We start from the raw sequence: 57,671 nt of genomic DNA, 5'->3' as shown, positions 1-57,671 counted from the left end.
CTTTTGATATTGTCGAAAAAAACCGCTTACATGGCGGTGATATCAGTGACTGCTACATGATAAGTGATGGAGAGCAGCGCTACTTTGTGAAAGTCAATCTGCGAGACTTTTACGCTAAGTTTGAAATAGAAGCGGAAAACATCCGAATTTTACGTGAGAGTTCCACCGTTTTCGTACCGGAACATATTCTTACTGGAAAGAGTAAAGAACATGCCTTCCTGATTCTGAACTATCTCCCTACTAAACCACTCGATGACAGCAGTAACAGTTACAAATTTGGCCAGCAGCTTGCCAAACTCCACCAATGGGGAGAACAGAAAGAGTATGGGTTTGATCAAGATAACTTTATTGGTTCCACCTTACAGCCCAATAAGTGGGACCGAAAATGGGGGCGTTTCTTTGCTGAACAACGAATTGGCTGGCAACTTCAGCTAATGAAAGAGAAAGGAGTCACTCTGGTTGATATCGGTGATTTTACCCATCTAGTAAAGGACAGGTTAGGTAACCATAACCCTCGTCCATCTTTGCTGCACGGTGACCTCTGGCATGGTAACGCAGCCAACTCAGTATTTGGCCCCATTTGCTACGACCCTTCCTGTTACTGGGGAGATCGAGAGTGCGACATTGCGATGACCGAACTTTTTGAAGGGTTCCAGCCAGAATTCTATCAAGGCTATGAGAGCGTGCTACCGCTAGATCTTGCTTATAGTGAACGTAAAGATATTTACAACCTTTATCACCTACTCAACCACTATAATCAGTTTGGTGGACATTACTTAGATCAATGCGAACGCTTAATCAACAAAATACTCACATACTAATTTGTAGGAATTTTCTTATTTAACAATAAATTAAAATCATTCAATCGAAAAATTTTCAATCCAAATCAAAACACCGAGCCCAGCCTTGGTGTTTTTTATTAACTATCTCAAACTTTGTACTTAATTTACGTCTATTACTAACTTAACGACTTAAGATTAATTTGTCGGAGCCAATAATAACGGATTGAACATACTCAAAGCGTGACCAAGTAAGTCACGGGTATGTAAGGCTTGGGCATTGATCTCATCAAAGACGTAAGGAAGAGAGCTATGCGAAAATACACAGAGAAAAGAGTTACCTGCCCCCATTGTGGGCACTCCATTGGTATCACGTTAGATGCAACGAATGGTAGCCAGAATTTTTACGACGACTGTCCTGCCTGTTGCAACGCCATCCACCTCAGTATGATGGTTAACGAACAGTTGGACGAAATCGAACTCTCAATTGATGCCGACGATGAACAAATTTTTTAAAAAGCGCCGAAAGGCGCTTTTCTATTTCTCTATGCTCAAAGCATCTCTTTAGCTGCTAGAACACGCTCGACTGAATCCACGATAGCCTGAGTCTGAGGATCAATTTCGACATTCACTTTGTCACCTTGCTGGCGCTGACCAAACAATGTTCTCTGTAAGGTTTCCGGAATTAAATGGACGGAGAAGCGATTACCTTCAACTTCACCAATGGTAAGCGAACAACCATCTAACCCAATGAAGCCTTTCGCCAATACATACCTCATCATGTTCTCAGGTAACTCAAGCCAAACCGTCCTATTGTTCGGTGTATCGATCACTTCAACAATTTCACTCACCATGGAAATATGTCCAGACATGGTATGACCGCCAATCTCGTCACCAAACTTGGCAGCGCGTTCAATGTTAACCGAACGACCAACCTCCAGCTCACCAAGATTGGTTAGCTTTAAAGTAGACTGTATCAGATCGAAAGAAACGTGTTCTCCATCGATTTTTGTTACGGTCAGACAACAACCGTTATGCGCCACCGATGCACCTATAGATAACCCTTGACCCATTGATGAATTCAATCGAATTACATGAGTTTGAAACGACTCTTTCTTCTCGATAGCGATGACTTCCGCCATTCCCTGAACAATTCCAGTAAACATTGCAAATTCCAACAGTTTTTCGTGGAGGTTAGTGTGACATTTAATTATCATTTAGCACAACAGCACCATGTATAAATTATCGATAACAATGGTGTTCACCTCTTTGATTTTCGTGTTGATTCCATAATTTGATTCTGCAGAAGTCAAAGCATCTTTGCTTTCATTGGAGTTTTTACGTGCATCGTTATAAACAAGAAGCGAATAAGCTGATCAAATTGGCCACGCCAGTACTGATTGCTTCCGTCGCGCAGACAGGCATGAGCTTCGTCGATACTGTCATGGCAGGCGGTGTCAGTGCGACCGATATGGCTGCTGTATCCATTGCATCAAGTATCTGGCTACCTTCAATACTATTTGGCGTTGGCCTGCTCATGGCCTTGGTCCCAGTTGTCGCTCAACTCAATGGATCAGGCCGACAGGTTAAGATTCCGTTTGAGATTCAACAAGGTGCCGCAATGGCATTGCTCATCTCTATACCCATTATTGGCGTGCTTTTTCAGACTCAAAATATAATGGGTTTGATGAATGTCGAGCAGTTAATGGCTGAAAAAACCAACGGTTACATGCATGCTGTCATTTACGCTGTGCCCGCCTTTTTGCTTTTCCAAACCTTGCGCAGTTTTACTGATGGTATGTCACTCACCAAGCCCGCAATGGTCATTGGTTTCATTGGGCTGCTGTTTAATATCCCGCTAAACTGGATTTTTGTTTACGGTAAATTTGGTGCTCCTGCGCTGGGCGGTGTGGGTTGTGGTGTCGCAACAGCCATCGTTTATTGGCTAATGTTGTTTATGTTGCTGTTCTATGTCGTGACATCCAAACGTGTTGCCCATATCAATCTGTTCGGCCAATTCCACAAGCCTCAGCTAAAACCTCTTGTTCGTTTATTCAAGCTAGGCTTTCCAGTAGCAGCCGCGTTATTCTTTGAAGTTACCCTATTTGCTGTCGTTGCACTCTTCGTTGCCCCACTCGGCTCGCTGATTGTCGCAGCGCACCAGGTTGCGATTAACTTTTCGTCGTTAGTCTTTATGCTGCCAATGAGCATTGGTGCAGCGACCAGCATTCGTGTTGGCCACAGCCTTGGAGAGAACAATGTAGAAGGGGCTGCAATCGCATCTCGTGTAGGTGTCATCGTCGCTGTGTTACTGGCCTTATCCACTGCACTATTTACAGTTCTGTTCAGAGAACAAGTGGCATTGCTTTACACTGACAATCGCGCTGTTATAGAGATTGCTTTGCAATTGCTGCTATTTGCTGCCATCTACCAGGTAACGGATGCCGTGCAAGTCGTTGCGGCTGGTGCCTTGAGGGGATACAAAGACATGGCCGCAATATTCAACCGTACTTTTATCGCCTATTGGATTCTAGGCCTCCCGATTGGCTATGTTTTAGGAATGACAGATTGGATTGTTGAGCCTATGGGCGCTCATGGCTTCTGGATGGGTTTCATTATCGGTCTTTCATCAGCTGCAATCATGCTTGGTCTGAGACTGCGTTGGATGCATAGACAACCTGATGATATCCAATTGGAATTTTCCTCTAAATAACCCAAAAAGGTCAGCTATGCTGACCTTTTTTGCATTTACTTCGTAGACTAATAACAAACCTTGATTGTTTCCTTATTTATCACACCTATGCGTATCTTTATTGTTTTGCTATCACTCTTGTCCCTTTCTGCTTGTGATTTTATCAAGAGTCCAATGGACGCCAGTTTGGACACCTATTTAGCCCGTATCGCCAATGTCCAAGATAGACCAGCGATACCAATGCCGGATAACGTCAATGTCTTACTGCCCACGAAACGAGAACTGCATATTACTATCCCTAGTATCAGCATAGGACTACTCGACAGTTATGAGCTTCGAAAATGCGGTTTATTCAATCTTGTTGCAGAGAAAAACTCGGTATTAGGAAAGATTCAGGACCAATTTCGAAATTTCGATTACCAACTCCAAGTGAGTTACGGCATAGAGCGCTGCTTAATGAGCCCAGATATATCCTCTGCACTTAAAACACAACTAGCTTCAATCCAACAACAGAAGCTCAAACAATTACCAGCGCACTTTACCAATTTGGTGTTTTCAAGTGACGCAATGCGTAATCAACTAGAAGCGACGGGATGGTTATCCGTCGATCAAGGTAGAGGAAGCACTCAAGTCATACAAGCGCTCGATCAAATAGATTCCGGATTTTCAGCTAGCAAAACACTGGATTACACCAGCACTTTAAACGCACTAACACCCTACCAGGAAGTCTTAGAAAAAAACGCAGTTTTAGGCCCGCTCAGCTATTCAATGCTCAACGCTGGAAACAAGTTGAGCGTCATCACTCAACAACTAAAAGCTCACGATGAGGCTATCCTATGCGGTCAGGGAAGAAATACAACTAAATTTCGCTATCTCAGAAACGTGTTTAACGAGTTTTTCATTGGTCAAATACAGCCATACCTCGCCAAAATCGATAGCATTTACAATGAACTGAACCCTTTAATAGATTTTGTTGATACAAGCCACGCCAATTACCAATACCCGATTAAGCAATATCACCAAGCTTTCAGAGCTGCTACAAAAGAGCATATTGAGTATTGGCAAGCCTTGTTCAAACGTTGTGGAGCATCCCCTACTCGCTAGTATATTCTGGCCTTTCTCTCATATAGCGCGCAAATTTAGGAATACCGTTTTGCGTATAGCCATTGTATCTAAATGTAATGATTGAACCGAGCTTAGGGGGCTGGCGCCGCTGCTCATCAGTAAAGCCACTACCTATATAAAATTCTATACCTGAATCCAGCTGGATAAGTAACGCCCCCATCTGCCCGCTGTACTTTCCCTTACCAACTTTGTAGCCAACAACTAAGCCTTCTGCGTCCTGATGCTTCTTCATCTTCAGCAAGTCACTACTACGACCAGCCTGATAACGACTGGTCACCTTCCTTAACATCAACCCTTCGCCTTTTTGCTCGCTGACGTTGTCTAAGTAATGAAAGAGCTCCTGCTCAGAGCGAATCGGCGTATGCTCGACTAACTTGATGTGTGGCGCACCAATTGAGTCAACCAAATATCGAATATTGTAGTAACGCTTTTGATAGTCTCCCGCCGCTTGCGGCATATCAAAAAGCATAAAATCAATCCGCTTCCAAGACAGTTCAACGGGTACTTTATCTAAAACCGTCTGTTGGACAATATGGAACTTTCCTCTCCCCGCCCATAGCTCTCCCTCGACGGCATAGCTCGGTAGAGGTTTAATGAACCAATCAGGCGCATGTATGACTTTACCATTGCGTGTAGTTAATTGAGTTCCATCCCAAATAGCACGAATACCATCTAGCTTTTCACTTTTCCAGTAATCCTCAATATTCGTTCCATACTCGTAGTCATTAGCCTGAACCAAAGGCATATAACTCAAAGAATGACTCTCTGACCAAGCGTTGCAAGATATAGCAACAGCAATCGCGACACTGGTTAACTTAATTTGCATCCCTAACTCCAGACATTTCCATCCGAAGTGATTCTCAAGGCTCGATGCATAAGTTCAATCAATGCCAGCTAACAATACGAGTAACCTCAAAAGTTCTTTCCTCCTACAGATGTATCAGTTACAGCCTCCAGCGCCATTTTTCATTTGTAGACATGATTCTCAGTCTGAGAAAACACGTTTCTCAAATTGAGAAACGTAAGAACCATCAACTTAACCAATTGATTTTAAAGTGCATATTTTTTGGCACACAAAGTGCCTTATCTAAGAAAACTATCTGAGGAGATATCGTCATGGAACTACGTAAAATTGAACTAACGAATGAAATTCTTACCCTTCAAATTGATGGCAACTTAGATGCTGACGGCAGTCGATACGCTCAACAACATATTGACGAAATTATCGCTGATCAACATGGCGAAGTTGAAATTGATTTCCGCAATGTTCGTTTTCTTGATTCTTCAGGTGTTGGTGCACTGGTTTACCTATACAAACGTCTAGTCGAGCGTGAGCGTCAGATGCGCATCGAGAATGTCACTGGCCAACCACTTGAAATCATCAATCTGCTTCGTATCGACAAAGCAATCCCGGTGAACTCTCGCACTCACTAAAACAATAAACGAGATTTCACCCACTAACAGAGGAAGTTGGCATGGTTAATTACATCAAACACATAGCCCTAATTGTACCTATAGTAAGCTCGATTGGCTGTAGCAGTTACCCCGAAGAGGGTCGCGGAGGCCTTGCTGAACAGTACATCCAGTCTAATTTCACTCCAGTCATGCCAGACGAGCCTCTTGGCCCAGAACATGGCCTGCGCTTCGATTGGCAATTAGCAAAACTTCACCTCGATGCACTCATTCGTGAAGGTGCTCGATGGTGTTTCCCGGCAGCTGTCGTTCAGGCTCTTGAAAAACAGAATCGAATTGCAAGGGAACTAGAAGGTGGGTTGTTGTTAGACGCCGCGAACGACATCGTTATTCAGCGTAAACGCCTGGATGAACTTGAGAGGCAGCTTGATTATGTGACATCTCAAGCTAAATGTGTCCCACCACATGATGAGTTTTCTTTCCAACAACAATTGGCAATCATCGACAAGCTCTACAACCTGCTAAACGTTGATAATCAGTTTGCGTTCAATTCTACGGAAGTGAACCCCAAATATATGGGTCACCTTGCCCAAGCAGCCAACATTCTGCGAGAGCATAAGTCACTAAACCTAACCGTCACTGGTCATGCCGATTCGGTTGGCGATGAACTCCAGAACCAGCAGCTCGCAATGGGCAGAGCAAAACAAGTGAAACGCTACCTGACCATTTTTGGCCTTGAGCCGAAAAGAATAGAAGCAAAATCGCTTGGTGAATCCCTACCTCTTTTCGAAGGTGAATCAGACGGAGTTCGACTCACAAACCGTAGGGTTAGCATCGAAGTCGTTGAAACCAACGAGCTAGCAGAAAACAAGTTGAATGGAGGCTATTATCATGTGGAATAAACTCATATTAATCACCCTAGCATTCCTGTTTGCAGCTTCCGTAAGTGCCGAGGTGGAACGAGTTCAAGTCGGTGACATGATTCAGGTGAATCTACCAGGCGAAGAAACATTAAATAAAGGATTCCAAGTTGATAAACGAGGCCGAATCAACCTACCTGAAGTTGGTGCGCTATACGTCGCAGGATATACAGAGAGCCAGCTTCAGCAGTCAGTCCTAAATGCACTAAGCAAAGTTTATCGAGATCTCTCTACTGCATCGGTTTACATCTCAGAGCAGCAAGTTCTTATCTCTATTCAGGGGTACGTAAACTCACCCGGCGAATACACTTTATCGAAAAGTGCAGATGTTCAAATGGCAATTCACGCTGCTGGTGGATTACGTTCAGGTGCGCAGTTAAATAATCTGCTTCTTAAGCGCGGCAAAGACAAATTTCCTTTTAATTACAAAAGCTTTTTAGATACAGGTGATGAGTCCCTGCTACCTAAACTCAAATCTCTAGACACTATATTTGTACCAGCTTCCCCCTTGGTGGGTAACATCGAGCAACAGTTTGATGCCAGTAAGTTAGCTAATTCTGGTGATAGTGCTGACAACAGAACTGCGATCAAGGTATTTGGTGAAGTAAATGCACCGGGTTCTTTCACTTTCAAAAATACTGCAGATTTGGTTGATATCCTCATGCGCGCCGGCGGCGTGACACGTTACGCTTCTGTGGAACAGATCCGGGTTATCAGCAACAACAAGCCTCAGATTTTCAATCTGAAAGAGTATTTAGACAGTGGGGACACTTCTCTGCTTCCTAACCTTCAACCAGGCACTACGATTTTCGTCCCTAAGCAGGAAGAGGAAATCCGCGCAGGTTCGAACGTTATCTACATCATGGGTGAAGTGAAGAGCCCTGGTGCCTACGAAGGTAAAAAAGGCGCTTCTTTTATGGACATTCTGGCCAACGCTGGCGGTCCAACCCGTTACGCAGAATCTCGTCAAATTCGCCTTATCAAAGCGAATGGGCAAGTTATCAAGTTTGATTTAACGGCTTACACAGAAGGTTTGACTACCAAAGCTCCACCTCAAATCAATCCCGGTGATGCGATATTTGTTCCGGAGAAAACCGACATGAATGAGAAGTCGTGGCTAAAAATCTCGCCAGACCGTGCTGTCAATGTCATTGGTGAAGTGGTTCGCCCAGGACGCATCGAATGGTCTGATGAAATGGACATGATGCACCTGCTGGCACATGTTGGAGGGCCAACTCTCCGAGCCGACACGTCAAAAATAGAAGTGGTAACACCTAACGGAAAAATGAAAACGTTCAATCTGGACGAGTTCATTTTAAACGGAGCACCTATGGCGGAGCTGCCTGTCATCAGCGCTGGCACTATTATTCGTGTTCACGATTTACCTCAAGATCCATCTGACAACAAATCACAATGGGTACGTCAAAGCTCTGATGCTTCTATATACGTCTTCGGTCAGGTTAATGCTCCTGGTCGCTACCGCTTTACAAAAGAAATGCATTTTCTGGACATCCTGTCTGCAGCTGATGGTCCAACTAAAGATGCCGATATCCATAACATCAAAATCACTCACAGAGACAAAACCTATTCAAAAGTTAGCAAACTTAACTTGTCCCTGTATTTCGAAACTGGGGATGAGAGCCTTCTACCAAAGATAACCATGGGTGACACCATTTACATCCCTGAGAAAGATAAGATTTGGTTGGATACTAGCAAAGAATCAACAGTTCGAGTGCTGGGTGCAGTTAACAGCCCTGGTCGCTATGTCTTTGATGACAACATGACGATTCTGGACATTCTAGCTGAAGCTGGTGGCCCCTCTGAGCGTGCATATTTGGAAAAGATTTCAATCGTCAATATGTCCTGCTGCCAAGGACAGGCTCGTACCTTTGACCTAATAGACTTCAGCAAAACTGCCAATATTTATAAGCTTCCAGTGCTTCGTGCAGGTGACACGATTTACATCCCAGACCGCAGCGAAAGCATTCTTGAGAGAGCACGAGTAGGCCTTGAAGACATCCTACGATTGACAACCACCATCGTATTGATAGGAGCGCTGTAATGATTATTCCTGCAACATTAACCGAGGTAGAGCAAATCTACCTCGCGGCCGAACTGGCCGAGGCGCGTTCAGTTTGTCTCACAGGCTGCAATTCAGGTGACGGCGTCACGTCAATTGCTTCTGCTTTGGCGGAAAGATACTTACTCGGTGGGCATAAAACACTTCTGGTGGATCTGAACTTATTCCATCCTGCGTTTGAACCTGCACTAGTCAACGCTGACCAGGGTGATGACATAGGTATGTTACTGGAACATAAATCATCCCACCAGCTTTTCACCGGCTTACCTGTGCCGGAACAGACTTCGACGCTTCTAGCTTATAAAGATCCAAGTGTTTTGAGCAACTCAGTAGATAAATGGTTACAGCACTACGATAGAGTAATTTGCGACACCTCGCCTCTGCTTCATGTAAACCGAGGGAATATCCCCGCTCAAGTCGTCGCCAGCGCATGTGACCAAACAGTATTAGTGGTCATGGGAGGGAAAACATCAACCGGTCAAATCCAGAAATCACAAGAGCTCCTCCAAAGCCCGAAAATCTCACTACTAGGCTCCATCTTGAACTTGAAGAACCAAGCAACGCTGGGGCAGGAAATGGCGAGAGAGATAAGAAGACTGAGGTTTCTTCCTCAATCATGGAGAGAAAAATGGGCACAAAAACTCCTTACTAACGAGTTTCTGGCTCATTCAGCCTAAGGATTGATTATGAAAAAATTTACTTATCTTGCTCTGCTTACACTACTTTCGACGTCCTTACACGCTGAATCAATTACTTTTGGTGTCGTTCCCCAGCACTCTGCGAGCAAGCTTGCTAAACAATGGGCCCCTATCATCGAATACCTTTCCGAAAGAACAGGAAAAAAGATCATATTTAGCACAGCATCTGACATTCCAACGTTCGAACAACGGCTGAAAAACGGGGAGTATGATCTCGCTTATATGAACCCCTACCATTACACCGTTTTCAGCGAATTGCGTGGCTACAAAGCGATTGCAAAAGCTAAAGACAAACGGCTTAAAGGTATCATTGTCGTCCGCAAAGACAGTGATATTTCTCAACCTGAACAACTGCAAAATGCAGAACTTGCTTTCCCCTCACCTGCGGCCTTCGCGGCAACTGTATTGACTCAGGCCTATCTGAAACAAAGCAACATAACGTTTGAGCCGTCTTACGTATCATCTCATGATTCCGTCTACTTAGCTGTCGCGAAAGGCTTCTTCCCCGCAGGTGGCGGAATAATAAGAACCTATATGGCGTTACCTGAGGAAACTCGTGATCAACTGACTCCGATTTGGACCACCAAAGGGTATACACCCCACGCTATCGCAGCTCACCCCAATCTCGATAGCAACGTGAAAAGCAAAATTCAACAAGCGCTTATAGAGTTTGACGGCTCCCTAGAAGGCCTCGCTCATCTGGAGAAACTTAAGCTCAAGGGTTTTATTTCGGCACAAGATAGCGATTGGAATGACGTTAGAGCGCTCAACATAACACTATTGGATTAGTCATCGACGGGAGTACCTTGCTATGTCATTTAGAATGAAAACCATACTTGGGATCGCCTTTATTGAGGTCGTTATGTTGGTAGCGCTCACATTCAGCGCAATGAGCTTTCTCTCCAACTCAAATGAAAAACAACTTATCCAACGAGCCAACTCAACTGCTTCCATGTTCGCCCACGCAGCCAAGGATGCAATGATCTCTACCGACATTGCGACTCTGGATGACTTGGTAAAAGAATTTATGACCATAGAAGACATCGCATACATTAGGGTAATGCGTGGTGATAAAGAGCTCTCATGTGATGGGGATAAAGCGCTGCTACAACGAATGATGTCTGTTGATTACAGATTAGATTCCGTCAATGATGGAATCTTCGACACTCAGGTTCAGGTCACTAGCGGAGGTGCAAACTATGGCACTATAGACATTGGTTTCGAAGTCTCCGCCATCAACTCTATGTTGACCAGCGCCCAGAAAGCAATAATAGGTATTGCTTCCATCGAAGTCGTATTGGTAGCAATCTTTTCGTTCTTCCTAGGCACCTACTTAACCAAAAGCTTGGTCAAGCTTATAGAGGCAGCGAATACCGTTAGTCAACAAGGGCCTGGTTTCCAGCTTAATGATCAGTCTAAAGACGAGTTGGGGGACGTAGCACGAGCATTTGATGACATGTCTGTAAAACTCGAAAAAAGCTATCATGATCTTAAGAGCGCTCGCTTCGAAGCAGAACAGGCAAACGATTCAAAAAGCCGCTTCTTAGCCTCGATGTCACACGAAATTCGTACACCGATGAACGGTGTGTTGGGCATTTTGAACATTCTTGAAGAATCAAAACTCTCTCGTGAACAGAAAAAACTAGTCAACACAGCGACTGAGTCAGGCCAATTCCTCCTTAGTATCATCAATGACATTTTGGATTTCACGCGAATGGAGTCCAACACACTACGATTAGAACACAAGCCGTTTAATTTTCGTCAATGTGTCAAAAATGTTGTTGAAACATTTCAACCATCAGCGAAAGTCCGCTCTCTTGACTTGAACTGTATTCTTGATGGTTCAGTACCCGCCAATGTACAAGGCGATGAAAACCGCGTTAAACAGATCCTTCACAACTTGATTGGTAATGCAATGAAGTTCACCAAAGAAGGCAGCGTGACAATTCAGGTACACGCAGACACCCATGAAGGAAATCAAGTCAAAATAGTTTGCAAAGTCATAGACACCGGTGTCGGCATCAACCACAGCGCAATGGATTATCTGTTTGATGAGTTCACCATGGTCGATCAAACCTATTCTAGAAGTCAGGAAGGCTCCGGGCTGGGTCTTGCGATATGCAAACGCCTATGTGAGTTGATGGACGGCTACATTGAGGCAGAGAGTACGCCATCAATTGGCAGCACTTTCTCCTTTTCAATCAAACTGGAACTCGCAGACCAACTCATTAGCTCAACTCACCAGAGCCAAAACAATACCGAATTGCTGGTATCAGATGCCAGCATATTAGTGGCAGAAGACAACAAAGCGAACCAATTGGTGATAAGAGAGATGTTTAAGCGCATGGGGCTCTCGATGGACATCGCAGAAAATGGTCGTCGTGCCATCGAGATGGTCGAACAATACCATTACGATCTTATCTTTATGGACATATCTATGCCGGAGATGGACGGAATGGAGACCTGCAGAGCCATACGTTCAATGACTGATGAGAAGACATGTCAGATACCTATCATTGCATTGACAGCCCACTCTTTATCTGGAGATAAAGAGCAGTTCCTTGATGCAGGGATGAACGACTATTTGTCAAAACCGATTCGCTTGTCACAACTAATTGAAAAAATTAATCTATTCTTAAGTGATGGCGCGATCAACTCTGCTGAAAAATCTGATAATTTAGAGAGTGAATCGCAAACTCTTACGCAGGCTGTAATCAATCATTCTATGAATCAGGACATACAAGTGGATTTAGAACTCGTCGACGAAGAAGTCTTAGAGCAAATGATAGAAGACACAAGTGCTGATGTTCTTCCGATGCTAATTGATCATTACATCGAAGAATCTAATGAGCGCTTAAGAAAGATTTATCAAGCAATGGAAGACCGAGACAAAGAAACGCTAGAGTTTGAAAGCCACACATTAGGCAGCTCTTCTCTAGCGTTAGGAAATCGAGTCTTGTCCAATCTTGCACGAAAGATTGAGTGTATGTGTTTGGAGAATCATGAACAACAAGCATTTGAACTCTCTGAAGAATTAAAAGAGCTAGCTGAAAAATCACTCGCTGCTCTTGAATATAGAAAAACGCTGGGCTTCATCGAACCAGCTGGCTAGATACAACAAGGATGACGTCACATGAGAGCAAAAGTACTACTGATTGAAGACTCCACATCTCTGGCAGTCCTTTACAAACAGTACGTAAAAGATGAAGCGTTTGACCTGTTTCATGTTGAAACAGGTCGTGATGCCAAAGCATTCATAGAACGAAACGTACCACAACTTGTGATTTTAGATCTCAAGCTTCCGGACATGAACGGCGAAGATATCCTTGACTGGATCAACGAGAATCAAGTACCAACCTCGGTCGTCGTTGCAACCGCACACGGTTCCGTGGATATCGCGGTCAGCTTACTCCAGAAAGGGGCTAAAGACTTTCTCGAAAAGCCGATTCAAGCAGACCGACTCAAAACGTCGATAAATCTCCACTTACAGCAAGCTAAACTCGAACACTTAGTCGAAGATATCGAAGCGAAATTCGACAGAAATCGCTTCCATGGATTCATCGGCTCTTGTCTACCTATGCAGGGCGTATACAAAATCATCGACTCTGTTGCACCAACAACAGCGAGTGTCTTCATCATTGGAGAAAGCGGCACCGGTAAAGAAGTGTGCGCAGAAGCAATTCACAAAGAAAGTAAACGAAACGATAAACCTTTTATCGCCATCAACTGTGGTGCTATTCCTAAAGATCTTATGGAAAGCGAAATTTTTGGCCATGTTAAAGGTGCATTCACAGGAGCGACTACGGACAGAAAAGGCGCGGCATCTTTAGCTCATGGAGGAACGCTCTTCCTTGATGAACTATGTGAGATGGAGCTGGAAATGCAGAAGAAACTGCTACGTTTCCTGCAGACAGGTACTTTCACCCCACTTGGGGGTTCGAAAGAAATGAAGGTCGATGTACGGATAATCTGCGCCACCAACCGTGACCCATTGCTAGAAGTTGAAGAAGGCCGATTCCGAGAAGACTTGTATTACCGTGTTCATGTTGTGCCGATTGAGATGCCTCCTTTGAGAGAGCGTGGGAATGACATCGCAACGCTAGCGACTCATTTCCTTAAGCTGTTCGCTAAAGAAGACGGTAAGAAGTTCAATGGTATCAACCGAGACGCTGAATCTTTGCTCAAGCACTACTCCTGGCCCGGTAATGTGAGACAGCTGCAAAATGTCATTCGCAATATAGTTGTTCTCAACGACGAATCAAAGCTCTCTGTCGCTCACCTGCCTGATCAGATTTCAAAAAGTAATAAATCGGCTAAGCCCAGAGCAGCCCAAGCAGCAATCCGCTATGAAGCTCCTGCGCAAGCGTCACCAGTAGAAGCGGCGGATGCGGCATTACAAGCATCAACTCCAGTGATTGAGAGTGTTAACACACAAAGTTCTACGCCGGTAACAATACGTCCAATGTGGCAGGTAGAGAGAGAAACCATTCAGCAAGCCATTGATTTTTGTGATGGTAATGTCCTCAACGCAGCGGTATTACTCGAGTTGAGCCCATCAACCGTTTATCGTAAAAAACAGGCTTGGGAAGCCGAAGAAGATGAGCAGCAATACGCGGATTGATGTTTGGCTAGTCATCGATAGCCTGACGTTTGGCGGCATTGAAACCTACGTGCTTGAGCTCGCTAAAGGGCTCAAGCATCACAACACAAGTGTTGAGGTGTTGCTGGTAAAACGGTATCAACAGCGTTCTCCCCTCGTAGAAAAACTAGAAAAAGAAGCGATCCCTTACCAGTACTTATCTGACCTGGCCACTCAACCTTTGTTCGCACTTATCCAAAAAATTAAACATTCACCAACAACTCTTATCCATGCTCATGGGTACAAAGCTAGTCTGCTGTCTAAATGTGCACGTGTTTTGACTGGAGCCAAACAAATAACCACCTATCACGCTGGCGAAACACCAACAGGTAAAGTCTGGGCTTATGATTTTATCGACCGCTACACGGCGCTTATTTCTACGCTCTCAATTGCCGTCAGTGAGAAAGTGAGCCAAAAGATCCCTGCTACCACCCTTAGGTTGAATAATTTCATTGATGATTCAAAAGCCAGTGTAAGCACAGGAGAGCAGATCGCCTTTGTTGGTCGCCTAAGCCATGAAAAAGGACCGGACAGGTTCATTCGATGCGCTAAAAGCCGCCCAGATTTATCCTTTCACATCTATGGCTCAGGTCCGTTAGAAGCAGAGATTTCTCAATTAGCGCCGCAAAATGTTCAACTCCATGGTCATCAAAGCAACATGGATTTGGTTTGGGGACACATAGGCGTACTTATCATTTGCTCTCGATTTGAAGGTTTGCCTATGGCGGCGCTTGAAGCCATGTCCAGAGGGTGTATTGTCATCGCGTTAAAGGTTGGAGATCTTCCTAAACTGATTACCAGTGGTCAGAATGGATATTTGGTCGATACGGCTGCTCAGATTGCTGATGTTTTACGAACTTTAGAACAGTTAACAGACGACGAAAGACAAAAGATATCTCAGCAAGCGATTTGCACAGTTCGAGAACAATTTTCCTCTTCTGCAGTCATTCCTAAATTGCTACAACTCTACAAAAAATCTGGTCGTCAATCTGATTCTCATATTGAGAAAAACACTCTCGTAAAATAGTTAATATTTTTTTTGTCTACTTTTCATAAAGTTAGCCAGCCTTAAATCTTGGCATCTCAATTGCGTTGTTCCTCGTATAAATGGCAAAGGGGAATAACAATGAAGAAAAAAATACTGTTTGTTCACTACGGAAATGACTGGATTCGCGGAAGCGAGCAGTGCCTCATTGACCTAATGGAACAGTGCTCTGACCAGGGATTCTCTGTACATCTATGGACCAATAACTCTTCTTTGCACCGTTATGCCTTGCGTAACAACATCTCATCCGAAGCCGATGCATTCCCTCTCCTACTTGGATGGCTCGCCCCCAGATTCGATTTTCTAGGTTGGGGCTATCTGGTCCGTAAAGCTTGTAAAATCCTCCAAAGAGAAAGCATTGACGTCGTTCATGTCAACAGTGGAGCTCCATGTCAATGGATGGTACTCGCAGCCCGAATTAAACAGGTTCCAATGGTGACTCAGCTACACAGCCCCTATCCTGCAAGAGACCGATTAACACTAGGCCTGCATTTATCCCCACACATCATCTCTGTCAGTGAATATGTTGCCAGCCAGCTCAAATCTGAGGGGTACCCACGTGAGCATTTGTCAGTCATTCATAACGGATTGCATGTTTCTAAACTCAACGAGCAACAGACTGTCGAAACAAAAAAAGTACTCGGCATTAACGACGACGACTTCCTTTATGCGACAGTCGGTTCTCTAATTCACCGCAAAGGTATCGATCGGCTTATCGTAGCGTTAAGACATTTGAACTTTGAATATCCGAATACACACCTTTTAGTCATTGGCGACGGTCCACTCAGAAACGAGCTAGAGAAACACGCCAAGAAATTGTATTTGGAAAACAGGGTTCACTTTGTCGGTGAACAAAACAATGCAGTAGGTTGGTTGAAAGGCTGTGATGCCTTTGTAAGCGGTGCTAGAAGCGAAGCTTTTGGACTCGTTATTGCTGAAGCCGCTGTCGCCAAGATTCCAGTTGTAGCACCCTTTGAAGGCGGTATCCCAGAGTTTGTTCAACATGGTGAAACCGGTATTCTCTACCCCAACAGTGGTGTGGGCCCATTAAGCAAGGCCATGAGAGTATTAGTCGACAACCCTGACTTTGGGCGACAACTCGCCAGTAATGCCAGTGAACACATCGGAACCAAATTCAATGTTTCGCTATCAAGCCATCGTATCATCGGTGTTTACAAGAAAATTATGGTATCCCACCAACCTTCAGTCTCTTTCTGGCGCACATTTATCCCGCTAAAAACCTATTTGGCAAAGCGCATTGCTATGGGAGGTCAGCATGGTTAATTCAAACGTGACAAAAACATTGGTCTTCGATCCAATAACATTCAAAGGCGGATCAAAAATCGCCACTGTCGAAGCGTTAAGTTTGTGTCGAGCCGATATCAACCACTTTGTTATCGCCACAGCTGATGTGGAATTCTGGAAGAGCTGTAAGCTTACAGCATCACACTCAGTAGATATAGTTGCATTGCCTCTTATAAAACCATTGGCTAAGCAGCATTACGGCCTCCTATATTGGCTAAGCCAGTGTCATACCGCCTTATGCCTTCTATTTTTCTTGATCAAGTACAAGAGCATTGACAGAGCTATCGGCGCATCTGGGCCAGGTATGGACATGCCACTTTACATTGTAAAGTTATTAAAAAACATTGAATTAGTTCAGTTTATTCATGGACACGTTGGAAATTCAAGGTCTATCGGTTACTGCTTAACTGTTGCTGACAAAGTGTTTTATCTGCCCTCCTGCAGACCAAGTATTTCTGTCGCGCTGAGAACATATCTGGAGCGCAAAACATCCATAGAAGACTCAGGTTCCCTTGTGGAGATGTATTTGACGTCTCGCAAATACCATACCTTCGTTAACGGTTTACCCGAGGACAGATGGCCAACACGTTGCCAAACAGATTTCCCCGTCTGCTTTTGGGCTGCATCTTTATTAAAATGGAAAGGACTGGACTTGTTTGTCGAGGCACTTAAACATGCTGCACATATCAAACCAATCGCATCTAACATCTGTTACATCAGGCCCGTTGATACAGCCATTCCGACAAGTACCGCGCCTGTTGTAATTAAATACACGAATTGGTACCAAGACCCGCAAGAATTAGACACGATTAGAAGCCAATCCAACATCTTTGTTTCCACCAGCCACAAAGAACCGTTTGGTTTGTCCATTTTAGAAGCCTTAGCTGCGGGGATGTGTGTCGTTATCCCTCAAGATGGTTCTTACTGGGATAAACGCCTGACACACAATCTCAACTGCATCAAATATTTACCTGATGATGCTAACTCGTTGTGTGATGCCCTATTATATGCCGTTAAAGATCGCACCAACTTCAAACGCTGTATTGATAATGGAATGATGATTGCTGAAGAGTATAGAGCAGAACAGCGCTACTTAGACTTTGTTAAAACCATAGACCCTAATCCGTATCTGAAGCTATCTCGTGAGCCTAAACCTCAGAGCCACTAAGGAACATGTTATGCGACATAGAATATTGCAGTGGTTTAAACAAGACAACGTCACCAGTATGGCGCTCTATGCTCTGAGCCTGCTTATGATGAAAGGGACATCACTACTCATGCTCCCCTTCATGGCAAGTTACTTAACACCATCACAGTTTGGCCACCTTGAATTACTTTCTATCACCACTGTTTTTTTCAGCCTGATGGTCGGTTTAGCAATGCACGAAAATCTTTATCGCTTCATTGGTACGATAAAGGATGCATCAACTCGCTTTGCTCGAGTATGCGAATTGTACTCCAGTTCTTTTTCGACATCCTTGCTACTCGCAGGGGTATTATTCGCAGGTTATTTTGCCGTGTCTCATGCAGCGTTAACTATCAACACTGAACAAATGGCACTGATAACGATCGTAGTAATAGTTGAGGCCCCTCTCGCAATCTGCTTAGCTTGGTTAAGACTAAACAACAAGGCGGTAACTTTTTTCAAAATCAGTTTTGTTACTTTGCTCATTCAGGTCTCTCTGGTCATTTTGATACTCACCAACAATCCAGATGTTACTTTATTATTTAGCGTTGGCGTTCTGTGTGCTGTACTCCAGGTAACTTATCTCCATTTCCACAACAAGCTTTCTTTCAAACTGCCTACACTTGTTCACTACAAACGCTACGTCCAATACTCGTTCCCTTTGATGCTATCAGCCGCAGTTGCGTTTGGACTTTCTGGCGCAGAGCGATGGATCATTGCCGAAGCGCACACATTAGAAACCTTAGGTATCTATGCAGTTGCGGCCAAATTTGCCCTTGCGTTGGGGATTCTGATTCAACCTTTCCATATGTGGTGGATGCCAAAGCGCTTTGAAGTACTTGAAACTCTCGGCAAAGAAAAAGTCGCGCTTAACACTCAACACGGCATTATCGCTTTGTGCTTCCTGGGTGTCATTGTTATGTGGATGAGCCAATGTTTTATCAGCCTTGCGCTACCCACGGACTACCAATCTGCAGGTCAGCTTGTTGTTCTGTGTATCGTAATAATGTTGCTCAAAGAAATGGTAGAAATGCTCAATATCGGTGTGTTGTATGCAAAACAGACAAGCAAGCTTTTTATTATCAATATTGTTGCGACAACAGTGGCACTCGTCAGTGCTTGGCTGACTAAAGAAACAGGCGTAACAGCTATCTTACTCAGCCTGTGTATGGGCCAATTTATTCGCCTTACTTTGATATACCGCCTAAGCCAGTCACTATGCCATATTCCCTATCGGTATGGCGCATTGTTGGCGTTTGTCCTTATTAGTTCACTATTCACGATCAGTGGGTGGTTCAATCATTCATTAGAAACGGCTGGGGTAATGCTTGTATTGCAACCTATGGCGCTAATCGCATTGCTGCACAAACTAAGATTTATTTCACTTTCTGCAAGTTCTGTCCAAAAAGCTCATCGTCATAATCATGTGGAGCGTACGCTATGATGCATGCAGATAAGCTTTATCCGGCCGTCATTACCTCTGGAGTGTGTATCTTCATTGCACTGGTTTGGAAGCTCGTCCCTCATCCTGCTGTTGCAGTTGTGCTTAGCATGATGCCTCTTGGGATACTTTTCGTGCTAAACCAAACTTTTTGGTTGGTCAGCTTATTTGTCTTGTTTTCATTTTTCAGAATTCACGAAGCCATCCCTGCTCTTTACTCGCTAAAAATCCCTTTGTTACTTTCAGTCGGAGCCTTAAGTGCTCTGTTGTGGCATAGTTTAATCAGCAAGAATCTTCAGATGTTCTGGCATCAGAGCCTGACTTGGTTCGCAGTGTTTTGGCTGTTGGTGCTTGTTGGAGCCGTATTATCATCCAATCCCGGTTTAGCTATTACCTACTTCAAGTCGATCTATTGGAAGATCATCGTCATGACTCTGGCAATCGCATGGCTCGTAAATAGCGTTCAAAATGTCAAACGCATTAGTATTCTAATCGTATTAGCAGGAAGTCTGATTGCATTTGTAGCCCTATCCAACTCCATTAATGGCATTGGCCTCGTAGAAGGAACACGTGTCACCATTGGCCGTCAACTTGGTTCAGTTTTGGGTGACCCAAATGATTTGTCACTAGTGCTTATGTTCCCCCTTGCCTTTGCCATCAGTTTGATGACCACAAAAAATCTTGGCAGCGTTCGACTTCTAGGTTTAGTCGCTACGATATTGGCGTTGAGTGCTGTTATCGCAACCCAAAGCCGAGGTGGATTACTCGGATCAATGGCGGTATTCGGAATATTCGGCTTGCGTATTATACGTTCCAAATTTCTACTCGCGTTGATTGGAACTATTGGTTTACTTGTTCTGTTTGCAGCAGCGGGGATTTCTGACAGACAGTCAGGAGGCGCCGCTGAAGAAGGCATTGATGCTTCGGCGATGGGCCGGATCTATGCTTGGGAAGCGGCTTTTGGTATGGCTGTGGCCAATCCTTTAACAGGCGTTGGACTGAACAACTTCTACGCCAATTACTTTTTCTATAGCCCTCACTGGGATGGACTAAACCATGCCGTACATTCGACCTGGTTTGGTGTGCTTGCAGAAACAGGTTTCCTTGGCCTGTTAGTATTCATTGGGTGTATCTACTCACTGGTCAAAACCAGCAGACAAACGCTGTCACTTCTAGATGCAGTGCCAGATAATTACTCTCCTTACCTTCATGCAACAGCCGCGGCAGTATACGCTGGCATTATGGGGACAATCGTGTCGGGCACATTCCTCACTCAAGGCTTTACCTGGCCTATTTATATCCTTGCCGCTCTATGTATCGCCCTGAATCGTATTGTTCAAAACCATTCTCAAAATGAGAATACGCAGATAAGCGACAAGATTGATACATAACCAATTGTTTTTAATAAGTTTAATTTTTGGCACGTTACGTGTAACACCTCCTATTGAAATATAAAAATGCGGAGGCGCTTATGCTGGCTACACACATTAACGAGGTCAAGATTTGGCTAAAAGAGAACCCGAACCCTGTTTATCGCAAATTGTTTGTCATTTTGAAAAACATTCGCGCTTGCGACCTTCCAACTCCAAGTGTCTTCAATAAAACAACTGCTTTTCTGTACAACGGAAGCAAAGCCCTCTTTGCCAATATGGTTAGAATTCTGATTCACACGCCAGCCTTTAAAGGCCGCCTCACTCAATTTGGCAAACGACTTTATCTATTTGGTGGTGTACCACTCGTAACCGGCCCCCTTAAAATTTATTTGGGAGACGACTGTAGAATCTCAGGACAAAGCACATTCAGCGGTCGCACCCAATCATTAGAAACAGAGCTTATCGTTGGCAATAACGTCGACATCGGATGGCAAACTACAATAGCGGTTGGTAAACGCATTGTTATTGGCGACAACGTAAGAATGGCCGGTAGAGCGTTTCTCTTTGGTTATTCTGGCCATTCTTTACACGCGGGGAAAAGAGCCTTGGGGGCTGGCGATAGTGAAAGAGACATTGGCAACATCACCTTAGAAAGAGACGTTTGGTTAGGTACAAATGTTACCGTCTGCCCGAACGTCACTATCGGTCAAGGTACCATTGTAGGAGCTGGCAGTGTCGTAACGAAAAGCCTTCCTTCCTATGTTGTTGCAGCTGGCAACCCCGCCAAAGTAGTTCGTAAACTAACGAGTAAGGAGATGGAATAATGCGTGATCTCATCGTATTTGGCGAAGACTTTGGAGGCTTACCTTCAAGTACACAACACATCGTTTCTCGACTAGCTGCGAATAGAAAAGTGCTTTGGGTTAACTCAATCGGCCTACGTCAGCCTAAGCTTAATAAAAAAGATTTTGCTCGTGCTTTCGCCAAACTACTAGGCCAAAGCAAAAAAGGCTACTCGTCGAAGAATGAGCAACTGAGTACAAATATCACTGTCGTAAACTTAAAAACTATCCCTGCTCCAAAATCTTCGTGGGCAAGGGAAATAGCAAAGTCCATGCTATTAGCTCAACTCAAGCCCATCATCGAAAAGCTGGGGCTAACAAAACCGATTTTGTGGACTTCTCTTCCGACTGCTGCGGATTTATGTGGCAACCTAGATGAAGCTGCGGTTGTTTATTACTGTGGAGACGATTTCAACTCGCTTGCTGGTGTTGATCATGAAACAGTGAGTAATCATGAGAGAAAGCTAGCTGAAAAAGCTCACCTTATCTTGGGTGCAAGCGAGGAAATCTGCAAAAAGTTTGACGGATTAAAAACCGCGCACATCCCTCATGGCGTAGACTATGAATTGTTTAACACCTCAATAAGCCGTGCTCGAGACCTTCCCTTAGACGGTAAGCCTATTGCTGGTTTTTACGGCAGCATATCCCAATGGCTGGACTATAAATTGATAGCTCAAGTCTGTTTGGATAATCCTCACTGGAACTTCGTTTTTATCGGGCCATTGGAACTAGATCATAATCCTTTGCCGAATTTTCCAAATGTATTTTACTTAGGCCCCAAACCACACCGAGAGTTGCCTCGATACAGTCAACACTGGGATGCGAGCATGCTGCCTTTCTTGTTCAATGATCAGATTCAAGCCTGTAGCCCTTTAAAACTGATGGAGTATCTAGCAGCCGGAACACCTGTTGTTACAACGCCGTTTCCAGCACTTGCTCCTTATCGATCACACGTCAGTATTGCCAACGATGCGAGACAGTTTAGCCAATCACTCAATCAGGTTCTCAGTATAGAAAACACTGATACCGAGATTGTTCGTCGCGACAGCTGGGATGCTCGAAGTCGAGTTGTCAATCAGCTTCTGGAGTCACTATGAATGAACTGAAACTGCGCTTTATAATTATCCTTAATGCAGCTTGGAGGCAGAGGTACGTAATTGTTCTACCAATGCTGATCATGCCTTTTGCTGGATACTTCGTCGGGAAAATGGCTCCGGAGAAATACGTCTCCCATACCAGTATGCTGATTCAGGAAACTGCAAAAATGAACCCGTTTCTGGAAGATATCGCAGTTTCAACCATGCTCAAGGAGCGTTTGGCAGCTCTGAGTACATTGCTCAAGAGTCGACATATTTTAAGATCCGTTGCCAAAGAGCGTGGACTGATTGACGATTCAATGTCCCCTTTTCAAGTGGATCAAGTCATCGCAGAGCTCGCAGCAAGCTTAACGGTTACTCAGCCTGGAAAGGATTTCCTTAAAATTCAGCTTTCTTCTACTCAACCTCAAGGCATGAAAGAACTATTAGAATCTGTCAGCGAGCACTTTATAGAGCAAATGCTGGCCCCAGAACGCTCTTCAATCAAAGATTCAAGTGAGTTTCTCACCATGCATATTGATAAGCGAAGAGAAGATCTCGACTTAGCAGAAACAGCACTTGCCGATTTTAAGAACAAAAACGCCTCCGTTACGCCTGAAATGCAAAGTCAGAGTCTTGCGAGGCTTGCTAGCCTGAAGCAAAACTTAGCCGAGAAAGAGGCGGAACTTGCTGGGGTTGAGCGGAGTCTGGGCTCACTCGATCAGCAACTGTCTAAAACCAACCCCGTCGTTGGTAAAATTGAAGATCAAATCATAGAAATTCGCAGTGAGCTAACTTTACTAAGAGCTAAATATACTGATAGTCATAGCGCTGTACTCGGCAAACAGCGGGAACTTCGTCGACTTGAAAACGAACGTTCGGAACTTCTTAAAGTTGAGCAGCCAAATATCAGCAGCGACCAACTTTGGGATATCGCGAGTAGCAACACTTTGTCTGACATCAGCCAAATTCAACCTTTGCTCGTTACCCAGTTACACAGCCTTCAGCTAGTGCGGGGAAGGTTTGAATCCCTGAGTGAAGAAACCAAAAGCTTGCGTAAAATGATTGAAGATCTTGAGCAACAAGCGAACCGCTTCGGCGACAACGCAAAAGACATGTTCCAGTTGCAGAGAGATGTTCAAATCAAAAGACAACTCTACGATGAGTTGATTCAAAGGTATGAGATGGCTCAACTTACAGGCTCATTAGGTATCTTTGAGCAAAACAAGCGAGTCAAGATCATTGATTTACCTTATACGCCAAGTTCACCAGCTAACCTACCCATAGTCATATTTATTATCGCAGGGTTCGTCGCAGGTATTGGCCTAGGCTGTGGTATCGCTACGCTCATTGAGCTTTTTGATACTTCGGTTCGAAGCGCGAGTGAGTTGCAGTCTCTAACAGGCAAACAGGTGATCACTGCAATTCCTAAAATAAAACCGTTTCAATCATAAAGAATCTCAAAATAAAACACCTCACACATGAAAACTTAACACACTGTTATATAGGGACTTTTTTTTGGCACAGGTTATGCTATTTCTAATTTAAACCATCGAACACCAAGGAAATCGCATGACCAGTCAACCGAAAACAACCATACATGTTGTTCAGCATTTGGCACCAGGTGGATTAGAAACATTAGCCATCAACATGCTCAAGTTTGCTAAACCAGACGATAACGTTTTCCTGATCAGTCTCGAAGGAAGTCGCTGCGAAACATTGGCAAACTGGCCTAGCTTAAAGAACGTTGAAGATAAACTTATCTTTCTAACCAAGAAGCCCGGTTTTGATTTTGAGGCGATATCTAAACTGCGTAAACTATTCAAACAAATTAAACCTAGAGTCGTTCACACTCACCACATTGGGCCTCTAATTTATGGAGCGACTGCAGCTAAATTGGCAGGTGTTCAACACATAGTCCACACAGAACACGACGCTTGGCATCTTAACAATCAAAAACATCTTCTGTTGCAAAGCCTTGCTTTAAAGCTATCCCGTCCTAATCTGGTGGCAGATGCTGGGCTAGTTAAAGAGCAATTAGATGAGAAACTCAACTATGCCAATATCACTGTAATAAAAAACGGCATAGACTGTGAAAGATTCAAGCCGGGATCTCAGGCACAGGCACGCTTTGAGCTTGGCCTACCTGCGCATGGAAAAATCATAGGCTCCGCTGGACGCCTCGAAAAAGTAAAAGGTCACGATATCCTTCTCAAGGCACTCCCTCTCATTAATAGCAATGTGACTCTCGCTATTGCAGGCATAGGAAGCCAAAAGGACGCATTAACACGACTGGCTGAAGACTTATCTATCTCTCATCAAGTACGGTTTCTCGATTTAGTTGAGGACATGCCAACCTTTTATCGTGCTCTCGATGTATTTTGCATGCCATCAAGATGCGAGGGTTTCCCCCTTGCTCCACTGGAAGCGCAAGCGTGTGGCGTTCCTACAGTCGCGACAAACGTTGGTGGTACCAATGAAACGTTATGTCCTATAACAAGTCAGCTCGCGGAAGCAGAAAATAGTAGTGAGCTTGCTTTAAAGCTATCCCAAATGTTGCTTGAGTCCCCTCAATCCTCACCACGCCAGTTTGTTGTCAACAATAACGACATTCGAAAAATGGTGGATGCCTATAGCGCAATAACACAGGAGGAATACGCATGATTGATCTGACCATTGGAATTTTCTTCACAATCTGTGCTGGGCTCATCGTCTATCACCATGTCGGCTACCCTCTTGTGCTTGCTTGGTATTCTAAGCGCCACCCAGTGGAAGAAGTAAAGCCAATCGAACGTGGTTACAAGATCGCTCGTTCAGATAGACAATGTGCTGACATCACCATTCTTATCCCTGCATATAACGAAGAACAGTGGATCGCAGACAAAATTCGCAACTTAGCCTGTCTGGATTACCCGAAAGAACATTATAACGTCATCGTCGCTTGTGATGGTTGTACCGACAATACTGCTCAAGTGGCTCAGAACACGATTCAAGAAGCCATTTGCTGTGATACACATTTTGAAATTCGAGTATTTGAAGAGAACCGCGGAAAGGTTGCACTAGTGAATGAGCAGATGCTAACGATATCAAGTGACATTACAGCATTGAGCGATGTGTCAGCTCTGATTTCTGTCGATGCCCTGCTGGTCGCCAACCAACACTTCAAAGATAAAACTGTAGGTGCTGTTAACGGACATTACCAATTACTTTCTAGTGGCAGTGAAGGTGAAAGCAAATACTGGCAATACCAAAGCAGAATGAAACTGCATGAGGCGAGTTTGGGTAGCACACTTGGCGCTCATGGGGCTTTCTATTTGTTCAGAACTCACTTGTTTGAACCGCTCAAGCAAAACGTTATCAACGACGATTTCATCATTCCAATGGAGATTATTCGTAAGGGATATCGAGTGGACTACGACAAGGACATGATTGCATTAGAGCTTGAAGCAACCAACACCGACAACGATTTTAAACGTCGACTCAGAATTTCTGCTGGCAACATGCAGCAAGCCCTGCAATTGGCGGAATTGTTTTTGCCACGATACAAAGGCGTCGCTTTTGCTTTCTTTTCAGGCAAAGGTTTAAGACTAATAACACCATACCTCATGATTCTGTGTCTGGCGCTTTCTGTAGTACTTATTCACCATCCAATATTTTTCATCGGGAGCATTGCACAGCTCGCTGTTTACTCAATTGCGATTCTGGGGCATGTGTTCCCACACATATTTAGTCATAAATACTGTCAGTTAATCACATACATAGTAGCAGGACACTTTGCCAACCTAATTGGTGGCTTACGCTATTTGTTCGGTTTCGAAGCCACTCGTTGGACAAGAATTCAATGATAAGGAGCATCTTATGAGCAACGTATCTTCTTTATATTCAATCTGGTTAGCAAAACGTATCTTCGATTTTCTATGCGCTGTAATCGGACTTTTGATGCTGTCACCCATCTTGCCCGCGATTGCCCTAGCCATAAAACTCGACTCCAAAGGACCCATTTTCTATAAGCAGCTGCGTGTGGGCAAATCGACACCAGAACAAATGATGTTCTTTGAAATCATTAAGTTTCGTACCATGTATGTCGATGCAGAAACGCGTACAGGTGCAGTCTGGGCGACAGAGAACGACCCAAGAATTACTCCAGTCGGTCGTTTCCTGAGAAAGACACGCCTAGATGAGATCCCGCAGCTGTTTAATGTCATCCAAGGCGATATGTCATTGATTGGCCCACGCCCTGAACGCCCTAGCTTTTATAACAAGCTAGAAACGGCCATCCCTTACTTTGCTGACCGTACCTATGGAGTAATGCCAGGCATCACAGGGTTAGCGCAAGTTAATCAAGGCTATGACACCTGTATCGATGACGTTCGCAGAAAAGTCGGCTTTGACCATAGTTATGCCTTATCACTGCGTTCGCTAAAGTCTTGGATTCTGATGGATATCAGCATCATTACCAAAACACTCATCGTCATGGTCGACGGGCGAGGACGATAAATCAATCATTTAGAGGAGAGCAATCACGCTCTCCTTTTCTATTTTGGTATAAAAAAACGCCAATTCGATTAGTTGTGAAGCAAACAGTTTAAAAACCAATAATTTGCTCTTGCACGACCCAAAAAGTCTCGGTAATATCCATCTCGTTCTTAAGGAATGGGTCCGTAGCTCAGTTGGTTAGAGTACTACCTTGACATGGTAGGGGTCGGCGATTCGAGTTCGCCCGGACCCACCACTCCTTGCTTAAACGCACTAAGAACAAAAATTTGGGTCCGTAGCTCAGTTGGTTAGAGTACTACCTTGACATGGTAGGGGTCGGCGATTCGAGTTCGCCCGGACCCACCAAATTTTATAACAAAGCCCGCTTAAAGCGGGCTTTGTTGTTTTTGGAGATATCTCATTAGATTGAGTTAATCTAATGCGCTTCCTCTAGCCGTTTTTCATTACCGAGTATCGTGTACTCTTGGCTAGCCTGCTCTAGCGTGTTCTGATATCCATCATAAGAACACTCTCCAATATCGTTTCTCGGACATATGGAAACATGATTCTTATCGATCATCTCTATTCCACAGTTCGGGCAATATCTATCCATGGCAACCTCCTGACGTTGTCTGCCTTGTACATACAGGTTCATAACCCTGCACTAGTCACTCTAGCTATTTTCAGATTCGAAACCAGCGATACCACTCTCGGGTTTACAGCTTTTTACACTCTATTACAGTATCTGCTGTACTCATCATCATGTTTGCATAACAAACATGATTTCCAGCACAAGCTAACTTTCTATTGCAAATTCAGGCTTGGCTTGTAACGTTCTTGCAATATAGGCAATGATCAAGAGATTAACGATAAGTATCACAGCTCCAATTATGCCCGGGTGATGAATCAGGCCATACACTTCGAAAGGCACGTAGATCACACAGCCTATCAGTGCTAGCCACTCCGTCCAACGAAGTCCTTTCCATAAGCCATAAGCCTCAACCCATCGAATAATCGTGTATGCCAATGCACCCAGCATAAACCATTGAACATTGCCTTGCGGAAATCGCCCCATCGCTTCTATGAACACACCCGGTAAATGATGAGCTGGGTTTAAATGAGCGTGCAACACCAGAGATTCAGCCCACTGCTGCAAATCTTTTCCGGCTAAAAGGTGTAGACCCAATGCGACAGCAAATGACAGCAGCCCTTTTAGTGCTTCGAGAATCGCAATCAGCTTTAACCCTGGTTTCGCTTGTACTTGCATCTATTCAACTTCCTCATGCAATACGTTGAGATATAACCCAACCGAAAGTAACACGTTGATTAATTGCTTCATGAAGATTGTGTCAATTTTTCAATTTGACCGAACATGCTGAATCACGCATAGAAGAAGAGAAATGGCCTAATACGGATTAGGCCATTCTATTTACTACGTTTAATAAGGATTGGACGCTTCGACACTTTGCTGGGTAAATGGCGGGAACCCAGCTGGTCGCCACTGATTAATGTGAGTCAGAAAAGAGCTGTCTTTCACTTTGATTGACGCTTTTCCGTAGTCAAAACTATTGAGTTTATTGCGCATAGCTTCATTGGAGAGATTATCACCTGACAGTTCATACCAAGAAGTTATTGGCGGCGTTACAAACTGCCCATAGTGATTTTCTGCAACCTCATTGTCTTTGGCAAAACGAATGCAATGAGTCAAAATACTATCCTTGTGGTAAACCACTTTTAGATGTTCGCCTTCCATTGGTAATTGTTCTCTTGGCTTAGTTTCCAAATCGCCGTGACAGCTCACTGAACCATATGCGACAACATCATCAATTGTCCAGATGATGACTGATTCCCAGTCATGGCGATGGCCCCCTAACCCAATCCCTGGAATTGCCTGATCTTTTTCATAATAGGTGTCATAGGCTTGAGCACAGTACTCCTGCCCATCACTTCCCTGTACGCAAGCGTAACGGTGAAGGGTATTTGAAATATCGAGAAAGCCTGCATCTCTACAACTTCCATTGAGCGCACCTGATGGTTTCAACCCCGGATTCATTTCTCCATTGCGGCTTATACCCGCAGCGGGATAGCAACCGTCACCATCCCAATCGAAAACAGGAACCTGAGCCGATATATCAATTAAGCTGGGTAGTGCTTCATCCAATCTTGGGAACTCTGCTGCATTGAGCGAAATAGGAGCACTGAGTAGAACGGTAGTTATTATTTTCTTCTTCATAAAAGCCTCTGGACCAACGTTGTGTTTAAAATGGTGGTTTACAACCAGCACAAACATAGGCGTGATAAAGAAACAACCGTCAGAGCTCGCTCACAGCTCTTTGATTCCTCTTAGTTATGAAGCATATTTTTGCTCATTAAGCTCTTAATTATCAATAAGTAACCCAAAAAACAAAAAGGCCGTAACACTTAATGTTACGGCCCTATAGTCTGTTTGATGCTTTAAGCTTCTTCTGCGACTTTTTCTGTTTCAAAGTTCGCGAAAAGTGAGTCAACAATCTCTTTCGAACGTACTGCTAGAACAGAAAGCAAAGTATCGCTCAGACCATGTGATGATTCACAGCAACCTTGAAGGAATACGTTCACTTTGCAAGATTCCTGCATTGGTAGACGATAATGACGCTCAACCTGCTTATCCGACATTAGTGGTTCTAGTTTGTTCAACATTTGGTTGAACTGGTCATAGCGATAGCCAGTAGCAAGGACAACCGCATCGTAATCGTGCCAGTTTTGCTCGCTATGAATGCGATCATTATAACGAAGCGCAATCTTACCTTCTTTCTGCCCTACTTCTTGAATATCGTGGCAACGTAGATGTTGATGCTTGCCTTCGCCAGTTACACGCTGAAGGTATAGACGCTCATAAATCGCGCTAAGCTCTTCGGTATCGACAACTGAATAGTTTGTGCCATTGAAGCGAGAAAGGATGGTTTTACGCTCTTCATCGGTGCTCTTGTATACGTGATCAGTGAACTCAGGGTCAAAGATCTCGTTAACGAATGCACTGTCATCTGCTGGGTGTAGAGCAAAATTACGGTTCACTAAGTGAACTTCACCTTCTTCATAACGGTTTGTCAGGTCAACGAAGATCTCGGCAGCACTTTGACCGGCACCTACAACCGCAATCTTAGGTGTCTCCGTACCAGCATTAAACTGTTCACGCCACACCTTGTATTTCGAGGAATGGATCACCTTCTCGTCACTCAGGCCGTTAAACAGCTCTGGAAGTTTCGGCATACCACCCATACCAATCAATAGGTTTTTCGCAATACGTACTGTTTGGTTGCCGTTGATATCCGTTGATACAACGCGAACTTTAGTAATTTCGCCATCAACTTCAATCGGTTCGATGTCGATAACGCGTTGTCCATAAGTCACGACAGAATCAAACTGGTTTGCAACCCAAGTCAGGTAGTCATTGAATTCGACGCGTGAAGGGTGCAAAGAGCCCAAGTTGATGAATGAACTTAAGCGGTCATGTGAATGTAGGTAGTTCACAAAGGAATAAGGGCTGGTTGGATTGCGCAGCGTCACCAAATCTTTCAAACAAGAAATCTGCATTCGAGTGCCATCTAGCAACATGCCACCATGCCATTCGAAATGAGATTTCTGCTCTAGGAAGCAGTAGCTTAATTCTTGGTTCTGCGCCGTTTCTTCTAACGCAATTGCAATTGACAGGTTAGCAGGGCCAAAGCCCACACCAAGCACATCATATTCCTTAATCTGGTCTGTCATTTTTGTAACCTCATGTTTTTACGTTGAGCTCTTTGGCTCTCTATCCCCGAGACACCCTAAAACTGGGTTGCGATACTAAAAGCAATCGCTAAAGAAGGTATCTCTCAACTGACACATTAGAGCTGCCCTCTTATGAGGGAAGTCGAATTCTTTTAACTTGGCGAAACCGAATTTCTGCAGATAGCCAATCATCTTGGCATTATCTGCTCTTGGTTCGCTGACGATTTTCTCTGTCCTAGGATCGGACAGGTAAAGGAAGTGGCATACTGAAGGAAGCCAAGCGGCCACCTTATGACTGCCACGGTGATGCTCTTCACCAACAAGCATATGAATACCGCGGTCGTAATCGCCTGCTGCATAATATGGCGCGATGCGATCTTCTTTTGTCCAATAGGCTTCAATGTAAGCAAAGGGTTCGTTATTGAGGCACACAATCAAGAGCTGGTTTTTATCATTGACCAACTGCTCCTCTAGATAAGCTTTATGCTCTTCTAAAGTACCTGTCTGCTCCCAAAACGCAGCCACTCGTTCACTGTTTTGCCATTTTGAAAACAGCTCAGCATGCTGCTCTACATCTAGCCCAACCAGAGACAGCGTCTGCTCTAGCTCAGGAATGTAGCGGCTGTATAGCTCACCTTTTTGAGGTCTTGGGCGAAGAGGATGATAGCCATTAGAAGCGAGAATCTGCTTATGTGGAATAGCGCGACGCTGCTGTTTTAGCCACAGTTCGGGCAACTGCAGTAAAGCTTCTCGCCAAACCAGACGAATACCTTCACCTGTGACATGAGTGATGTCGTTTAACGATGAAAAAGTAAACTCGCCGAGATCAATACAACGAATATCCGTACGATGCTCAAGCATAAGCACAAAAGCTTGAACCACTTCCTTATCGTTGATGGCACTGCTGGTTACACGCCAATAACCGCCACCTTCCTTGCTAAGTGTTAACTGACCACTTGGCATCTCAACGCAACATATATCCCCTTGTTGCTGAACACTCTGCCCAAAGGGCAGAGTGTTGAGGGTATCGCTATTACCAGTCATAGCTCACGCTCGCGATAACATTGCGGCGGTCACCGTAGTAACACCAGTAGTTGCTAGTACAGGTAGCCACATACTCTTTATCAAAGACGTTTTTCGCTGCAACTTGGAATTTATAGTCATCAAATCGGTAACTAACTGTTGCATCATAAAGTGTGTATGAAGGCACCGTATTCTGGCCGTTGTTGCCAGTATAGGTATCACCGGTATAACGCAGGCCGCCACCAAGACTTAACCCATCAAGAGCACCACCAAAGAACTGGTATTTAGCCCATGCAGAAGCCAATTTGTCTGCGACTTGCTGAGGTTGCTTACCTATAAGTGAAGCATCTTTGTCGTCTTTGATTTCAGAATCAACGTACGACAGGTTTCCTATTAGAGTTAAAGCTTGAGTGACGTTCGCAACAGCTTCTAACTCCAAACCGCGGTTTCGGATTTCACCAACTTGCTTGATGTCAGTACCATCGACTTGTACAACATCCTTCTTAGTAGCCTCGTAAACAGAAACATTAAAGTAGCCGTCGAAGCTTCTAGGTTGATATTTAACGCCAGCTTCGTACGCTTCACCACGTTCAGGTTTTGCTGGTTGGTTATTTACAGTCTGAAGCTTAGGCTCAAATGACTGTGCATAGCTAACATATGGTGTAAAGCCATTAGACATTACATATGCAATACCAGCATTCGCTGTCCATTCTTCATAATCAGCTTTATACGTCACGTTTGTTGATTGGTTGGTTTGCTCGTTAGAAGTATCATCATAGCGAGCACCTACCTGGACGACCCAATCTTGGTAGCGAACTTGATCTTGTACATAAAGACCAAATTGACTGTTATCGGTTACAGTCGTCTGCATATCAGATTCACTTAGCTGACCAAAGGTCCCTGAGTTAGAATCGAGTAAAACAACATTATTACTGTAACTAGGATTGAAAACGTTAAACGTTGGGTCAGCAATAGTTCCTAGAAGTGGAACAGTAACACTACTGTTGCCATCGGCGACTAAAGGATCATTACCAGCATAGTCTTTACTATCAATTTCAATCGCTTGGTAATCTAAACCAGCAAGCAGAGTATGTCTGACATCACCAGTTTTAAAATTGAACAGCAGGCGGTTATCGATGTTGAATGCGTCTGAATGACCTTGCTCTGTCGTCACACCTCTTAAGATGGTCTGTCTAGAACTGGTTGGATCAAGTACTGCTCCTAGAGCAGAATCAGCAGCGTAACCTGCAAAATACATCTGACGAAGATCAATATCCATACGACTGTATCGAGCAGATTGAGCAAAACTTAGTGCATCACTAAACTGGTGTTCAAACTCGTAACCTAAAGACAATTGCTCACGCTCAAACTTTTCCCAATCGGTGTTACCTACTGCCAGCTCATCGCTAATCTGACCGTTTGGGTTGCTGGTCAAAGTACCTTCAACAGGCAAAAACTGTAGATAAGGGTTGGAATCGTCTTTCTGGTAGCTTGTCAGAAATGTAATACTGTTCTTATCGTTAATATTCCACGCTAATGATGGTGCTACAAAGATACGCTCTGCATCAACATTGTCGACTTTAGTACCATTCTTGCGGCCCATAGCCACTAGGCGGAAAGCGACATCTTCATTAAGTTCGCGATTAACGTCCAAGCTAATTTGAGTTCTATCATACGAACCATATTCAACGGCCACTTGACCTGAACCGCCATCAAATTGAGGACGCTTGCTTACCGTATTGATCAACCCACCCGGTGGGTTTTGTCCGTACAAAACAGAAGCAGGGCCACGCAGAATCTCTACGCGCTCTAAACCAAACGGGTCAATCTGCCAGCTGTAAAAGCCTGCTGAATATAGACGCGTACCATCTTGATAAAGACCTGTACCTGCCTGTTCAAAGCCACGTACAACAAACCAATCTTGCTTGTTATCATCGCCATAATAGTTGGTCTGGATACCTGGGGTGTACTGAAGTGCGTCTGAGATGCTGATTGACGCGCGGTCGTCCATTTGTTCGCGAGTAACAACCGAAACAGCTCGTGGCGTTTCGTGGATTGCTAAATCCGTTTTGGTTGCTGTACGACTTTTTTGTCCTAGATAACTGAAATCTGGGCCTACGGCACTATCGTGCTCTTGACCTACTACCACTACTGTTTCGTCTTCCGCTGCGTTAACTACGCCAGCAGACAGAGCGAACGCTACTGCCAAACAAGCCGGGCTCAGCAAAAACTGCCGATTCATGTCTTTCTCCTTAACTCTCGGTTTTACCGAATATTATATTAATAGTTATGATAACCATTATCATTAGCATTTCGAATGCGAATGGAGTGTAACGAGTTTTATAGAAAAATGGAATCTATAAATTAGTCGTTATGGATCTATAATGTATTGATTATTAATAAGTGGCGTAATTTCTCGATTAGCGTACTGTCTTGCACTATTCCTAAATGATCCGTATCCAGCACTTTACTGCTTAACTGAGCGTTAACTTTCGACAGTTCCGAACTCAGCAGTTTGTGTCGACCTTCAGGTTGCCCTGCCCAAAATGCGGTTGGTTTGGTATTGATATTAGGTAACTGATACTCATGACACAGCGCTCTCATGTGCTGCTCTACCGCCCAGCTGTAAAGCATTTGCTCTGCACTTTCTGACAGGTAGTGATCGAAGTTTTGTGACGCTAACCATGATGAGAACACGTTTGGCCATTTATCCGGTGATGATTGGTCAAACCCTGCAAGACAGCTTTGCTTTTGCCCTTCCGATAACTTACCCAAGAGCAATTCTAGATGCTCAATCAGCTTGGCTTTTGCTGTTGGTGATTCCCATTGATCTTCGGCAATTTCAGTGCCCGGCACATAGCAGTCCAATAGCCCGAGGAAAGCAACACTTTCACCTGCTGCTTCGAGGCGAGCTGCGACTTCTTGACAGAGCGCGCCCCCGAGCGACCAACCAATCAATGTGTAAGGCCCTGATGGCTGTATTTCACGAATGGTCGCGCAATAAGTATCAGCCATTGCGCTAAACGAAATGTCAAAGCGATTTGGATAGACGAAGCTCTGAGACTGAACACCATAAACGGTGCGTTTGCCCGCCAATGCTTGAGCTAATTTTTGATAACCAACTGTTCGGCCCGTCACTGGATGAATACAGAATACAGGTGAAATCCCGTCAACATCGGTATTAAGCTTCTCGATCAATTTGAGGTCAGCTTTGGCTGCTATCGCCTCGCCTTTTTGAGATTTAGATGCCGAGTGTACCAATTCAAGCTTTTCTTGCCATTTAGTCGCTTTGGTCTCGATATCTGATTTCGAATAATGACTCGTTGCATATTCAAAATCAGCGCTCAATACACCATCCACAACTTGGACATTGATGACCAAAGGCGTCAACATAGTATTATCATCTGCTTGATCACGCGAGTTTGACGACACTGGTTGACACCAATGAGCAAAAATATTGCCCTGATACTGCCCTAGGTAATTGAATGTTAGCTCTGCAGTTTGTTTTTGAGGCTCATCCTCTAAGTAGCGCAGTCCATAGCCAATGCCTGAGTCTTGGCTCAATAGTGCCATACGCTTAGCGATATCATCTCGAGAATCTGAGGTATTCAAAGTCATCGGATATAGGCTCGTCATCCAGCCTACCATGCGGCTAAGATCTAACCCTTCAAATACAGACTCGTCACGACCATGACTTTCTAGATACACGCTTTGGCCATCTTCGTTGCTTCCCACAATTGCTGTCAAAGCAGAAACAAGTTCAACTGTGATATTTTCAGAACTCAGTAAAGCCGACGTCACCTCACGGCTTAGCTCAACCTTGAGTGAGCGCTTATTGCCATAGATTGCTTTAGCGTGTGTATTTTCCACATGGAAAGCTTGTTGATCCCAAACTGCTTTCCTAGCTTTGCCTTGTTCTGTTGATGCCCATGTGTTGAGGCTATCCACCGCCATATCCAAAGAGGTGTAAACAGGTGGTAACTCAACTGCTTTCATTGAGTTTTCGTCACTAGAAAGCGTTTGCTGATAGGCACGCCATAAGTCATCCATAAGGACTCGCCATGAGACGCCATCTACAGTCAGGTGATGAATTACGATCATCAAGCGAGATTTCTGCCCCTCGATTTGAGCGTAGCCTGCTTGAATCAGTCGGCCTGCTCCGATATCAAGGCTTGTTTGCAATTCGTGAGCAAACACTTCGAATGCCTCTAAACTGTCTAGCTGAGTTTTCCATAGAAGATCATGGGGAACATGCTCGGCGTATTGCTGCTGCCATTTACCTTCAGTTTGAGAAAACGACAATCTCAACGCGGGATGATGCTCTACTAACCCTTTAAGCGCAGTATCCAGTGCCTGAATATCCATATCCTGCTTCAACTCAACACACACGTGCTGGTTCCAGTGGTTTGGCTGAGCAAAGTTTTGCGCCATGAAATGAGCCTGAATTGGCATCAGACCAAATGGTTCTTTTGGTAACTCTCTTTGCTCTTGCTCAACTGCTGCTTCAAGTACTTGTGCTAACTCGCTCAGTACTGGCGCTTGGAATACTTGCTTTGGAGATACGTTGAGGCCTGCTAGTTTCAATTTACTCACTAGCTGAAGGCTCAATATAGAGTCTCCACCTAGCGCAAAGAAGCTATCTTCTCGGCTAACAGAATTAATACCCAGTAGCTCTTGCCAAATCTCAGCAAGGAGAGTTTCTTTCTCACCTTCTGGTGGCAAACCTTGCGACAGCTCAGATTTGAATTCTGGTTCCGGCAGCGCTTTTCGGTCCACCTTACCTGCTGGAGTTAACGGCAATTCATCTAGCACCACAAGATGCGCTGGAACCATATACTCAGGCAGATGCTCAGCAAGCTCAGATAATATCGAAACGCTATCAGCCTTGTTTGCATCAGCGCCATGCAGGTACCCCACAAGGTGGGTCATAGAGCCATGACGATGCGCCGCAACCACGCAAGTCTCGACACCGGATATTTGCTGAAGCCTTGATTCGATCTCACCCAGCTCGATTCTGAATCCACGGATTTTTATCTGTTGGTCAACACGGCCAAAATATTCCATGACACCGTCTTCCCGCCAACGAACTAAGTCACCAGTGCGATACATACGCTCGCCATTATTGGTAAATGGATCCGGCATAAACCTTTCTGAGGTCATATCTGGCTTACCCAAATACCCACGTGCGAGGCCGACTTCTTCACCAATGTACAGCTCCCCGACTGCGCCTTCGGCAACTTGGTTAAGCAACCCATCTAACACATAAAGTCTACGAGCGCCAACAGGTTGACCGATAGGTGCATAGGCGCTGGTTAGCTTATCCTGTGGGTAAGCACGCCAGATCATTGGTGTCACCACGGTTTCTGTTGGCCCATAACCATTGATAATACGTGGTGGGTTTACAACAGATTGCAGGCGGTCATAGGTTTCACGAGTAAAGGCTTCACCACCCAAAGTCCAAGAACGTACATTCAACTTAGGCTGAGCCGTCTCTATCCAATCCAGCAACGGGCCAACATAACTTGGAGGGAAACAGGCTATCGTAATCCCTTCCTGTTTGAGAACATCACAGGTTTTCTCTGCACTCCATAGTTGTTGATCGCGAATCACCAAGCGAGAACCAAACGCCAATGGCACTGTCCAGCGCTCTACTGCCCCATCAAAACTGATTGACGCAAAGTGAAGCTCAACGTCATCTTGCGTCATCCCATACTGAGCACCAATCGTCTGCACATGCATACTCAGGCCATCGTGGGCAATCGCCACACCTTTAGGTTTACCCGTCGACCCTGATGTGTAGATGATGTAAGCCAACTGCTCTGGCAAGAGTTTTACTTCTGGTTTGGCTTTTGAGAGACCTTGCCAATCTAGCTCCCCCATATAAAGCGGTGAAACTGAAGCCGCCTGATCCGCATGTGAGAGGACGTGCGAATTAATCTCTTCCCAACGTGAGCGCAATGATTGATCGCTGATGACCAAGCTCGCAGCAGAATCCTCGATCATGTAAGCCAATCGGTCGGTCGGATAATCAGGGTCAAGCGGTAGAAACGCCCCACCAGCCTTCATAATAGCGATCATCGCTATGATCATATCGTTGCCGCGCTCAAAAAGAACGCCCACAGCTTGATCGCGAACGACACCCAGCTCTACTAACTGGTTCGCCAGCTGGTTCGATTTTTCTTCCAGCTGTTTAAACGTGACACTTTGCTGGCCGTGTTTTAATGCAATAGCCGACGGTTGCTCAATCCCCTGAAGGTCGAACAACTCAGTGACGGGTTGATAATGCCACTCACCTTCTGGCTGCGACAGTTCCGATAATCTGGCGAGTTGAGCCTGATCCAGTGAGTTAAGCGCAGCCAATGGTGCATTCAGGTTTTGTTCTGCTTGTGAGACCAACAGATTCAGAGTACTACTAAGCGAAACCATCATCTCGGGATCGATACGATCTTTGGCATAGGTCAGCGTAACCAAAGTACCGCTCGAAGATTCCAATACATCCAAAGCAACATCAAACAGTGCGAAGTTGCCCTTAAGCGCCAGCGGCTTTACCGCTACACCCGGAGCAAACTCGACCGACTCGATTTGATTGACCTGATGATTAAACAACACTTGAAAGTAAGGCGTTTCGCCAACCAACCTATCCGCCAACAATGAAGAAACCACACGATCAAACGGCAATAGTTGGTGTTCCTGAATCTCCAGCACTTTGCTGTGAGATTTAGTCATGATTTGACCAAAGTTCTGTTCAGGCTGTATGTCTTGCGCAACCACATTAGTGTTTACGAAAAAGCCAATAACGTCAGATACTTCTGGTCGGGCGCGGTTAGCCATTGGCATACCAATGTTGATATCGTTACGTCCTGTCAACTTGAACAGCGCTGCCTGCCAAATGGCTAGCCAAAAACTCGAAGTGGTGACGTTATTTTGCCTTGCAAGGCGTGCAATACGTTCAGAAACATTGCCGTCAAATTTTAGGCTTACCTGCTGTGCTTCTCGACGCTGATTAGGTGCAATATCGCCCGTCCACTCAAACAGTTTTGGCGGCTGCTTCTCACCTAACTCTTGCTGCCAGAATTGAAGATCCTCATCCCCTTTACCCGCTTTTAGCAGTGCATCCTGCCAGACAGAAAAGTCACTGTACTGAATGCTCAATGGCTCTAGAGACTCACCCTGATAGGCGGTGACCAAGTCCCGCATAAATAATCCGATAGACCAGCCGTCAGACACAATATGGTGCATCACGATGATCACATGAGTTTTGTCTTCAGATGCACGAATACACGCCATTCGCACCGGCATCTCATGAAGCAAATCAAACGGCTTAGCGATAAATTCCGCTGTCCATTCGCACAGCTGACTTTCCGTTAAGTGCCTAGCATCTTTAAGCTCAACGTGAGCAATACAGTGCTGGTCAACATGTTGCTTCGGTTCACCTTGGTCCGAAACAACAAAGCGTGTTCTCAAGGCGTGGTGCTTGCTCATGACTTCAGCAAGCGCCAGTTCCATTTTGTCGGTAGAGAGATCACCAGTGAGCTCAAAACCACCACTGATATGGTAAGCACTATTACCAGCATCAAGCTGGTAGATGTCCCAAAGTCGTTTCTGCGCCGGAGAAAGAGGCACATCACGCACCTCTTCTGCTGAGACAATCGGTAGCTTTTCAAAGCTCATTCCTTTGGCATCAAGCAGAGCGATAAATTTCGCCTGCTCTTGCTCGCCAAGGTTTAGAAAACGTTTTGCTAATGCAAATTTGTCTATTTTTGGTTTTTGTTGTGCTTTTGAATTTGATTCTTGGGTCATAACAATTCCAACTCGTCCATTAGTGCTGCCATGGCGTCGAGTTCATCCTGTTCTTGTTCATTGTTTGCCTGATACTGAGATTGAAGTGCATCCGTTAGCGCCTGTAGCGTCCCAGCGGCAAAGAAATCTTTTAATGAGATCGCTAAGTCGAGCTCTTTTTGTGCTTGAGCGACGATACGTGTAGCCAACAGAGAATGGCCTCCGAGCGCAAAGAAGTTATCGTCTAGGCCGACTTTTTCTGAGCCAAGGACTTGCTGCCATGTATTGGCAAACCAAATTTCCAATTCACTCTCTGGGGCGCGATATTCCACCTGACTCCACTCTGGAGAAGGCAACGCTTTGCGGTCACGCTTGCCATTTGGTGAAAGAGGCATTTCATCCAGTGCAACGTAGATGGCCGGAACCATGTAGTCTGGAAGGTGGTCATTCAAGTGTGCTTTAGCAGCCGTTTCTTTTTCTGAATTCCACTCACCACAAACCACGTAAGCGACAAGCTGTGTCCCTGTTTGATGCTCATAAGCAATGACTGCAGATTCATCGACGTCATCATGTTGGTTAAGAACATTCTCAATTTCTTCCAGCTCAATACGAAGCCCACGAATTTTTACCTGATGATCCAATCGGCCCAAGTATTCAAGTCTGCCATCTGACATGCGAACTACTTGGTCACCGGTGCGGTACATACGAGAACCAATGTTCCCATCTTGCTCGCACGCAAACGGATTTGGCACAAAGCGATCGGCGGTCAAGTCCGGTCTGGATAGATACTCACGCGCGAGACCATCACCCGCAAGGTATAGCTCACCTGGGACGCCGACTGGGACTGGATTCCAACAATCATCCAATACATGAAGTTGGGTGTTGCTAATCGCATGACCAATCGGGATGCGCTTACCGACAGGTAATTCACATTGCCAGTAAGTCACGTCAATAGCTGCTTCAGTCGGACCATAGAGGTTATGCAGCTGGCAACCTGGCGCGCCCGTCAACACTTTTTCAGTCAACTCAGCAGGTAAAGCCTCACCGCTACAAATAATGCGGCGCAGGCTGCTGCACTCTCCAATATCCGTTTCGCTTTCAAAAGCATGAAGCATTGAAGGAACGAAATGGATCGTCGTTACGCCCTGCTCTCGAATGGTGTTATGCAATAGCTCAGGTTGTCGGTGATGATCTGGCTCAGCAATAGCTAGTCTTGCGCCATACATAAGCGGCCAGAAGAACTCCCATACAGAGACATCGAAGCTAAACGGTGTTTTCTGAAGGACACAGTCACTGGCATCTAACTGATACTCGTTTTGCATCCAAGCCAAACGGTTGTGCAGTGCCGACTGGGTATTTACCACGCCTTTTGGTAGTCCTGTAGAACCGGAAGTAAAGATGACATACAGCGACTGTTCAGCCTGCCAATTTACCACTGGAGCCTCAGTGCTCTGCTCGTTGACTTGCTGTAAGATCTCAGCCTGATTTAGCGCCACATACTGACATTGAGGATTTTCTGGCCATTGTGGCAAGGTCTCACTATCGGTCAGTAAAATGGATACGTCCGCAGATTCAAGAATGTAATTCAAACGTTCTGCTGGATAACTTGGGTCTAATGGCACATAAGCACCACCGGCACGAGTAATCGCGTGTAATCCAATTACTAGTTCAAACGAGCGTGGTAAACCAAGGCCGACTCTGGTTTCTTCGCCCACACCTTGTTGGCGTAGCCACTGAGCCAACTGATTAACTTTGCTGTCGAATTCAGCGTAAGTCATTGACTGCTGACCCATGGACAAAGCAATCGCCTCAGGGGTGCGCTGTGCTTGAGCTTCAACAGCGACTGGCGGAGGAAGCATTTCACCCCAAGATTTCTTCGTCGCGTTGAATGCTTCAATTTGTGCGAACTCGTCAGAATCAACCAACTTGAGTTCAGACAGCATCGCGTTAGGATTCAATGCAACTTGTTCAAGCAGCTTGAGCCAGTGATCAAGTAACGCTTCGACAAACGTTTGATCGAATACTGGTGCTGCATAGTTAACAAAACCACTCCATTCGCCGTCATCATAGGCCTGAACATCTAAGCTCAACTCTAACTGAGCCGCGACCACGCCCGGATCAAACGCTTCTGCTTGTACTCCTCCCCATTCAGCGAGAATTGAGCGCTCAATACGTTGGAAGTTGAAACTCGTCTGGTACAACGGATGGTGCTGCAAATTACTCGTCACACCAAGTGACTCTACCAATACCTCAAATGGCACATCCTGATGTGTCAACGCCTGTTCAGTAAAACGTTTTGTCTCTAGCAGCAGATTGTCGTAACTCATTGCCGCGTCTAACTGCGCAGGGATCACCAAGTTGTTAATGAAGCAGCCTTGCATCTGCTGAGTGTCTGGCTGTGTTCTGCCTGCGACAGGGATACCAACTCGAATTTCATCACGCCCAGAATACTTGTGAAGCAATAAGTGCCACAGGCTTAACATAACGTTAAAAGGAGTCGTTGCGCTTTGTGCAGCAAGAGTCTCAATCGCGTTGACCTGCTGCTTGGTTAGAGTGAAGTGATGACGCTGACCGGTGGTTTCGAGCTGCTCTCTTGCGACATCGCTATGGAGAACAAGCGGCTCAATATCTTTCACTAACGCAGCTTTCCACCATGAAAGTGATTCTTTGGCATTATCTGACTTTAACCACTCTTGCTGCCAGCTAGCGTAATCGGCGTAATCAAGCGCGACAGTCTCTATGTTTGACTCAAACTGCCCAGAATGACTGTACGACGAATAAACAGCCGACAGTTCTCGCATTAGGTTTTGAATCGAAATGCCGTCAGAGACGATGTGATGGACAACAAGAAGTAGTTCGAATTCTTGATCTGAATGCTTGAGCAAGTAAGCTCTTAGCAGTTCAGGCGATGACAAGTCAAAGGTTTCACCAATCCAGTTTAGGCGCTGAGCCTCTGGGTCGGTGAACTCATCAGCTGAGTATTCTGCTAATGCGAATTGACTTACTTCGTCATCAGAATGGATAGACTGCATCAGCTCGCCATCTACCTGCACGAAGCTGGTACGCAGAGCCTCATGGCGGCCTATCACAGTGCGCAAAGACTGCTCTAGCCACTCTCTATTCACTGTGCCTTTTAACTTAAGGCCAAGCGGCATGTGATAAGCAGAGCTTTCAGGCATCAGCTGTTGAACAAACCATAAACGCTTCTGTGAAGCGCTCACTGGCATGTATTCCATGCGCGGCATTGCTTTGATCGTGACTGCAGGTTCTTTGAGCGATGTACACTGAGTTGCCATCACATCTAGTCTTGGAGAATCAAAGACACTCTGAAGTAAAAGACGAATCTGGTGTTTTTGCTGCAAACGTCCAACGAGCTGGGTAGCGAGCAATGACTGACCACCCAAAGCGAAGAAATCATCATTACGACTCACCTTCTCTAGCCCAAACAAGGCTTGCCATTCTTGTGCCAGAAGTTGCTCTATCTCACCTTCTGGCGCTTCATAGGCTTTGTGCTGAACATGATTATCAGGCTGCGGCAGTTTTTTCTTGTCGACTTTACTTGCTGGCGTCAACGGCATCGAATCCATAACCACAAGCTGTGAAGGCACCATATAGTCAGGCAGTGCTTTCGCCATTTGAGCGAGAATATCATCGCCGTTTATTAGGTCAGCCTGACCTTCTACGTAACCGACCAAGTACTTTCCAGCCGAACCTTCAAAGGCGGTGACAGCGCTCAGTTTACTGCCACTGATACTTTGTAATCGTGATTCGATTTCACCTAATTCGACACGGAAGCCTCGAATTTTTATTTGGTCATCAGCTCGACCCAGATACTCCATTACGCCATCTTCGCGCCAGCGAACTAAGTCGCCAGTGCGGTACATGCGCTCTCCATTATTCGCAAATGGATCGGGAACAAAACGCTCGGCTGTTAATTCTGGACGATCTAGATAACCGCGAGCTAAGCCAACTTCTTCACCAATGTACAATTCGCCACTGACACCAGACGGAACCGGACGAAGGTCGCCGTCCAATACATACAGACTACGCGCACCGACAGCGGTACCGATAGGTGCGTAAGCACTTTCTAGCGGCGTTTCAGGATAAGCCTTCCAGATCATTGGTGTCACGACTGTTTCCGTCGGGCCGTATCCATTGATAATACGCTTCGGATTCAGTACCTGCTGAAGCTTGAAATAGGTCTCTCGTGTAAAGGCTTCACCGCCCAGAGTCCACGAGCGTACGGCTAATGCTGGTTGTTCAACTTCAATCCACTCTAGCAGTGGGCCAACATAGCTTGGCGGGAAACACGCGATGGTCACGGCTTCACGCTCAAGCACTTCACATGTCTCTTGTGCACTCCAAAGCTGCTGGTCTCGAATCACCAGTTTTGAGCCGAAGGCTAGAGGGACAGTCCATCTCTCAACGGCACCATCAAAACTGATCGAAGCAAAGTGCAGCTCGATGTCTTTTGGTGTCATGCCATATCGTTGGCCAATGGTTTGAACATGCATGCTCAGACCAGAATGAGAAACGCACACACCTTTAGGTTTACCCGTTGAGCCGGAGGTATAGATCACATACGCCAGCTGCTCTTCTAAAATTTCAGGACGATTTAAAAGAGGCTGATGAAGGTCGATTTCAGAATACACAATGATGTTATCTCGCAGACAAATCTCACGTGCCAATTGTTGCGAACTACCGTCAGAAATCAGCCACTGTGCATCGCTATCTTCAACCATATAGGCCAGTCGGTCTTGAGGATATGAAGGATCTAAAGGTAGGAATGCAGCTCCGGCTTTCAAGACACCGATCATTGCCACCAACATGTCTGCGCCACGAGCAAACATCACACCAACCCGCTGGTCTCGTTGAATGCCGCGCGCAATTAGCTCAGCGGCTACGCCATCACTGAAGTTATCCAGCTGTTGGTATGTCAATGCGATCCGTTCAGTGCCATTAGTTGATAAGCCCGTTCCCCCAAGAGGATTCGCCACAAGCGCTTCACTATCTGGTTGAGCAAGCACCTGCTCTTTTAATAGTTCAGTAAAGGGTTTGTAAGCCCAAGGTTCAGACGCTTTTACATGACCAAACAAGCGAGACTGTTGCTCGGCGTCCAATACATCAATATCACTCAGGTTATGAGCCAGCTTATCGACAAGCTGCTCAAGATAATGAGACGTCGTTGCTGACAGCGCATCAATATCTGACTTCGAGAATTTCGCTGAGTTGTACGCAAAAACAATGCGTAATGATTCACCTGGCAATACCGCCAACGTTAGCGGGTAATGTGTAAACTCATAACTGTCAGGCTCGCCAATTTTAAGGCCAGTTTCACTAAACAGGCTCTCATCCAATGGGTAGTTTTCAAACACCACCAACGAATCAAACAGATTCTCACCAGCCAGTGGAGATTGTGCTTGTACCTCTGACAAAGAGACGTGGCTGAATTCACGCTGTGCACTCGCCTGCTCTTGTATATCGGCAAGCCATTCACCGGTTTTCGCTTGCCAGTTCACCATTGATGTAACAGGCAAGGTATTAATGAAAAGACCAACCATGGCTTCACTGTTTGCCAATGACGATGGTCGACCTGCAACCGTATTGCCGAAAACAGGCTGAGACTGACCCGTGTAACGTTGAAGCGTCAGTAACCATGCGCCCTGAACGAGAGTGTTTAGCGTGATGCCAGATGACTTCAGTTGAGACTGCCAACCACTTAGTACCTCAGCACTGAAGTCCACGTTGTGGCGCACATGCCCTAGTTTATCTGTGTTCGAACCGTATTGTTCAACCAACATTGTTGGCGCTTCTACACCATTCAGATAACCACGCCAGTACTCTTGAGCACTTTCTGGTTCTTGCTGTACAACCCATTCCAAATAATCAGCAAAATCATGACTGACGACAGGCAGGCTCATGTTTTGATAGTGGGCAAACAGTTCGCTGAGCAAAACACCAGTGCTCCAACCATCCATCAGAATGTGGTGAATCGTGAAGATACAAGCGATCTCATTGTCACCCGTTGTCACTAGATCTACTCGCCACAAAGGTTTTAGCTGCTGGGCGCTCGCATCTTGTTCTAGTTCGAAACCTTGTTCAATGAGCGAACGTTTATACGACTCTAGTTCAAAGCCTACTTCCTCTCGTCCATCAAAGACTCTGCTCGTGATAGGAAGATCATCCCAAACATACAGGTGCGCCTGACCTTCTACTTGATGCAGCGTACTACGTAGAATCGAATGACGCTTCATCAAGGCTTTCCAACCCTCTTCTAATTGGGCAGCATCAGCTCCCGATATAGGCAAGGTAATTTGGTTGACGTAGGTGCTTGTGTCTTGCGATAGCTGAGCGTGGAAATACAAACCTTGCTGTAGCGTAGACAACGGTAGAATTTGATTCGGAAGTTGATGAGCGTTACTACTTACTTGGCTTAACGTCGCGAGACTCAGATGAGTATTTGGCGCTTCAGCTTGTGTCAAAATGGCTGAGTTAGACGTGCAATGTTCCGTTACTACTTTGATTGCTGCCTCTAAGTGATGAACATACGCTTCACACTCAGATTTCGATAAAGCAGATAGTGAAAACTCCAACTCGACATCAAAGCCTTCATCAGTTTCGCTGATATTCAATGCAATTGCGGCATCAGCTTTGGCATTTTCTGGTCGCCATAGGCCAAACTCACCCAGTTCAGCCCCTTTCACGTCAGCCTGCGTTGCTCGGCCTAGGAAGTTAAATAGCACATCAACATTGCGTTGATACTGCCATTGCTGCTGAACAACACCTGCTGAATAACTCAAGCCACCATCGGAGATTGCATGAGAGCCATCTTTTACACGCGCTAACAGTTCACTAACGCCGTCACTTAACACAACTTTTTGTGGGAACAACGCAGTATGCCAGTTAACACTGCGTGAAAGATCCAACCCAAACGACTCACTGAATCGACCATGGCTTTCGCGATGAATGACGATCTCGTTTGTAGAGGTTATTTCTTTCACTGCAAGTGCAGACAATGCCATTAACGTCTGCTCCTTGCTCATTCTGGCGAAGGCCTGAGTCGATGCAAACAATGTCTCGGCGAGCTCTTTGGTTAAATGGTAACTGTGCTTATGAATTCCTTTGCTCTCGCCTTCCTTAGCTGAACCTTCAGCAAAAGCAGGTTCTGCTCGCTGAGCATTCCAGAATTCGGACTGTTTATGACTGATATGAAGATTCTCTAGTGCCTCATACCAATCAGCCTGATTGTGAGTTTTAGAGGCAAACACATAAGAGTCAACACCCATTTCTTGCTGGTAACTTCCAAGCAAATCTTGAATTAGCACAGGCCAAGAAAGCGCATCAATGACAAGGTGGTGGACGGAAACCAGCATTTCGCCCGTCTCAGTATTCAGGCCAACCGACAATTGCTTACCAACAGACGGATTAATCGCACTCTGCACAGCATCGATGTCTATCTGCTCGGCATAAAGGTGGAATGCAAAATCTGCGGTAGTCACATATTCAGCTAGATACTCTGCTGCATTAGGTGTTGTGGTATTGGGAGCCTCGAAAGAAAGGCGCAAACTATCATGATGTTGCACCACTTGCTTGAGTGCTCGGACAATCGCGTCTGCATTAACCGGAGCTGGCAAGTTGAGTTTTGCGTACTGGTTACACAGTTCTAAATGACCATTCTTATCTAGATAGTTCTCAATGAATCGCTTCTGCATTGGTAGCAAGGCTACTTTGCCACTCAGCTCACCTTGTTCAGCTGGTTTGATTTGGCTATCGAGAACACATAACGCCATTTCATCGAGTACTGGATGGTCAAACACTTGCTTTGGTGTCAGCATCAAACCTCGCTGACGAAGCTTACCTACCATTTGTAGCGCAGTAATTGAATCTCCACCAAGTGCAAAGAAATGGCTGTCAGAGCCAATAGACTCTACTTTTAGGAGCTCACGCCATATTTCAGCCAACTGATGTTGGATGTCCCCTTCCAGCGGAGCACCCGCTTTCTGTTCTTCATCCCAATCTGGTGCGGCAAGTTGCTTGCGATCCACTTTACCAGCAGGTGTCAGAGGGAGTGTCTGGTTAACAATGATGCGTGACGGCACCATATAATCTGGCAACTGGGAGGCTAACTCTATACGCCATTGAGATTCAGATTTTTGCTCTGTTTCACTCAATTGAACGTAACCGACTAGGCGCTTTCCTGTCGGCGACTCGTGTGCGACAACCGCACAAAACTCAGCGTTAGAAAGCGTTTGCAGGCGCGATTCAATCTCTCCTAGCTCAATACGGAAGCCACGAATTTTTACTTGTTGATCGGCACGGCCAAGATATTCAACAACTCCATCTTGTCTAAATCGAACCAAATCACCAGTGCGATACATACGCTCGCCGTTAGCGGCAAATGGATCCGGAATAAAACGTTCAGCAGTCAATTCAGGTCGTTTCAAGTAACCGCGAGCAAGGCCAGATTCCATGCCAATGTACAGCTCTCCAACCGACCCAAATGGTACCTGTTTAAGGTTCTCATCCAGCACATACAACTTACGGTCACCCACAGGCTGACCAATCGGTGCGTACGAGCTTTCCAGTTTATCTTCTGGATAAGCACGCCAGATCATCGGAGTAACGACCGTTTCTGTCGGGCCGTAACCATTGACGATGCGAGGTGGATTAACCACCCGTTGAATTCGTTCAAACGTTTCTCGGGTAAATGCCTCACCACCTAGTGTCAATGAGCGAAGAGCCAAATCTGGCTGAGTTTGTTCAACCCAATCTAGCCAAGGTCCGGCATAACTTGGCGGGAAACAAGCGATGGTGACTTTCTCGTCTACCAATACTTGAGTCGTTTTTTCTGGTGTCCACAACTGTTGGTCACGAATGATCAGCGTTGAGCCAAACGCCAGTGGAACAGTCCAACGTTCCACGGCGCCATCAAAACTGATAGAAGCAAAATGCAGCTCTGTGTCTTCAGGCGTCATGCCATATTGCTCGCCAATCGTCTGGACGTGCATTGTCAGTCCGCGATGACTGACTGCCACGCCTTTAGGCTTACCTGTTGAGCCAGAGGTGTAGATTAAGTACGCCAACTGGTCTAAGTGGATATCTTGGTATGAACACTCACCAAGCTCAGAGACTGGAACCTCAGCTGCTAACAAAGATTCAATAGCAATACACTCTTGAGCACAACTGGATTGTATGAAAAGACCTTGAGCCTTATCCATCAGGTGCTGCCGAGTCAGTAACTGCTGAGCTTCACTGTCTTCAAGCATAAAGCTGATGCGCTCAGCAGGGTAATCCGGATCAAGCGGCAGAAATGCGCAGCCTGCTTTCATGATGCCCAGCATGGCGACCAGCATATCGGTGCCACGCTCCATCATCACACCGACAACACCTTCTGATTGAACCTTTCTTTGACGCAATGAGTGTGCGACTACATTCGACTGAACATCTAACTCAGCGTAAGTCAGCGTTTTATCGCCATGTTTTAAGGCAACTTTTTCAGGACGCAGTTTTGCTTGCTCAGCCACCAGCGCCATAAAGGTCACTGGATTCCATGTTTGTTGTACCGCTGAGTGCGCTTCCAAGGCCACTGTATCTGAGCTAGAAAGCGAGTTAGTCTGTGCTAGAGACTGTTGAGGAGATTGGCAGATCTGGTTCAGAACATTTTTGTATGTGCTTAAAATGCTGTCAATTTGAGCTTGAGTGAACTTCTCTTGTGCATAAACAAGTCGGAGCGAAAGTTGCTCTCCTGCAATAGCATCAAGGACAAGTTCAAAGGGTGTTTCGGTCACTGGGAATTCTTCAAAAACACCTTTAATTGTGTTGCCATCCTCGCCGATGCTTTTCACAGCGAGCTTATGCCCGTGACTACGATAATTGAATGCAACAGTAGGAAGCGGCGTCTGGCCTAAAAGCTTCTCAATAGGTAAATGAGAGAACTTCAATGAGTTGCGCAGATTGCTTTTCACCTGCTGCACAACTTCTTTCAAGTTCAACTCTGGATTTGCCTGAACACCCAAGACAGCATTATTAACGTAAAAACCGATATTCCTCCTGTTCGCAGAGTCTCGATTCAATGCTGGCACGGTGATCGTTGGTTGAGAATTGTTGGCATATGAAGACAGAGTCAACAACAACGCAGAAGACAACACCTCGAATTTAGTCACACCAAAATGTTTGGCAACCTTTTCGACCAAGACTGATTCATCAATACCCAATGACTCTTCTATATGCCCGGCGGTATAAGCGCTCTGCTCCTGAGTCGTCTTGCCTTGAAGAATACAGGGCTCCTCACCCATTAACTTCAGAGCTTCCCAGTCCGCCTTCTCTTTTACAGGATCGAAGTCATTTTGACTTTCAGAAAAATCAAAGTAACTGATCCCTTTTGGGATTTTGGGTGACTTTCCCGATACAAATTGAACAATAGAGCTTACAAACAACTGTAGTGACCAAGCATCGGTAATCAAATGATGTGCAGCAATGCATAGAGCAAACCTATCTTCAGCCAACTGGTATAGGTGGAATCTACACAGTAGCTCATTTCCTAAGTTATACGGCTGATAAGTCTTAGCTTTGGCTTCTCGCTTTACAATGTCAGCAGCATCGGCTTCATCGGTCAAATCAACAAAAGCCACTGGGACTCGGTCATAATACGCAAACTGCTGAGGTTGTCCGTCCCTTTGTTCGATCTTTATACGTAAGACTGGGTGCATTTCTAATATCTTAGAAAGTGCGTCTAGGATTTTTTCTTTTGTGATTCCCTCACCCGATAACCATGCAACACCACCTAAGTTATACGCAATACTTTCTGGCATGAGTTGATGGAACAACCATAGACGTTGCTGAGAATGAGAAAGTGGACTCCAACCACCACTGGCGGGAGTCATCGTGATATCATCCACTGACATACATATACCTAAAAACTGTTAAATGTCAGGTACCTAAACAGCAGGCACCAAAATTAAGCGAAATAGAGTGATGTTACTCCGCTAACGCTTCTCGCAGGCTTTTTGGACGCATGTCAGTCCACACTTCATTTATGTGGGCAAGGCAAGTTTCTTTGTTGCCAGTAACACCAACGGCTTTCCATCCATTAGGAATTGGATGATAAGTAGGCCAAATGCTGTACTGTTCTTGTGGGTTGATGACGACGGTAAATTCTGTGTTTGGGCTGTCAATACTCATAATATCCTCAACTAGATCGTTGTTCTTATTGTTTTGATTTTCTGGATTGTTGTTTCGTTAAGCGACGACACTTTCTACTGCTTGTTGAGCTTGTGATTTATCCGCAGTATCGAGTTCCGTCAGTTGCCCACTGTCCATTTTGAAAATGCGATCTGCCGCATCGAAGTAACGGTCATCGTGGGTAATAGCGATTACAGTCACACCACGCTCTTTAAGCAGAGGCAGTAACTGTTGGTAAAAAACTTTTCTAAAGCGAGGGTCCTGATCTGCCGCCCATTCGTCGAGAAGCATGCAACCTCGCTGTTCAGCAACGGCCATCAGTAACGCAAGACGCTTACGCTGCCCCTGTGAATAACGAACATCCGACAAGCGACCATTCTCTTGAGTCACTTTGTGGCTCATTTCCAGGCGGTCCATCCACTCTTTGATATCGGCCTCTGGAACATCTTCGCCTTGTCCATTGGTGATCTGGTGGAACAAATAGAAGTCACTGAATACGGTAGAAAATTGCTGGCGATAGTGAGGCCAGTTGAGCTCAGTCATAGGTTGACCGTTCAAGAGAACGTTACCTGTATGAGGGCGATAAAGGCCGGTCAGTAAACGAGCAAACGTTGATTTTCCGCTGCCATTACCACCGATGATAAAAATCATCTCACCTTTCGAAGCTTTAAAATTGATCGGGCCAACTTTAAAAGGACGGTCATCGCCATCAGCACGGTATTCGTAAGTCACCTGTTGGAGATCGATGCCTTCAAATACTTCTGGTTGTTCGTTAGCCTCAACAAGGTTTTCATTGCCACTTAAATCGAGAGATTCAAGCTTGCGCATAGAAATATTGGCGCTAATAAGGCCTGGCAGCGCACCGACCGCGGCCATAAGCGGCATGCGCATAAACAAAATGACCAGAGCGAAGGTAGAAGCGACGTCAAAACCAGCCCAACCTAAACCCAGCGCCAGATAAAAGTTCAGACCAATCAGTGCCAGTACAATCGTGTTAGCCATGTTGGCAGCAAAGCCATTGTAGATGTCCGCTCTTGTGACTTCGTCTCGATAACCCGCGGCATTGGGACCAAACTCATCCTCAAAATAACGACGAGCACGACTAGGATTCAGTGATAGCTCTTTGCGCCCGTCAATCAATGCTTGATAGTCGTGATAAAGCTTATCTTCCAACTCACGTACTTGGCGAACGTGGAAAGTGATTCGAGTCACCAGTCCGTAACCAATAACACCAGTCACACTTAACATCAGCAGGCTTACGCCAAATAGAGGTAGTGAAAGGAACGCAAGATAGGATAATGCCACTACGGTAAGTACTAAGCCGTAAATCATTTCCGGCAAGGTAACAAAGGCAATAGTAATGTTACGAATATCGGTGTTCAGTGAAGCTAGCACCCCAGCACTACCAACATCTTCTATTTGTTCTATATCCGTGTTAATCAGTTGCTTAACCAATTGACAACGCTTTGAATAGACAAATTGGTGGCCCAACTTGTGCAGTGACACCTGCGCAACGGTCGCCGTGATCAATAGAAGCACCAGCAATCCAGCAAATTGCCAGATAGCGCTATGAACACTGGTTGTCTGACTCAATAGTTCATATTGAATAAAAGCAATCACGCCTATACTGAGAAAGGCACTTGCCACACTCAGCAAAATAACCAAAGCGAGCGCTTTATGTTGTTTATGAGCCAACTGAAAAAGTAATTTCATCTCAAATCCATATTATTAATTATTATTGTGATTATCATTATCAACAAATTTTAAAACAGCATTGAGGGAACCTGAGCATCGCTTCCCTCATGACTAAAAATTAGAGTCTGCGAAGTCCCCACATCAGGTACATACCGCCAATCAAAGACGCAACCAAGCCAGCCGGGATTTCTTGTGGGTACAACATTTGGCGTCCTAGCCAATCAGCCAGTAGCATTAATCCCATACCGACAAGCGCTGAACAAATCAGGTGTTCTCTAGCGCGGCTAAAACCAAACAAACGAGCGAGATGCGGCGCCATCAAACCAATAAAACTCAATGGGCCAACAACGAGAGTGGCACTAACTGTCAGCGATGCCACCAGCAGTAATAGCAAACCTCTCGCCTGCCCTACTTTCACTCCAAGTGCGCGAGAACTGGCCTCTCCCAAAGGTAATATGTCCAGCCAACGAGCCGTTAAGAAACTAAAGCCAACAAGCACGAAAGTCGCGACTGCTAAAGGAATTAAGGTCGTCTCTGTAACAAAGTAAGTGGAGCCAGAAAGCCAGGCTAAAACTTGATAGCTACGTGGGTCACCGCCCGCCAATACGAAGCTTTGTACGGCGTTCATCAGAGCTGTAATAGCGACACCAGTCAGCAGCACACGTTCAGGTTGGAAGCCAGACTTGCGGTTCAAAAGAACAATCACAGATAGCGATGCCATCGCGCCCACAAGTCCACCTAGATACAAGCCAACGAGACTAACGCCAATGCCAGAGAACATGGCAATGATCAAACCCAAAGCGGTACCAGAGCTGATTCCGATCACTTCAGGGCTCGCCATCGGGTTACCACTTAAACGCTGAATCACCGTACCTGCGGTAGCCAACATCACACCAGCTAAGGCGGCAGCAACAAGTCGGGGCCAACGCCACTCAAGCAGGTTCCACTCACCTGAGAACACTAGCCACTGCCAACCAGAGCTTTGAATTGAAGTGGTACTAAAGATAAACAAAGCGACTGGGATAACGAGCGCAACCAGTGCAATGGCATGGTGGTTGAGGCTCTTAACTTGCTCACTATGACGCGTCATGACTGTTTGCGTCTGGGTTTGACTGCGCATCGACAACCTTGGCAGTAACCACAATAAGAGAGGAGCACCTAATGCGGCAGTTGCGGCACCAGTTGGCACAATCATGGCGGCAATACCTGGGAGCTGCTGGATAAGCAGATCCGTAAGCGTTAGTAGTAAACCACCTAACAGCATGGAGACGATTAACTTAGGCACAAGACGATGCACACCAGTTGCACGAGCAATCGCTGGAGCAGCGAGACCTACGAAGCCAATCACGCCAACTTTAGCAACCACCCAAGATGTCAGTAACACTGCAAGACCAAGACATATAACGCGCAGCTTCGCCAGAGACACGCCAAGACTCTTAGCACCTTCTTCAGATAATTCCAACAAGGTTAGCGGCTTAACGAAGAGGAATGAAATACCAATCGCTAATCCGAGTCTTGGCGCGAGATAAGCAATATCAGACCATCCTGTCTGAACGAGAGAACCCGCCCCCCAAATCATTAAACCAGCCAGCTTATCCTGATTCATCATTAACAGAACAGTGCTGACGGCACCGAAGTAGAGGTTAATGACCAGACCCGAAACCACCACAACAGTCGGTGACAGTGCACGACGCCATGACAGTGCAAATACCAGTGCCATTGTTCCCACACCACCAAGCAAAGCAATCAGTGATTTAGAAAACGTCAGTAACCAAGGGGCATACAAGGTTGCCATCATAAGGGCAAAACTGGCACCACTTGCCACACCCAAAGTGGATGGTGACGCCAAAGGGTTACGCAATACTTGCTGCATCAGTACGCCAGCAGCAGCCAAAGCAGCACCTGCAATCAGTGTCGTGAAAAATCTAGGCCACCAAGTTAGATGCAATCTAACTGATTCTGGCGACATCCAATCTGCTTGGAAAAGGCTATTCACGCCTGCTGAAAAATTGCCAGAGGCATTCAATTGAAATCCTGCAATGGTCAGCATAAATGCCGCGAGTATCGCGACAAGACTTAGAGATAAGATTCTCATTGGGTGACCTCCTCAGCCAGAGCAGAGGTGACCAAATTAGCGAAACGCATCGCTGAGGGTAAACCACCAAAACTCCATGTTGGTTTTACGGTGATTACCGGACGACCCGTTTGCTCAATCAAATATTGCCAATATTGGTCTTGCGCTAAATGTTCCTTTACGCCAACAGGAAGAGGTTCTATGACGACAAATTGCGCATCGATACCCTGTAACTTATCAACGCCTGTGAGAGCAAAGCCCCATGCGTTAGTGGCTTTGTCCCAAGCATTTTGAATGCCCAACTGATTCAATGCCACTTTATAGATGCTGTTCTCACCAAATACTCGAACATGTTTGGTATCCATAAACTGCACTAAAAGCACTGGAGGCAGGTTGTCAGGCAGTGCTGCCTTGAGGCCATTCAATTCAGCTTCACTATTGGCGATAAGCTGTTCAGCTTGCTTATCAGCGTTAACCTCTTTTGCCATGCGGCGAGTGAAATCAGTGACGGCCTCCCAGTTAACCTCACCCACTTTATACAGGCCAAGAATTTTTACAGGTGCAATACGAGATAACTGAGTCTCAAGCGAAGCGAAACGAGGAGACAGGAATATGGTGTCTAGGTTTAGCTCAGATAATCTTTCTAGGTTGGGTTGAGTGCGCAGGCCAACATCTACAGTCTCATCCGGTATTTTCGGACTTCTCACCCAGTCGTTGTAATCCGACTGTTGAGCCGATGCCACAGGCGTAACGCCAAGAGCAATCATGGTTTCCGTCTGAGACCAGTCAATGGACATCACTCGTAATTTATCTTGTGACACCTCTGTTCCAGCCATGGCAGGCATGATTACCGTCAACGTAGTAATACAGGCGATTGTCATTCGTTTGATGTTTAGCATGGCATTGCAACCGGATAACCTGCAGCGTGGTCGGTGATCTGCATTTCGATACCATAAATATCGTTTAGCTGCTGTTCGTTAAACACTTCAGAGACAGAGCCTTGAGCGATCATTTTACCGCTATGAAGTGCCACTATATGGTCGCAAAAGCGAGCGGCCATGTTGATATCGTGTATCACGATAAGAACGCCTAATTCGAGTTCAGTTGCCAGTTTCTTTATTAGTTCAAGCATTCCTACTTGGTGAGCGATATCAAGAGCAGACAAGGGCTCATCCAAAAGCAGATATTGAGTTCTCTGAGCCAGAAGCATGGCTAACCACACTCGCTGACGTTCACCACCCGACAATGTATCAACCAAGCGGTCTGCATACTTTTCCGTATCCGTCATCTGCATCGCTTGTTGGATGAATTCTTTATCTTTCGTACCTAAACGCCCAAGTAAGCCGTGCCATGGGTAGCGGCCAAAACTCACTAGGTCTTTTCCTGAAAGGCTATCGGTAGGTGGTAAATGCTGAGGAAGATAGGCGATTTGCTGAGCGAATTTCTTATCTGACCAATCGGAAACTGATTTGCCTTGTAGCAAGACATCTCCGCTGGTGGATTTTTGTTGCTGTGCGAGAAGTTTAAGTAGCGTTGATTTACCTGAGCCGTTATGGCCAACCAGAGCGTAAATCTTGCCTGGTTCAAAATTCATATCAAAATCTGACAACAAGCTTCTGTCGCCAACGCTAAATGCTAGTTTTCTAGCTTCGAGCATATCCGTTCCCTTAAACTCTCTTTTTACATAGGGTTAATCAATAAAAAACGACTGATTAACAAGGTGGAAGTTATATAACAGTAAATATATAAATGCAAACCATTTTCATTTGCAATTATATACACAATTGTTAAGGTATTTGGTTGATATATAAGGCCTGAGCTTAGGTTAAGAGCGGTAGATTTAAGAAATGAACACGCTGACTGAAAGTACTAAAAATAAACAAAACTGGCTTCAAGGGCTTCCAAACCTGCCATTCACTGTTAATCAAACGGAACTGGTGGTTTGCATCGTGTCATACGATAAGTCACTGTTCCCTAAGTCACTTTATCCGAGAAAAGAGCTACCCTATTCCATACAGAAGGCGCACTTTTCACGTCAGGCTGAATTTGTCGCAGGTCGCTCTGCGGCTCACAATGCTCTTGCTCTCCTTGGAGAATCTCATCAAATAGGCATAAATTTAGATCGTTCTCCCAATTTCCCACCTCACCTTAGCGGCTCAATTTCTCACTGTGAAAACTACGCGGTTGCAGTGGTCGAGAGGAAAGAAAAGCTGGCAGATCATCATATCGGTGTCGACATCCAACGTCTCCTTTCAGGTCAGGAAGTAAAAGATACTCACGCTTTTATCGCTAGAGAAGAGGAGATAGATCTGCTTGCTCAAACAGGTCTGAGCCGAAATGAAGCGGTCACTTTATTGTTTTCAGCGAAAGAATCACTCTACAAAGCTATCTACCCTCAAGTTCAGGAGATCCTTGAGTTCGATGTCGTTCGTTTAGTGAAAAGTGGTAAAAATAGTTTAAGGTTCGAATCGAACCAGTATCTGATTTCGAAAGGAATTTCTAGGACTTTGGAGAGTCACTATGCATGGTTTCAACAGTGTGTGATTTGTCTATCTAAAGTGGCAGCATAATGACGGCAGTGCTAATCACTGCCGTATTCGCTGAACCTAGTGACTTATCTGATAAGTCCGAGCCACGTTTTCCGCAACGTTTGCTAGATTGCTTGCGGCTTCATCAAATGCTTCTTGCAGCGACATTGGCCTAGGTAAACAGGCATAGACAGCATCAATACCGTGCTCATAGACTGCTTGGAAATTATTTCCAGTACAACCCGCAATCGCAATAACAGGAAGATTAAATTGCTTAGCCAGTTTTGATACGCCTACGGGAGTTTTGCCATGAACCGTTTGGTCATCAATTTTGCCTTCACCAGTGATCACTAAATTCGCGCCTATCAGTTTCGATTCTAGCTCAACCGTATCCAGAACAATCTCTATACCCGGCTTTAACACTGCATTAGCGTAACCAAGTAAAGCCGCACCCATTCCACCAGCTGCACCGGCACCAGCCGCAGTAAGCACATCAACGCCAGCATTTTTTTCTGTTACTTGGCCAAAAATCTCTAGAGATTTATCCAGCAGGG

Annotated in this window: 39 protein-coding genes and 2 tRNA genes (2 of these 41 running past the window's edge); 25 read left to right on the top strand and 16 right to left on the bottom strand. The window is 45.4% G+C overall.

The features are described 5' to 3' along the window. Both IX95_RS09530 and IX95_RS09525 read left to right on the top strand, forming a co-directional pair. Positions 1 to 821 carry the 3' portion of a fructosamine kinase family protein gene (locus IX95_RS09530; protein ID WP_006962345.1) on the top strand. The gene continues 46 nt to the left of window position 1, outside the view, so 821 of the gene's 867 nt are visible here — the last part of the coding sequence; its start codon lies beyond the left edge, outside the window; its stop codon occupies positions 819 to 821. Positions 822 to 1,091: 270 nt separating this feature from the next. Next, positions 1,092 to 1,295, top strand: coding sequence for a CPXCG motif-containing cysteine-rich protein (locus tag IX95_RS09525; RefSeq protein WP_019276122.1), 204 nt, complete (start codon positions 1,092 to 1,094; stop codon positions 1,293 to 1,295). A 35-nt stretch (positions 1,296 to 1,330) separates the two neighbouring features. Here IX95_RS09525 and IX95_RS09520 read toward each other — a convergent pair whose 3' ends face one another. After that, the gene (locus tag IX95_RS09520) at positions 1,331 to 1,945 is read right to left on the bottom strand and encodes a riboflavin synthase (protein WP_038159142.1); all 615 of its coding nucleotides are present in this window, start codon (positions 1,943 to 1,945) and stop codon (positions 1,331 to 1,333) included. Between the two features lie 176 nt (positions 1,946 to 2,121). Here IX95_RS09520 and IX95_RS09515 point away from each other — a divergent pair, with 176 nt between their 5' ends. Continuing rightward, positions 2,122 to 3,492 carry an MATE family efflux transporter gene (locus IX95_RS09515; protein WP_038159140.1) on the top strand — a complete coding sequence of 457 codons (1,371 nt, stop codon included), beginning with the start codon at positions 2,122 to 2,124 and terminating at the stop codon, positions 3,490 to 3,492. 153 nt (positions 3,493 to 3,645) lie between these two features. Beyond that, the gene (locus tag IX95_RS09510; protein ID WP_038159138.1) at positions 3,646 to 4,575 is read left to right on the top strand and encodes a DUF3080 domain-containing protein; all 930 of its coding nucleotides are present in this window, start codon (positions 3,646 to 3,648) and stop codon (positions 4,573 to 4,575) included. Here IX95_RS09510 and IX95_RS09505 read toward each other — a convergent pair. Then, on the bottom strand, positions 4,565 to 5,422 hold the full coding sequence (locus IX95_RS09505; protein WP_019276118.1) for a DNA ligase: 858 nt from the start codon (positions 5,420 to 5,422) through the stop codon (positions 4,565 to 4,567). The genes IX95_RS09510 and IX95_RS09505 overlap by 11 nt on opposite strands. 290 nt (positions 5,423 to 5,712) lie before the next feature. Here IX95_RS09505 and IX95_RS09500 point away from each other — a divergent pair, with 290 nt between their 5' ends. The 20 genes from IX95_RS09500 to IX95_RS09405 all read left to right on the top strand — a co-directional run bounded on the left by IX95_RS09500 (position 5,713) and on the right by IX95_RS09405 (position 27,456). Beyond that, entirely contained in the window at positions 5,713 to 6,030 is a 318-nt protein-coding gene (locus IX95_RS09500; RefSeq protein ID WP_006962353.1) for an STAS domain-containing protein, read from the top strand. A gap of 41 nt (positions 6,031 to 6,071) precedes the next feature. Next, a complete protein-coding gene (locus IX95_RS09495; protein ID WP_006962354.1) occupies positions 6,072 to 6,911 on the top strand; it encodes an OmpA family protein in 840 nt (279 codons plus the stop codon). After that, positions 6,901 to 8,991, top strand: a complete 2,091-nt coding sequence (locus IX95_RS09490) for an SLBB domain-containing protein (protein ID WP_038159136.1) — start codon at positions 6,901 to 6,903, stop codon at positions 8,989 to 8,991. Before IX95_RS09495 ends, IX95_RS09490 begins: the two co-directional genes overlap by 11 nt. Beyond that, positions 8,991 to 9,686: a chromosome partitioning protein ParA gene (locus IX95_RS09485; protein WP_038159134.1), complete on the top strand. Its 696-nt coding sequence runs from the start codon at positions 8,991 to 8,993 to the stop codon at positions 9,684 to 9,686. Before IX95_RS09490 ends, IX95_RS09485 begins: the two co-directional genes overlap by 1 nt. A gap of 9 nt (positions 9,687 to 9,695) precedes the next feature. Beyond that, complete coding sequence (locus IX95_RS09480) at positions 9,696 to 10,496, top strand: phosphate/phosphite/phosphonate ABC transporter substrate-binding protein (RefSeq protein WP_038159132.1); 801 nt, start codon at positions 9,696 to 9,698, stop codon at positions 10,494 to 10,496. Between the two features lie 22 nt (positions 10,497 to 10,518). Further along, positions 10,519 to 12,819, top strand: a complete 2,301-nt coding sequence (locus IX95_RS09475) for a response regulator (protein ID WP_038159130.1) — start codon at positions 10,519 to 10,521, stop codon at positions 12,817 to 12,819. 21 nt (positions 12,820 to 12,840) lie between these two features. Further along, positions 12,841 to 14,328 carry a sigma-54-dependent transcriptional regulator gene (locus IX95_RS09470; protein ID WP_038159128.1) on the top strand — a complete coding sequence of 496 codons (1,488 nt, stop codon included), beginning with the start codon at positions 12,841 to 12,843 and terminating at the stop codon, positions 14,326 to 14,328. After that, positions 14,306 to 15,373 (top strand): glycosyltransferase family 4 protein, encoded by a 1,068-nt coding sequence (locus IX95_RS09465; RefSeq protein ID WP_038159126.1) that lies wholly within the window; start codon positions 14,306 to 14,308, stop codon positions 15,371 to 15,373. The genes IX95_RS09470 and IX95_RS09465 overlap by 23 nt, the downstream gene beginning before the upstream one ends. Before the next feature lie 99 nt (positions 15,374 to 15,472). Continuing rightward, entirely contained in the window at positions 15,473 to 16,675 is a 1,203-nt protein-coding gene (locus tag IX95_RS09460) for a glycosyltransferase (protein ID WP_038159125.1), read from the top strand. Further along, positions 16,668 to 17,864 carry a glycosyltransferase gene (locus IX95_RS09455; protein ID WP_038159123.1) on the top strand — a complete coding sequence of 399 codons (1,197 nt, stop codon included), beginning with the start codon at positions 16,668 to 16,670 and terminating at the stop codon, positions 17,862 to 17,864. Before IX95_RS09460 ends, IX95_RS09455 begins: the two co-directional genes overlap by 8 nt. Before the next feature lie 10 nt (positions 17,865 to 17,874). Next, complete coding sequence (locus IX95_RS09450; RefSeq protein WP_038159121.1) at positions 17,875 to 19,326, top strand: lipopolysaccharide biosynthesis protein; 1,452 nt, start codon at positions 17,875 to 17,877, stop codon at positions 19,324 to 19,326. Next, positions 19,323 to 20,714 carry an O-antigen ligase family protein gene (locus IX95_RS09445; protein WP_038159120.1) on the top strand — a complete coding sequence of 464 codons (1,392 nt, stop codon included), beginning with the start codon at positions 19,323 to 19,325 and terminating at the stop codon, positions 20,712 to 20,714. The genes IX95_RS09450 and IX95_RS09445 overlap by 4 nt, the downstream gene beginning before the upstream one ends. A gap of 80 nt (positions 20,715 to 20,794) precedes the next feature. Then, positions 20,795 to 21,520: an acyltransferase gene (locus IX95_RS09440; RefSeq protein ID WP_038159118.1), complete on the top strand. Its 726-nt coding sequence runs from the start codon at positions 20,795 to 20,797 to the stop codon at positions 21,518 to 21,520. Continuing rightward, positions 21,520 to 22,635, top strand: coding sequence for a glycosyltransferase (locus tag IX95_RS09435; RefSeq protein WP_038159116.1), 1,116 nt, complete (start codon positions 21,520 to 21,522; stop codon positions 22,633 to 22,635). Before IX95_RS09440 ends, IX95_RS09435 begins: the two co-directional genes overlap by 1 nt. Next, positions 22,632 to 24,068, top strand: a complete 1,437-nt coding sequence (locus tag IX95_RS09430) for a GumC family protein (protein ID WP_006962368.1) — start codon at positions 22,632 to 22,634, stop codon at positions 24,066 to 24,068. The genes IX95_RS09435 and IX95_RS09430 overlap by 4 nt, the downstream gene beginning before the upstream one ends. Positions 24,069 to 24,186: 118 nt before the next feature. Next, a complete protein-coding gene (locus IX95_RS09425; RefSeq protein WP_038159114.1) occupies positions 24,187 to 25,278 on the top strand; it encodes a glycosyltransferase in 1,092 nt (363 codons plus the stop codon). Further along, on the top strand, positions 25,275 to 26,459 hold the full coding sequence (locus tag IX95_RS09420; protein WP_038159112.1) for a glycosyltransferase family 2 protein: 1,185 nt from the start codon (positions 25,275 to 25,277) through the stop codon (positions 26,457 to 26,459). Before IX95_RS09425 ends, IX95_RS09420 begins: the two co-directional genes overlap by 4 nt. Positions 26,460 to 26,472: 13 nt before the next feature. Continuing rightward, on the top strand, positions 26,473 to 27,111 hold the full coding sequence (locus IX95_RS09415; protein WP_038159104.1) for a sugar transferase: 639 nt from the start codon (positions 26,473 to 26,475) through the stop codon (positions 27,109 to 27,111). Positions 27,112 to 27,269: 158 nt separating this feature from the next. Then, positions 27,270 to 27,346, top strand: a tRNA-Val gene (locus tag IX95_RS09410). Positions 27,347 to 27,379: 33 nt separating this feature from the next. Then, positions 27,380 to 27,456: transfer RNA gene (locus tag IX95_RS09405), tRNA-Val, on the top strand. Positions 27,457 to 27,526: 70 nt separating this feature from the next. Here IX95_RS09405 and IX95_RS26510 read toward each other — a convergent pair. From IX95_RS26510 to IX95_RS09345, 13 genes are all read right to left on the bottom strand, one after another. After that, entirely contained in the window at positions 27,527 to 27,703 is a 177-nt protein-coding gene (locus IX95_RS26510; RefSeq protein WP_019277768.1) for a hypothetical protein, read from the bottom strand. A 183-nt stretch (positions 27,704 to 27,886) separates the two neighbouring features. Continuing rightward, complete coding sequence (locus IX95_RS09400; protein ID WP_006962373.1) at positions 27,887 to 28,357, bottom strand: DUF2127 domain-containing protein; 471 nt, start codon at positions 28,355 to 28,357, stop codon at positions 27,887 to 27,889. A gap of 171 nt (positions 28,358 to 28,528) precedes the next feature. Beyond that, positions 28,529 to 29,323, bottom strand: a complete 795-nt coding sequence (locus IX95_RS09395; RefSeq protein ID WP_051912522.1) for an NPP1 family protein — start codon at positions 29,321 to 29,323, stop codon at positions 28,529 to 28,531. Positions 29,324 to 29,544: 221 nt separating this feature from the next. After that, positions 29,545 to 30,837, bottom strand: coding sequence for a lysine N(6)-hydroxylase/L-ornithine N(5)-oxygenase family protein (locus IX95_RS09390; RefSeq protein ID WP_038159101.1), 1,293 nt, complete (start codon positions 30,835 to 30,837; stop codon positions 29,545 to 29,547). 75 nt (positions 30,838 to 30,912) lie between these two features. After that, complete coding sequence (locus tag IX95_RS09385) at positions 30,913 to 31,881, bottom strand: GNAT family N-acetyltransferase (RefSeq protein WP_038159098.1); 969 nt, start codon at positions 31,879 to 31,881, stop codon at positions 30,913 to 30,915. Then, positions 31,871 to 34,102 carry a TonB-dependent siderophore receptor gene (locus IX95_RS09380; RefSeq protein WP_038159095.1) on the bottom strand — a complete coding sequence of 744 codons (2,232 nt, stop codon included), beginning with the start codon at positions 34,100 to 34,102 and terminating at the stop codon, positions 31,871 to 31,873. Before IX95_RS09380 ends, IX95_RS09385 begins: the two co-directional genes overlap by 11 nt. A gap of 137 nt (positions 34,103 to 34,239) precedes the next feature. Next, positions 34,240 to 39,660 (bottom strand): non-ribosomal peptide synthetase, encoded by a 5,421-nt coding sequence (locus IX95_RS09375; protein WP_038159092.1) that lies wholly within the window; start codon positions 39,658 to 39,660, stop codon positions 34,240 to 34,242. After that, positions 39,657 to 50,543, bottom strand: coding sequence for a non-ribosomal peptide synthetase (locus tag IX95_RS09370; protein WP_038159089.1), 10,887 nt, complete (start codon positions 50,541 to 50,543; stop codon positions 39,657 to 39,659). The genes IX95_RS09375 and IX95_RS09370 overlap by 4 nt, the downstream gene beginning before the upstream one ends. A 73-nt stretch (positions 50,544 to 50,616) precedes the next feature. Next, positions 50,617 to 50,820 carry an MbtH family protein gene (locus tag IX95_RS09365; RefSeq protein ID WP_006962378.1) on the bottom strand — a complete coding sequence of 68 codons (204 nt, stop codon included), beginning with the start codon at positions 50,818 to 50,820 and terminating at the stop codon, positions 50,617 to 50,619. A gap of 57 nt (positions 50,821 to 50,877) precedes the next feature. Then, a complete protein-coding gene (locus IX95_RS09360) occupies positions 50,878 to 52,533 on the bottom strand; it encodes a multidrug ABC transporter permease/ATP-binding protein (RefSeq protein ID WP_038159085.1) in 1,656 nt (551 codons plus the stop codon). 100 nt (positions 52,534 to 52,633) lie between these two features. Further along, the gene (gene fhuB, locus IX95_RS09355) at positions 52,634 to 54,610 is read right to left on the bottom strand and encodes a Fe(3+)-hydroxamate ABC transporter permease FhuB (RefSeq protein ID WP_038159082.1); all 1,977 of its coding nucleotides are present in this window, start codon (positions 54,608 to 54,610) and stop codon (positions 52,634 to 52,636) included. Continuing rightward, on the bottom strand, positions 54,607 to 55,488 hold the full coding sequence (locus tag IX95_RS09350; RefSeq protein ID WP_038159079.1) for an iron-siderophore ABC transporter substrate-binding protein: 882 nt from the start codon (positions 55,486 to 55,488) through the stop codon (positions 54,607 to 54,609). Before IX95_RS09350 ends, fhuB begins: the two co-directional genes overlap by 4 nt. After that, the gene (locus IX95_RS09345; protein WP_038159076.1) at positions 55,482 to 56,246 is read right to left on the bottom strand and encodes an ABC transporter ATP-binding protein; all 765 of its coding nucleotides are present in this window, start codon (positions 56,244 to 56,246) and stop codon (positions 55,482 to 55,484) included. The genes IX95_RS09350 and IX95_RS09345 overlap by 7 nt, the downstream gene beginning before the upstream one ends. 190 nt (positions 56,247 to 56,436) lie before the next feature. Between IX95_RS09345 and IX95_RS09340 the strand changes: the two genes are divergently transcribed. Next, on the top strand, positions 56,437 to 57,159 hold the full coding sequence (locus IX95_RS09340) for a 4'-phosphopantetheinyl transferase family protein (RefSeq protein WP_038159073.1): 723 nt from the start codon (positions 56,437 to 56,439) through the stop codon (positions 57,157 to 57,159). Between the two features lie 36 nt (positions 57,160 to 57,195). Here the strand turns inward: IX95_RS09340 and IX95_RS09335 are convergent, their stop codons facing one another. Beyond that, a protein-coding gene (locus IX95_RS09335) for a glycerate kinase (RefSeq protein ID WP_038159070.1) crosses the window boundary here: on the bottom strand, positions 57,196 to 57,671 show its 3' end. 661 nt of this gene lie beyond the right edge of the window; 476 of the gene's 1,137 nt are visible here — the last part of the coding sequence; the start codon falls outside the window, past its right edge; the stop codon is at positions 57,196 to 57,198.

It is taken from the genome of Vibrio sp. B183 (assembly GCF_000740665.1).
Classification (GTDB): Bacteria; Pseudomonadota; Gammaproteobacteria; order Enterobacterales; family Vibrionaceae; genus Vibrio; species Vibrio coralliilyticus.
The sequence above is the reverse complement of the archived record's forward strand: the minus strand, read 5'-3'. Positions and strand labels throughout refer to the sequence as shown.

Excerpts from the sequence above, each read along its gene's own strand:
- IX95_RS09495 (WP_006962354.1), top strand. The coding sequence starts at position 6,072 with ATGGTTAATTACATCAAACACATAGCCCTAATTGTACCTATAGTAAGC.
- IX95_RS09505 (WP_019276118.1), bottom strand. The coding sequence starts at position 5,422 with ATGCAAATTAAGTTAACCAGTGTCGCGATTGCTGTTGCTATATCTTGC.
- IX95_RS09500 (WP_006962353.1), top strand. The coding sequence starts at position 5,713 with ATGGAACTACGTAAAATTGAACTAACGAATGAAATTCTTACCCTTCAA.
- IX95_RS09490 (WP_038159136.1), top strand. The coding sequence starts at position 6,901 with ATGTGGAATAAACTCATATTAATCACCCTAGCATTCCTGTTTGCAGCT.
- fhuB (WP_038159082.1), bottom strand. The coding sequence starts at position 54,610 with ATGAGAATCTTATCTCTAAGTCTTGTCGCGATACTCGCGGCATTTATG.
- IX95_RS09475 (WP_038159130.1), top strand. The coding sequence starts at position 10,519 with ATGTCATTTAGAATGAAAACCATACTTGGGATCGCCTTTATTGAGGTC.
- IX95_RS09400 (WP_006962373.1), bottom strand. The coding sequence starts at position 28,357 with ATGCAAGTACAAGCGAAACCAGGGTTAAAGCTGATTGCGATTCTCGAA.
- IX95_RS09520 (WP_038159142.1), bottom strand. The coding sequence starts at position 1,945 with ATGTTTACTGGAATTGTTCAGGGAATGGCGGAAGTCATCGCTATCGAG.
- IX95_RS09385 (WP_038159098.1), bottom strand. The coding sequence starts at position 31,881 with ATGACTGGTAATAGCGATACCCTCAACACTCTGCCCTTTGGGCAGAGT.
- IX95_RS09510 (WP_038159138.1), top strand. The coding sequence starts at position 3,646 with ATGGACGCCAGTTTGGACACCTATTTAGCCCGTATCGCCAATGTCCAA.
- IX95_RS09395 (WP_051912522.1), bottom strand. The coding sequence starts at position 29,323 with ATGAAGAAGAAAATAATAACTACCGTTCTACTCAGTGCTCCTATTTCG.
- IX95_RS09525 (WP_019276122.1), top strand. The coding sequence starts at position 1,092 with ATGCGAAAATACACAGAGAAAAGAGTTACCTGCCCCCATTGTGGGCAC.
- IX95_RS09415 (WP_038159104.1), top strand. The coding sequence starts at position 26,473 with ATGAGCAACGTATCTTCTTTATATTCAATCTGGTTAGCAAAACGTATC.
- IX95_RS09470 (WP_038159128.1), top strand. The coding sequence starts at position 12,841 with ATGAGAGCAAAAGTACTACTGATTGAAGACTCCACATCTCTGGCAGTC.
- IX95_RS09430 (WP_006962368.1), top strand. The coding sequence starts at position 22,632 with ATGAATGAACTGAAACTGCGCTTTATAATTATCCTTAATGCAGCTTGG.
- IX95_RS09370 (WP_038159089.1), bottom strand. The coding sequence starts at position 50,543 with ATGTCAGTGGATGATATCACGATGACTCCCGCCAGTGGTGGTTGGAGT.
- IX95_RS09365 (WP_006962378.1), bottom strand. The coding sequence starts at position 50,820 with ATGAGTATTGACAGCCCAAACACAGAATTTACCGTCGTCATCAACCCA.
- IX95_RS09440 (WP_038159118.1), top strand. The coding sequence starts at position 20,795 with ATGCTGGCTACACACATTAACGAGGTCAAGATTTGGCTAAAAGAGAAC.
- IX95_RS09340 (WP_038159073.1), top strand. The coding sequence starts at position 56,437 with ATGAACACGCTGACTGAAAGTACTAAAAATAAACAAAACTGGCTTCAA.
- IX95_RS09380 (WP_038159095.1), bottom strand. The coding sequence starts at position 34,102 with ATGAATCGGCAGTTTTTGCTGAGCCCGGCTTGTTTGGCAGTAGCGTTC.
- IX95_RS09455 (WP_038159123.1), top strand. The coding sequence starts at position 16,668 with ATGGTTAATTCAAACGTGACAAAAACATTGGTCTTCGATCCAATAACA.
- IX95_RS09375 (WP_038159092.1), bottom strand. The coding sequence starts at position 39,660 with ATGACCCAAGAATCAAATTCAAAAGCACAACAAAAACCAAAAATAGAC.
- IX95_RS09425 (WP_038159114.1), top strand. The coding sequence starts at position 24,187 with ATGACCAGTCAACCGAAAACAACCATACATGTTGTTCAGCATTTGGCA.
- IX95_RS09420 (WP_038159112.1), top strand. The coding sequence starts at position 25,275 with ATGATTGATCTGACCATTGGAATTTTCTTCACAATCTGTGCTGGGCTC.
- IX95_RS09360 (WP_038159085.1), bottom strand. The coding sequence starts at position 52,533 with ATGAAATTACTTTTTCAGTTGGCTCATAAACAACATAAAGCGCTCGCT.
- IX95_RS09345 (WP_038159076.1), bottom strand. The coding sequence starts at position 56,246 with ATGCTCGAAGCTAGAAAACTAGCATTTAGCGTTGGCGACAGAAGCTTG.
- IX95_RS26510 (WP_019277768.1), bottom strand. The coding sequence starts at position 27,703 with ATGGATAGATATTGCCCGAACTGTGGAATAGAGATGATCGATAAGAAT.
- IX95_RS09450 (WP_038159121.1), top strand. The coding sequence starts at position 17,875 with ATGCGACATAGAATATTGCAGTGGTTTAAACAAGACAACGTCACCAGT.
- IX95_RS09350 (WP_038159079.1), bottom strand. The coding sequence starts at position 55,488 with ATGCTAAACATCAAACGAATGACAATCGCCTGTATTACTACGTTGACG.
- IX95_RS09480 (WP_038159132.1), top strand. The coding sequence starts at position 9,696 with ATGAAAAAATTTACTTATCTTGCTCTGCTTACACTACTTTCGACGTCC.
- IX95_RS09445 (WP_038159120.1), top strand. The coding sequence starts at position 19,323 with ATGATGCATGCAGATAAGCTTTATCCGGCCGTCATTACCTCTGGAGTG.
- IX95_RS09465 (WP_038159126.1), top strand. The coding sequence starts at position 14,306 with ATGAGCAGCAATACGCGGATTGATGTTTGGCTAGTCATCGATAGCCTG.
- IX95_RS09485 (WP_038159134.1), top strand. The coding sequence starts at position 8,991 with ATGATTATTCCTGCAACATTAACCGAGGTAGAGCAAATCTACCTCGCG.
- IX95_RS09390 (WP_038159101.1), bottom strand. The coding sequence starts at position 30,837 with ATGACAGACCAGATTAAGGAATATGATGTGCTTGGTGTGGGCTTTGGC.
- IX95_RS09435 (WP_038159116.1), top strand. The coding sequence starts at position 21,520 with ATGCGTGATCTCATCGTATTTGGCGAAGACTTTGGAGGCTTACCTTCA.
- IX95_RS09460 (WP_038159125.1), top strand. The coding sequence starts at position 15,473 with ATGAAGAAAAAAATACTGTTTGTTCACTACGGAAATGACTGGATTCGC.